The organism is Kitasatospora sp. NPDC053057 (genome assembly GCF_044546945.1).
In the GTDB taxonomy this organism is placed as follows: domain Bacteria; phylum Actinomycetota; class Actinomycetes; order Streptomycetales; family Streptomycetaceae; genus Kitasatospora.
Genome location: NZ_JBITZP010000023.1, coordinates 1 through 56,642 on the forward strand (window position 1 = coordinate 1; position 56,642 = coordinate 56,642).

Genomic DNA, 56,642 nt, shown 5'->3' on the forward strand with positions numbered 1-56,642 from the left:
CGCCCGGTTACATTCCGAACCCGGAAGCTAAGCCTCACAGCGCCGATGGTACTGCAGGGGGGACCCTGTGGGAGAGTAGGACGCCGCCGAACAATTCTTCGAGAGAAGCCCCCGCCGGGTGAACCGGACGGGGGCTTCTCTGTTGTAAGGTCAACGTGCATTGTCGTGACACAGGACAGGAGGCCCCGGGTGGAGGTCCAGGAGACGCGGGTCCAGACCGATCGCGTCCTCACCATCCCCAACCTGCTGAGCATGGGCCGGCTGGTCGGCGTTCCAATTTTTCTCTGGCTCATTCTGTGGCCTGCCTTCGGCGGGCCCAAGAACGACGCTTGGGCGCTGCTGATCCTGATGCTCAGTGGGGTCAGTGACTACCTGGACGGAAAGCTCGCCAGGCGGTGGGGGCAGATCAGCCGGGTGGGGCAGCTGCTGGACCCGCTGGCCGACCGGCTCTATGTGCTCTCCACGCTGGTCGGATTGACGTGGCGTGAGTTCCTGCCGTGGTGGGTGACGGCGATTCTGCTGGCCCGGGAAGTCTTTATCGCGTCGCTGCTGCCCATGCTGAACCGACACGGTTACGGGCCGCTGCAGACGAGTTTCCTGGGGAAGGCCGCGACCTTCAATCTGATGTACGCGTTTCCGCTCCTGCTGCTGGGCGGTATCCACAGCTGGATCGCGCGGCCGGCCGAGGTGGTCAGCTGGGCCTTCATCTGGTGGGGAACCACGCTGTACTGGTGGTCGGCGATTCTTTACGCGGTTCAGGTGCGGCAGATCATCAAGGGTGCCACCGCGGGCTCGGCGTCCACAGCCTGAGACGTGATCTGAGAGAAGTCCCACGCTGCCACGGTGCGTCGGACGGGACCTTCCGGGTAGAGAACCCTCTGGAACGGTTTGATGGACCTGTTGGTCCACCACCGCGAAGGAGGACGCACCCGTAATGAAAGCCGTAGTCATGGCAGGGGGCGAGGGCACCCGACTCCGCCCGATGACCTCCAGCATGCCGAAGCCGCTGCTTCCGGTCGCCAATATGCCGATCATGGAGCACGTGCTTCGGTTGCTGAAGCGGCACGGCCTCTCCGACACCGTCGTCACCGTCCAGTTCCTGGCATCACTCGTCAAGAACTACTTCGGTGACGGTGAGGAACTGGGCATGCACCTCACCTATGCCCATGAAGAGACGCCACTCGGCACTGCGGGGAGTGTCAAGAACGCCGAGGACGCGCTCAAGGACGATTCCTTTCTGGTGATCTCCGGTGACGCGCTGACCGATTTTGATCTCTCTGAACTGATCGACTTTCACCGTAGTAAGAACGCACTGGTCACGGTCTGTCTCACCAGGGTGCCGAATCCCCTGGAGTTCGGTATCACGATCACGGACGAGGAAGGGCGCGTCGAGCGCTTCCTGGAGAAGCCGACCTGGGGGCAGGTCTTCTCCGACACGGTGAACACCGGTATCTACGTGATGGAGCCGGAGGTCTTCGACTACGTCGCGGCGGGTGAGTCCGTCGACTGGTCGAGCGACGTCTTCCCCCAGCTCCTGAAGGAGGGCAAGCGGGTCTACGGCTACGTCGCCGAGGGCTACTGGGAGGACGTGGGCACCCACGAGAGTTACGGCAAGGCCCAGGCGGACGTCCTGGAGGGCAAGGTCGACGTCGAGCTGGAGGGCTTCGAGATCTCGCCGGGCGTCTGGGTGGCCGAGGGCGCGGAGGTGGACCCGGAGGCCGTGCTCCGCGGGCCGCTGTACATCGGGGACTACGCCAAGGTCGAGGGCGGCGTCGAGATCCGCGAGCACACCGTGCTCGGCAGCAACGTGGTGGTCAAGCGCGGTGCGTTCCTGCACAAGGCGGTGGTGCACGACAACGTGTACGTCGGGCCGCAGAGCAATCTGCGCGGCTGCGTGGTGGGCAAGAACACCGACGTGATGCGGGCCGCGCGGATCGAGGACGGCGCGGTGATCGGGGACGAGTGCCTGGTCGGCGAGGAGTCGATCATCGGAGCCAACGTCCGGGTCTACCCGTTCAAGACCATCGAGGCCGGCGCCGTGGTCAACACCTCGGTGATCTGGGAGTCGCGCGGCCAGGAGCACCTCTTCGGCGTCCGCGGCGTCTCCGGCATCCTGAACGTCGAGATCACCCCGGAGCTGGCCGTCCGGCTGGCCGGTGCGTACGCCACGACCTTGAAGAAGGGCGCGACCGTCACCATTGCGCGTGACCACTCGCGTGGTGCGCGTGCGCTCAAACGGGCGATGATTTCGGCGCTGCAGACCTCCGCGATCGACGTCCGCGACCTCGAGAACGTGCCGATGCCGGTGGCCCGGCAGCACACCGCGCGGGGGAGCGCCGGCGGGATCTTCCTGCGGACCACCCCTGGGGTGCCGGACTCGCTGGACATTCTCTTCTTCGACGAGCGCGGGGCGGACCTCTCCCAGGCCGGGCAGCGCAAGCTCGACCGGGTCTACGCGCGCCAGGAGTACCGGCGAGCCTTCCCGGGTGAGATCGGGGATCTGACCTTCCCGTCCAGCGTGTTCGACTCCTACGCGGGCAACCTGCTGCGCACGGTGGACACCACCGGGGTCCGGGAGGCCGGGCTGAAGGTGGTGGTGGACACCGCGCACGGCAGTGCCGGGCTGGTCCTCCCCAGCATCCTCGGCCGGCTCGGGGTGGAGGCGCTCACCGTCTCCAGCGGGTTGGACGAGGCGCGGCCGACCGAGGACGCGGAGACCCGGCGCGCCGGGCTGGCCAGACTCGGTGAGCTGGTGGCCTCCTCGCGGGCGGCCTTCGGCGTGCGGTTCGACCCGGTCGGCGAGCGGGTCGCGTTCGTGGACGAGCTCGGCCGGGTGATCGACGACGACCGGGCGCTGCTGGTGCTGCTGGACCTGGTGGCGGCCGAACGGCGCAGCGGTCAGGTGGCGCTGCCGGTGACCACGACCCGGATCGCCGAGCAGGTCGCCGCGTACCACGGCACCCAGGTCACCTGGACCACGACGACGCCGGACGACCTCGCGAAGGCGGCCTCCGCCGAGGGCACGGTGTTCGGCGGGGACGGGCGCGGCGGCTTCGTGGTGCCCGAGTTCAGCGGGGTGCTGGACGGTGCCGCGGCCTTCGTCCGGCTGGTCGGCCTGGTGGCCCGGACCCAGCTCACGCTCAGCCAGATCGACGCGCGGATCCCGCAGGCGCACATCCGGCGCCGGGACATCGCGACGCCGTGGGCGGCGAAGGGCATGGTGATGCGCTCCGTGGTGGAGGCGGCCGGCAGTCGACGGCTGGACACCACGGACGGCGTGCGGGTGGTCGAGACGGACGGGCGCTGGACTCTGGTCCTGCCGGACCCGGCCGAGGCGGTCACCCACCTGTGGGCCGAGGGCCCGGACGACGAGGCGACCGAGGCGCTGCTGGACGAGTGGGCGGCCGTGGTCGAGGGCGCGGGGCGGTGACGGCCTGAGCGGACAAGTCTTCTGATCAGACGAGTCCCTGAACGGCGGGGCGTGCGGGCTGGTCCGCGCGCCCCGTTGTCCGTTTTCGCATCATTCGGAACAGTCCGTCACCATCCGTCGATGTGTGCGGCGTGTGTGCAGCTCAGGGGCCGTGCGCGGGCCCCTCGGCCGTCATGGGACGATGGTCCGCATGCCAGCGACGCCGACGCCGAGTGCCCCGAACGGACGGTACAACCGCCCGGACGCCTCGATGTCCCTGCTGACCAACGTGATGGACCACAGCCTGGACGAGGGCTACGCCGAGGCGGCCGCGGCCCGGGGCGGTGAGCACGACAGCCGGATACCCCGGACCCTGCGGGGTCTGCTGACGCTGGGCGCCGGGCTGGCGCTGGTCGGAGCGGTGGTGACGGTCGGCGCGGTGAACGCGCACAAGGCGGAGCCGACACTGGCCAAGGAACGGGACGCGCTGATCCACCGGATCAACGACAGCAACGGCTCGGCCGACCACCTCCAGAAGGAGGTCCAGGACCTGCGGCGCAAGGTCGACGACACCCAGCAGCAGGCGCTGGCCTCCGGGGACGGAGGGGCGGCCGGTCTGACCGACCAGGTGGGGCTGGGGGAGGTCACCGGGCCCGGGGTGAAGCTGGTCCTGGAGGACGCCGCCGGCACCGGGAGCGGGGGCAACGTCGATCCGCGGGCCGGTCAGGGGTTCTCCAGCAGCGGCCGACTGCGCGACCGCGACCTGCAGCTGGTGGTGAACGGGCTGTGGGGATCCGGAGCGGAGGCCGTCTCGATCAACGGGCAGCGGCTGACCGCGCTTTCGGCGATCCGGGCGGCGGGCGAGGCGGTGCTGGTGGACAACCGGCCGCTGGTGCCGCCGTACAACATCCAGGCGATCGGGGACGGGCCGAAGCTCCTCACCGCCTTCGAGAACGACATGGCCGGGCAGTACCTGCGGCTGCTGGAGGAGAAGTACGGCATCAAGTCGACGCTCTCCGCGCAGAAGAGCCTGACGCTGCCGGCGGCGGTGGGCGTGACGCTGCGGACCGCCCAGCCGGTCACCCCCGAGCCCTCGCCCACGGCGACTCCCTCGGCCGTCCCGACGCCCGGCCCGAGCGGGACCCCGTCGGGTGGCCCGGGAACCTCGGAGAGCCCTGGAGCGTCCGTTTCACCATCCGCGACCGGCGGCGGACCGACCGCGAAGCGGCGTCCGACCGCCGGATCCACCAAGACCACGACAGGGACAGGAGCAGCTAGACCGTGATTGCCGTACTGGGTCTCGTGATCGGGGTGGTCGTCGGCCTCTTCGTCCAACCCGAGGTGCCCGACGCCGTCGTGCCCTACCTGCCGATCGCGGTGGTGGCGGCCCTGGACGCGGTGTTCGGCGGCGTCCGGGCGATGCTGGACGGGATCTTCAACGACAAGGTCTTCATCGTCTCGTTCCTGTCGAACGTGGTGGTCGCGGCGCTGATCGTCTTCCTGGGTGACCAGCTGGGCGTCGGCTCGCAGCTGTCCACGGGTGTGGTCGTCGTCCTCGGCATCCGCATCTTCTCCAACGCGGCCGCGATCCGGCGCCATGTCTTCCGGGCCTGAGCCGGGCCGCGAGGCGGCGAAGGAGGAGAAGAAGAAGGCGGAGGCGCCGGTGGTCGAGGAGACCGCTGCGGAGTCGGCGGAGGAGGAGTCAGTTCCGCAGGAGCCGGAGGCGGCCGAGCCGGTCGAGGAGGCCGCCGAGGCCGAGGCGGAGCCGGAGGAGTCTGACGCTGAGGCTGAGCTTGAGGCCGCGCCGGAGGAGCCGGAGCCGTCGGTATCGCTCGTGAAGGCGGCTGAGCCCGAGCGGGAGCCGGTCGAGGTCGAGACCGAGGCCGTCGAACCGTCGGAAGCCGCCGAGCCGGAGGCCGCCGAGGAGGCGTCCGTCGTGGACCGGAACGCCGGTCGGCGGCGGTTGCAGGCGGCGCTGTGGCCGCCACGGCTGTCGCGCGGGCAGCTGGTGGTGGCGCTGCTGCTGTTCTCGCTCGGCCTGGCGCTGGCGATCCAGGTGCGCTCGACCAACGACCACCACAACCAGCTGCGCGGGGCCCGGCAGGAGGACCTGGTCCGGATCCTCGACGAACTGGACAGCCGTCAGCAGCGTCTCCAGCAGGAGAAGGCGGAGCTGGAGCAGTCGCTGGCCAAGTTGGAGAACAGCTCCAACCAGGCCAAGGAGGCCCAGGAGCAGACCAGGAAGAAGATGACGGAACTGGGTGTGCTGGCCGGTACGGTCAAAGCCACAGGTCCGGGCATCGTACTCACGGTCGACGATCCCCAAGGGCTGGTGAAGGCAGATATGCTGCTGGACACCCTGCAGGAACTTCGAGCGGCGGGGGCGGAGGCGATTCAGATCAACGATGTGCGCGTGGTGGTCAACACCTACTTCACCGACCTGTCGGGCGGTGGGGTGCAGATCGACGGGAAGAAGGTCTCGCAGCCCTATCGGTTCACCGTCGTGGGGAACCCGCAGGATCTGACGCCGGCGCTGAACATCCCGGGAGGCGTCGTCCGTACTCTTGAGAGCCACCAGGCGCGGGCGACGATCACCCAGCAGCAGAAGGTGGTCGTCGACGCCCTCGTGGACCTGAAGACGCCGCAGTACGCCAAGCCGGCTTCGAAGTGACGGGGCGCTCGACGAACGGCCCGTCACGGGCGGGCGGCACCCGGTGCGGGGCGCCGTCGTCGCGTGGGAGAGACTGGTTCGCACCAGTACGCTCCGTAGCACCAACCGCAGCAACAACCGTCGGAGTACCACTCCAGCAGGCCCGGGCCGCAACCGGGCCCGCAGCCAGTCCGAGGTTCTCACCCTGCCCCGCGGGCGGGTCTGTCACACGCAAGGGGATTCGCCCGTGAGTTTCTTCTCGAAGTTGTTCGGTCGCAACAAGGGCCGTGACGCCGCCGCCGTCGAGGCGCCGACCGCGCGGCACCGCCGGGCGGAGGACGAGCCCGCGGTGCCGGGCATGCGTCCCGCCCCCGAGGCCGGAACGTACGCCGGACAGCAGCTGTACCGGGACGCCGCGGCCCAGTACGCGGGGAATCCGGCGGGCTACGGCGCGTCGGTTGATTCCTCCGGCGACCCGCGCATAGGTTTCCCGTCAGGACCCTCAACCTCTGGTGGAGGGTTTGCATCGGACCCGTACGCCGGGCACAACCCGTCGGGTGTGCCGCGCCAGGAGGCTGTGAACATGGCTGGCCCCACTCCGTGCCCCAGGTGCGGCAACCAGAACCCGGCCGCGGCCCGCTTCTGTTCCAACTGCGGCACCGCGTTGCGCGGCGGCCTGCTGCCCGAGGGGGCGGCGGAGACCACGTCGACCATCTCGATCTCAGGCCTGGAGTCCTACGACCCCTCCGCCACGACCGGTACCGGTACCACGCCGGCGCTGTCGGCCGAGGTGCTGTCGGCGATCGACGCGCTGCCGCCGGGCTCGGCCCTGCTGATCGTCCAGCGCGGCCCGAACTCGGGCAGCCGGTTCCTGCTGGACTCGGACGTCACCACGGCGGGTCGTCACCCGCAGGGTGACATCTTCCTGGACGACGTCACGGTCTCCCGGCGCCACGTGGAGTTCCGCCGCACTCCGGCCGGCTTCAGCGTCGCGGACGTGGGCAGCCTGAACGGCACCTACGTCAACCGGGAGCGGATCGACGAGGTGCCGCTGAACAACGGCGACGAGGTGCAGATCGGGAAGTACCGGCTGGTGTTCTTCGCCGGCCACAACCGGGGGTACTGAAACCAACATCGGCAGGAGCCCGAGTGAATACGAATACCCCTTCCTCTTCTCTCGGGGCGGCCAACCCTGCGTCATCGTCCGGTCCGCAGGCGGACCGGGGCGGGCGCGGGGTGGTCGCGGGCCCCAGGCAGCCGGTCCGGCCGGACCGGCCCGGCGGGCGGCGGCGCGGCGGTGACGAACTGCTGAGCATCGGCGCGGTGCTGGCCTTCCTGCGGGACGACTTCCCCGAGGTGACCATCTCCAAGATCCGCTTCCTGGAGGCGGAGGGGCTGGTCGAGCCGCAGCGCACCCCGTCGGGGTACCGCAAGTTCAGCCCCTCCGACGTCGAGCGGCTGGCCTACGTGCTGCGGATGCAGCGGGACCACTACCTGCCGCTGCGGGTGATCCGCGAGCACCTGGACGCGATCGAGCGCGGTGAGGCCCCGCCCGCGCTGCCGTCCGCGGCCGACACCCGGCCCGGGCCGCTGGAGGAGGCCGACCGCGAACTGGTGGCCTCGGCCGACGTCGCGTCCGGGGTCCGCCTGGGGCGGGCCGAGCTGCTGGCCGCGGCCGAGGCCGGCGAGCGGGAGCTGGCCGAGTGGGAGGCGTACGGGCTGGTCGCGCCGGGCCCGGACGGCGGGTACGACGGGGAGGCGCTGCAGGTGGCGCGGCTGGTCGCCGAGCTCGGCCGGTACGGCCTGGAGCCGCGGCACCTGAGAGCCATGAAGGCGGCGGCGGACCGCGAGATCGCGCTGGTGGAGCAGGTGGTGGCGCCGCTGCGGCGGCACCGGAACCCGCAGACCCGGGCGCACGCGGAGGCCACCGCGCGGGAGCTGGCGACGCTGTCCGTACGGCTGCACGCGGCCATGGTCCAGGCCGGTCTGCGCACCCGCTGACAGGCCCCGGAGCGTCCTCGGCGTGACCGGTGCACCGCGCTGACCAGCGGCGTCGGCCCTGCGCTTTCATATCCGGGGTCGGAGCCATAGGGTTGCCTGTGTGAATGAGCTCGACGTCGTGGGTGTCCGAGTGGAGATGCCTTCCAACCAGCCGATCGTGCTGCTTCGGGAGGTCGGGGGAGATCGATACCTGCCGATCTGGATCGGCCCCGGCGAGGCGACCGCGATCGCCTTCGCCCAGCAGGGCATGACTCCGGTGCGCCCGCTGACGCACGACCTGTTCAAGGACGTCCTGGAAGCGCTCGGCCAGCAGCTCACCGAGGTCCGGATCACCGACCTGCGGGAGGGCGTGTTCTACGCCGAGCTGGTTTTCGCCGGGGGGGTCGAGGTGAGTGCCCGGCCGTCCGACGCGATAGCTCTGGCCCTGCGCACCGGCACGCCGATCTACGGGAGCGAGGAAGTGCTCGCCGAGGCGGGCATCGCGATCCCGGACGAGCAGGAGGACGAGGTCGAGAAGTTCCGCGAGTTCCTCGACCAGGTGTCGCCCGAGGACTTCGGCGGCGGCGGTCCGCAGTAGTGCGGACGGTTCGGTCAGCTCTTTAGCGTGCCGTTTTGCCAAAAAACGTCCATCTACCCACACTAGGGGCACGAAAAACCACTCTCCTGAGTGATGTGGTTTGTCTGGCCCGGCGTGGCGATCGTTGACGGGTCATAGGGGACTGCCTACCGTCAGGAGTGGCTGTCCGGGTGGCCGATGCCCGCAGTCGGGTTGCCCGCAGCACGAGCGGACGGAGGTAGGCATGAGCAGCACCGGCGATGACGCGGCCGTGGGAGGCCTGTGCGCCGTGCACATGCCGCGCACCGCTCGCACCGTATCGGACCTGCCCAGGATGAGCAGGTTCCCGGCCGTACAGCCGGGCCAGCCCGCGATCGAGCGGCTGGCCCCGACGTCCGAACTGCTCGGTTTCCGCGGCCCGACGGCCTGTGCGGCGGCCGGCATCACCTACCGCCAGTTGGACTACTGGGCCCGCACCGGCCTGTTGGAGCCCAGCGTCCGGACCGCGTACCCGGCGCCCAGTCAGCGGCTCTACAGCTTCCGCGACGTGCTGCTACTCAAGATCGTGAAGCGGCTGCTCGACGCGGGCGTCTCGCTGCAGAACATCCGGGTGGCCGTCGCCCATCTGCAGTCCGCCGAGCAGGCCGACCTGACCGGGCTGACCTTGATGTGTGACGGTGCGACGGTGTACGAGTGCATCACGCCGCAGCAGGTGGTCGATCTGCTGAAGGGCGGTCAGGGGGTCTTCGGCATCGCGGTGGGGGCGGTCTGGCACGAGCTGGAGCTGACCCTCGGACGGCTGCACGCGGAGCGGACCGACACCGGCGAGACGCTGGTGGGGAACGATCCGGCGGACGAGCTGGCGCAGCGGCGCAACCGGGCGGTCTGACGGAGCGGTCGTTTCGACGGGGCCGTGGCCCGGGACGGGGAACCGTTCCGGGCCACGGCCTCGTCGTGTTGCCTGGTGAAGCGATCGAGGGAGGGGCACGTGGAGGCCGGCACCGGGATATCGGAGTTGCTGCGGCGTCGGGCCGGGGGGCTGCGGGCGCGACTGCGGGAGCGCCGGACGCAGCGCAGGGTGTTCCAGGTGACGACGCTGCTGTGTTCGCTGGCGCTGGCGCCGAGCGCCTGGCTGTGGCTCGCGGCGGGAGACCGGGTGGGCACGGTGGAGAGCGCGCCGTCGGCGTCGGTGGCGGTGGTCTTCGGCGCCGGGCTGGACCAGGGCAGGCCATCGCCGTACCTGGAGCACCGGCTGGTGGCGGCCCTGGACCTGTACCGCGAGGGCAAGGTGAAGGCCATCCTGGTGACCGGGGACAACGGGCGGATCGAGTACGACGAGCCGGACGCGATGTACCGGTACCTGACCGAGCACGGGGTTCCGGGGGACCGGGTGGTCCGGGACTACGCGGGCTTCGACACCTGGAACTCCTGCACCCGGGCGCACCGGATCTTCGGGGTGGACCGCGCGGTGCTGGTCAGCCAGGACTTCCACGTCCGGCGGGCGCTGGCGCTGTGCGAGGCGGCGGGGATCCGCTCGTACGCGGTCGGCGTGCCGGAGCCGCACGACACCACCTGGCTGTACGGCGGGCTGCGGGAGGTCGCCGGGGCGGGCAAGGCGGCGGTGAACGTCTGGCTGCGGCCGGACCCGGTGTTCCTCGGGCCCAAGGAGGACGGCATCCCGAAGGCGCTGGCGGAGGCCGCGAAGCAGTAGCGCCGGGCGCGGGGCGTCGGCCGGGGTCGTACGCACTGTCGGACCCGTGCGCGATGATCGGCGGGTGCGATCTCTGCCGAGCATCATCCACCTCGACATGGACGCCTTCTTCGCGGCGGTGGAGCAGGCGGCCAAGCCCAGCCTGCGCGGGAAGCCGGTGATCGTCGGCGGGCTCGGCGGGCGCGGGGTGGTCTCCACGGCCTCGTACGAGGCGCGGAAGTTCGGGGTGCACTCGGCGATGCCGATGGCGCAGGCGCGGCGGCTGTGCCCGAACGCGGCCTTCCTGACCGGGCGCTTCGAGGCGTACCGGCAGAACAGCGAGATCGTGATGGGACTGCTGCGCGAGCTGTCGCCGCTGGTGCAGCCGCTGAGCCTGGACGAGGCCTTCGTCGACCTGGAGGCCGGTCCGTACGGCCCGGTGCTGGCGGAGACGGACCACGAGACCGGGGAGCGTCTGGTGCTCGCCCTGGCGGAGGACCTGCGGGCGGACATCCAGCGGCTCACCGGGCTGACCGGCTCGGTGGGGGCGGCGGGCTCCAAGCTGATGGCGAAGATCGCCTCGGAGCAGGCCAAGCCGGACGGGCTGGTGCTGATCGAGCCGGGGCAGGAGCGGGCGGTGCTCGGCCCGATGCCGGTCCGGGCGCTGCCCGGGATCGGGCCGGCCACCGAGCAGGTGCTGCGGCGGGCCGGGCTGATCACGGTGGCCGATCTGGCGGAGGCGGGGGAGGCGGAGCTGGTCCAGTTGCTCGGGCGGGCGCACGGCGCCGGGATCTTCCAGATGTCGATAGGGCTGGACGAGCGGCCGGTGGTGGCCGATCAGGACGCCAAGTCGGTCTCGGTGGAGGACACCTACGAGGTGGACCTGGCCGACCGGGACCGGGTGCTGCGCGAGGTGGAGGCGCTGGCCGGCCGCTGCGTGCGGCGGCTGCGGGCGGCCGGGCGCTCGGGGCGGACGGTGGTGCTCAAGGTCCGGCGGTTCGACTTCTCGACGCTGACCCGCTCGGAGACCCTGGGCGGGCCGACCGACGACGAGGCGGTGATCACCGCGACGGCGCGGCGCCTCGCCGAGCAGGTGGACATCACCGGTGGGGTCCGGCTGCTCGGGGTGGGCGTGGCCCAACTCGCCGACTACACCCAGGAGGACCTGTTCGCGCAGGCGCTGCGGGAGGAGGCGGCGGAGCACGCCGAGGCGGTCGAGGCGGCGGAGGCCGAGGAGGAGCCGGAGGAGCCGGTGGTGCGCCGCTGGATGCCCGGACAGGACGTCCACCACGCCGAGTTGGGGCCGGGCTGGGTGCAGGGCAGCGGGGTCGGGCGGGTGACCGTGCGGTTCGAGACGCCGTGGAGCGGGCCGGGGCGGGTGCGGACCTTCGCGGTGGACGATCCGGCGCTGGAGCCGGCCCGGCCGCTGCCGCTGCGCAAGGCCGAGGAACCCGGCGAGGAAGGGGCCTGAACCGGGGGAAGGGGCCCGGAACGCGGAACGGCCCCACCCGGTGGAAGTACCGGGTGGGGCCGCATACCGTGCCGGGCTCCGGACGGTCGTGATGCCCTCGCGACCGAGTGGAGACCGGGCCCGCGCGTCCTGTCCCTGAGCGCGCGGGCCGGACGCCTCGTCAGGCGTCGGTCTTGGCCAGCTCGGGGCTGGAGTCCTGCCGGGCCGAGCCGCCGGCGACGGTGGTGGCCGTCTTGACGCCGCGGATCAGGAAGGGGACGGCGCCGGCGATGACGCAGACGACGGCCGTGGTCCAGAACGCGTGCTTGTAGGCGTCCAGGGTGGGCAGCACCACGGGGAGCTTGATCGGGAACTTCATGGTGTCGCCGGTCAGGATGGCGGTCATCACGGCGGTGCCGATCGCGCCACCGACGGTGCGCAGCACGGAGTTCATGCCGTTGGCGATGCCGCTCTGCTCGACCGGGACGGCGCCGTTGATGAAGGCCGGCATCGCGGCGAAGGCGAGGCCGATGCCGAGGCCGAAGATGGCGGAGGCGGTGTAGATGTCGCCCTCGTGGCTGTGCCGCAGGGCCAGGTAGGCCATCGAGATCGCACCCAGGACGCCACCGAGGACCAGCGGCAGGCGCGGGCCGCGGCGGGCGATCAGCAGGGCGCCGACCGGGGCGGCCACCATCGAGCCGATGGCGGACGGCAGCAGCATCACACCGGCGTGCAGGACGGTCGCGGTGAAGCCGTAGTGGGCCAGCTTCTCCGGGGTCTGGGCGAAGTTGCTGATGACCATGAACGAGCCGTACATGCCGAAGCCGATGAGCAGGCCGGACAGGTTGGTGAAGGCCACGGCCGGGCGGGACATCATCTTCAGGTCGACCAGCGGGTGCGAGACCTTGGTCTCGATGACGCCCCAGACCAGGGCCACCACGGCGGCGACGGCGAACAGGCCGAGCGTCTTGGTGGAGGTCCAGCCCCAGTGGTTGCCCTGGCTGACCGCGACCAGCAGGGCGGAGAGCCAGGCGGCCAGGGTGATGGCACCGAGCGGGTCGGCGCCGCCCTCCTTGTCGGTCACCGGGTCGGTCGGGACACGGAAGGCGACCAGGGCGACCGCGATCAGGCCGAAGATCAGGCCCATCCAGAAGATCGACTTGTAGTTCCAGTGCTCCAGCAGCAGGCCGGTCGCGACCAGGCCGAGGCCGGAGCCGACGCCCATCGAGGCGCTGATGGCGGCGACGCCGCCGGTCACCTTCTGCTTGGGCAGCTCGTCGCGGACGATGCTGATCGCCAGCGGCATCACGCCACCGCCGGCGCCCTGCAGGACGCGGGCGACGACCAGCCAGGTGAAGGAGTGGGTGCTGACCGCCAGGGCCGAACCGGCGACCAGACCGGCCAGCGAGATCAGCAGCATGGGCTTACGGCCCCGGAGGTCGCCGAAGCGGCCCAGCAGGGGAGTCAGCACGGCGGCGGACAGCAGGTTGGCCGTCATCAGCCAGGTGATGTTGGAGCCGGAGACGTCAAGTTCCTTGGCCAGCGAGGGCAGGATCGGGACGACCGCGGTCTGTACCACGCTGAACGACAGCATCGCCAGGATGAGGGCCGGCAGGACCCGGGCGTTGCTCTGCTTCTCGGCCGCGATGGTGGGCTGGGGTGCCTCACTCACGGTTGCTTCCTCCCGTACATAGTGAATGAACTGAAGTAACTCTGCCGGTAGATACTTCAGACTGTCAAATATCGAGCGGTTAAGGTTTGGCAAAGGTGAAGGGTTCGCCTGCGGCGGACCGGGGGATCGCGGGCACGGCAAGGGCCCCGGACCTGGTCCGGGGCCCTTGGGCAGAGCTGTCGGGTGACGAGATCAGACCAGGGGGCGGAGGGCGGAGGGGCGGGAGCCGTCGGCGGGCGGGGTCATCGAACCGTTCGTCGAGTTCGGCGTGGTGGCGACGGTGGGGGTGTTGTCGCAGACCTCGACGTTTTCGCGGCGGAGCTCGTCTCGGACCACCTCCTCCTCGGTGTACCGCTCGACCACCAGGCGGACCCGCTCGATCGCGGCCAAGTACTTGCGGACCACCGGCCGCTCCTCACGGAGCGTGACCACTTCCACCGCCTCGGCGATCCCCTTCTTGGTCAGCGAGGCGCGCTCGGCGTCAGTGACCGGAATCCGCTCCACCCGGACCCGCTCGCGGACCACCGGGATGCGGCGCTCGACCTGCTCGCTGGTCACGTACTTGCGCAGCTTCGCGGTGCCCAGGACGTGCCACTCGGTGGTGATGTCCAGCCGCTCCTCGCGGCAGGTGATCTCGACCGGGTCGCTGGGGGCGGAGGCGTCGGCGGTGTCGGCCGGGGTCGAGGTCGGGGCGGTCGGGGTCGAGGTCGGGGCGGTCGAGGTCGGGGCGGAATGCGGCTTCGGCTCGAAGGCGTGGGTGGGGGCCGGGGCGGGGGTGCTGAGGGTTTGCACGTGGGCCTCCGTGGCAGTGGTGGTGGTGGCGGTGGTCGTCGGGCCGGGTTCGGGGGCGTGGAAGGCGAGCGGTTTGGCGGCCGGGGTGGCCGACGTGGTCCCGAAGTCGAGGTCGGGCTGGGCGGCCCGGCCGGGCTCCCCGGCGGTCGGGCGGCCGTCCGGCGAGGTGTCGAGGCCGTAGTAGCGGTAGAGCTGGAGCTCCTGGGCGGGCGACAGGTGCTGGCCCACTCCGAAGTCGGGCGAGTCCTTGACCAGGGACTTGTCGTAGGGCACCCGGAGCTCGTCGCCGGAGAACTCGCTCGTGGTGAGCGGGACGAAGGCGTCCCGGCCGAAGATGCCGGTGCGGACGGCCGCCCACTCCGGCTGCCCGGTGGCGTCGTCCAGGTACACCTCGTCGACCGTGCCGATCTTGTCACCGTTGCGGTCGACCGCCTTGTGGCCGATGAGGTCGCGAGGGTCGATGTCGGTCTGCACGCTTTCCTCCAGTGCGCTGCGCCTGCGGAACTCCCGCAGATCGGCGACCGGAGCACCCGTCCCGTCCGCCACTTCACACCAAAAGGCATGAATCGGACGCACGCGAGCGGGGTGCGGCCGGACGGGGCGGCGGTGGGCCGTCCGGGGGACGCGCGTAGACCTCAAGTGACCCGACGCACCCGTGATCGGAAGGCCTCCCGCTGGTACCCTGGGCGGCGACCGCCGAGCCCGCTCGGGAGAGTCCCCGACAGCGAAAACCGCTGGTCGGGGCGCCGAAGGAGCAACTCCTCCCCGGAATCTCTCAGGCATCCGTACCGTGCGGGATAGGTCACTCTGGAAAGCAGGGCAGGACCGTCGGCGCGGGAGCCGGCGATCACCACCCTCACCGACGGTGCAAGCCGACGGAGCGCCACAGCGCGCCGTGCGGGCGAAGCTCTCAGGTCCCGATGACAGAGGGGGAGGCCTTTCGGGTCCGTCCGCCCAGGCCGGTCCGCTGTTCCGCAGCGGCGTTGGCCGGCCGGCGTGCGTACCCCCGCCGGTCCGTGACCAGGAGGCCTCGACCACCATGAACGCCCAGCCGAACGCGGGACGCCCCATCAGCGCCTCGACCCTCACCGAGCTTGAGCTGGCCAGCCCCTTCGAGAACCGCCACATCGGCCCCGACGCCGCCGCGCAGGAGAAGATGCTGGCGTCCGTCGGCTACGGCTCGCTGGACGAGCTCGCCGCCACGGCCGTTCCCGAGGCCATCCGCTCCATCACCGCCCTGGACCTGCCCGCGGGCCGCAGCGAGGCCCAGGTCCTCGCCGAGCTGCGCGAGCTGGCCGACCGCAACCAGGTGCTCCAGCCGATGATCGGCCTGGGCTACTACGGCACCTTCACCCCGCCGGTGATCCTGCGCAACGTCATGGAGAACCCGGCCTGGTACACCGCCTACACCCCGTACCAGCCGGAGATCTCGCAGGGCCGCCTGGAGGCGCTGCTCAACTTCCAGACCCTGGTCTCCGACCTGACCGGCCTGCCCACCTCCGGCTCGTCGCTGCTGGACGAGGGCACCGCGGCCGCCGAGGCGATGGCGCTGGCCCGCCGCGTCACCAAGGTCAAGGGCGGCGTCTTCCTGGTCGACGCCGAGACCCTGCCGCAGACCATCGCGGTGATCAACACCCGGGCCGTGCCGACCGGTGTCGAGGTCGTCGTCGCCGACCTGTCCGAGGGCATCCCGGCCGAGATCGCCGAGCGCGGCGTCTTCGGTGTGCTGCTGCAGTACCCGGGCGCCACCGGTGTGGTCCGCGACCTCGCCCCGGTGATCGAGCAGGCGCACGGGCTGGGCGCGATCGTCGCCGTCGCCGCCGACCTGCTGGCGCTCACCCTGCTCAAGTCCCCGGGCTCGCTCGGCGCCGACATCGCCTGCGGCACCTCGCAGCGCTTCGGCGTGCCGATGGGCTTCGGCGGCCCGCACGCCGGCTACCTGTCGGTGCGTGCCGAGTACGCCCGCTCGCTGCCCGGCCGCCTGGTCGGCGTCTCCGTCGACGCCGACGGCAACCGCGCCTACCGCCTGGCGCTGCAGACCCGCGAGCAGCACATCCGCCGCGAGAAGGCCACCAGCAACATCTGCACCGCCCAGGTGCTGCTCGCCGTGATGGCCTCGATGTACGCCGTCTACCACGGCCCGGACGGCCTGGCCGACATCGCCCGCCGCACCCACCGCTACGCCGCCGCTCTCGCCGAGGGCCTGCGGGCCGGCGGCGTCGAGCTGCTGCACGGCGAGTTCTTCGACACCGTCACCGCCGTCGTCCCCGGCCGCGCCGCCGAGATCGCGGCCGCCGCCCGCGCCAACGGCATCAACGTGTACCAGGACGGCGAGGACCGGGTCTCGGTCTCCACCGACGAGACCACCACCCGCGAGCACCTGGCCGGTGTCTGGGCCGCGTTCGGCGTCCCCGCGGTCGAGGTCGCCGAGGCCGCCGACGCGCTGCCGGCCGCGCTGCTGCGCGAGGACGAGTACCTGACCCACCCGGTCTTCCACAGCCACCGCTCGGAGACCGCCATGCTGCGCTACCTGCGCCGCCTGTCGGACCGCGACTACGCGCTGGACCGCGGCATGATCCCGCTGGGCTCCTGCACCATGAAGCTCAACGCCACCACCGAGATGGAGGCGGTGACCTGGCCGGAGTTCGGTCAGCTGCACCCCTTCGCGCCGGTCGACCAGGTCGCGGGCTTCCTGACCCTGATCCGCCACCTGGAGCAGCAACTGGTCGAGGTCACCGGCTACGACGCCGTCTCGATCCAGCCGAACGCGGGCTCCCAGGGCGAGCTGGCCGGCCTGCTGGCCGTCCGCGCCTACCACCACGCCAACGGCGACACCCAGCGCGACGTCTGCCTGATCCCGTCCTCGGCGCACGGCACCAACGCCGCCTCCGCGGTGATGGCCGGCATGCGCGTGGTCGTGGTGAAGACCCTGGTCGACGGCGACGTGGACGTCGAGGATCTGAAGGCCAAGATCGAGCAGCACCGCGACAACCTCTCGGTGCTGATGGTCACCTACCCGTCGACCCACGGCGTGTACGAGACCCAGATCACCGACATCTGCGCCCTGGTGCACGAGGCCGGCGGCCAGGTCTACGTGGACGGCGCCAACCTGAACGCCCTGGTCGGCCTGGCCAAGCCGGGCAAGTTCGGCGCGGACGTCTCGCACCTCAACCTGCACAAGACCTTCTGCATCCCGCACGGCGGCGGCGGCCCGGGCGTCGGCCCGGTCGCGGTGCGCGCCCACCTGGCGCCGTACCTGCCGAACCACCCGCTGCAGGAGGAGGCCGGCCCGGCCACCGGTGTCGGCCCGATCTCGGCCGCGCCGTGGGGCTCGGCGGCGATCCTGCCGATCTCCTGGGCGTACGTCCGGCTGATGGGCGGCGAGGGCCTCAAGCACGCGACCCAGGTCGCGGTGCTGAACGCCAACTACATCGCCAAGCGCCTGGCCCCGCACTTCCCGGTGCTCTACACCGGCCCGGGCGGGCTGGTCGCGCACGAGTGCATCATCGACCTGCGCCCGCTGACCAAGGAGACGGGCGTGACAGTGGACGACATCGCCAAGCGCCTGATCGACTACGGCTTCCACGCGCCGACGATGTCCTTCCCGGTGGCCGGCACGCTGATGATCGAGCCGACCGAGTCGGAGGACCTGCACGAGATCGACCGGTTCTGCGACGCGATGATCGAGATCCGCGGCGAGATCGACAAGGTCGGCTCGGGCGAGTGGGCGGCCGACGACAACCCGCTGCGCAACGCCCCGCACACCGCCGCCACGCTGGCCGGCGACTGGGCGCACGGCTACTCGCGGCAGGAGGCGGTCTTCCCGGCGGGCGTGAACCCGGCGGACAAGTACTGGCCGCCGGTGAGCCGGATCGACGGTGCGTACGGCGACCGCAACCTGGTCTGCTCCTGCCCGCCGCTGGACGAGTACGGCGTCTGATCCTGATCGGACGGGGATGAGGCAGAGCCCCGGCGGAACGTTTCCGCTGGGGCCCTGCCCTTTTGTGTTGCGCCTTGCATCGCGCTTCGTGTGGTCGGGTCGGCGGCTGCCCCGGCCGGGCTGCCCCGGGCCGTACGGTTCCGGCCGTACGGGTTCGGGCCGCGCGGGCTCAGGCCGCGTGGGCGACCGGGCGGCGCGGGGCGATCACCCGGCCGTCGGGCAGCAGCTCTCCGGTGTCCTCGAACAGGACGACGCCGTTGCAGAGCAGGCTCCAGCCCTGCTCCGGGTGGCAGGCCACCGGCACGGCCGCTTCGCGGTCCTCGGACTCGGCCGTCGGGCACTCAGGACGGTGCTGGCACATACGCGTACCCTCGCTTCGCTCTGCGATCCTCCCCGTGGTGCGGTCCCCGGAGGTCGAGCCGTCCGGAGCCGCCGCGGTGGTCGGATCCTGTCCGCGCGCCGACCAGGTGTTGACCGGCGCTCAAGTGGGTAGGACAGGTGGTCCTTCCACGCTGGTTCCCAGTGTCGGCATCCGCGGACGCGCGCGCAGCGATTTCGTGACATGCGCCACAACTCCCGGGTAGAGATCACCCGTTCAGGTGGGGCCCGAGGGGAAAAGTGCACCGCCGGGTCAGCCGGGGCATGACCCGGTGGGGCCATGGCGGGTGGCCCGTCCGGGTGGTAGCCGTTCGGGTGAGGCCGTCCGGGGGTGTCGGAGCGCACGGCGAAGGGCCGCCGGGCGACGTGCCCGGCGGCCGGTGTGGAGCGTCGGCTCCTCGGGTCAGGAGGAGCCGAGCAGCAGCGGCGGTCCGGCGAGCGGGGCGCGGGCGAGCAGCGGGAGCAGCTCGGCGGCCGGGTAGGCGCGGTGCGCGGTGACGCCGAGCGGGGCCGGGGCCAGCGGGATCAGCAGGTCGGCGGAGGGGCCTGCGTCCGGGCTGTGGAGCCAGAGCGCGGTGGCGTACTGGCCCGGGAAGGTGAGCAGCCGGGGCTGGCAGCGGGAGCGGGAGCCCTGGGCGAGCTGCCAGGCCTCGCGCAGCGCCCGGACGGTGGAGGAGAGGTACGGGCCGGCGGTGAAGTGGGAGAAGGTGTGGCCCTCCGCGCTCTGCACCACCTCGGCGGCGGCGGCCACCTCCGGGCCGTCCTTGATCAGGAAGCGCCAGCCGGTCCGACGGGCGGCGGGCAGTTCTGGGTGGGGGCCGTCCAGGACGTGCACCGCGAGCGGGTGCGCGGGGAGCAGTGGACCGGTCGGATGACGAAGCGCTGCGGCGGCGGGCTGGCGCAGTGCGGTCTCCGAGTCGAGCGCGGCCAGGACCGCGCGCAGGGCGCTCGGTGGGGGCTGGGGGGTCTGCAGGGTCATGGCGGGGTCCGCCTCTCCAAGCGAGATCGGCGTGCGAATGCGGCATACCGGCGCGGCGCGGCGCGTCTTCGGTGACGGGGCCCCGCCTTGTCCGGTTGTGCAGGATCGCGGCGCCGGCGCGGTCGCCGCCCTCGACGAGGGACGGGGGGCGGGAACGGACCGGCCGGAGCGCAGTGCGAACTCAGCGAACTCATCGAACAAATGCGCAGGGTGATCTGTTTATCACAGGCCGTGGCGCCGAGCAAGTCTGCAGATGGTCTGAATCTCCGTCAGTTGCCTTGCATTGCAAGCCAGTACACGCATTCGGGTATCGATCTTCGAGGTGGGCATGATGCTGGCACGGTCGACCGGCCGGGTGTCTCAGGAGGAGGGGACCGTGGGCGAGAAGGTCGTGGCGACTCGGGCGGATCTGGCGGACCGGCAGCAGTACCGGCTCAAGCTCCAGGCCTGTCTGGACGCGCTCGGGCGGATGCTCCGCGAGGACCGCTTCGACCGGCCGCGGGCGGTGATGGGCCTGGAGATCGAGCTCAACCTGGCCGACGAGCAGGGCCTGCCGGTGATGCGCAACGCCCAGGTGCTGAGCGCGATCGGCTCCAGCGACTTCCAGACCGAGCTGGGCCAGTTCAACATCGAGGTGAACATCGTGCCGCACCGGCTGTGCGGGCACGTCTTCGAGGAGCTGCGCGAGGAGATCGACACCGGGCTGCGCTATGCGGACCGGCAGGCGGCCGAGGCCGGCGCCCGGATCGTCATGGTGGGCATCCTGCCGACCCTGGAGCACGACCACACCGGGCTCGACGCGATGAGCCACAACCAGCGGTACAGCTTGCTCAGCGACCAGATCCTGGCCGCCCGGGGGGAGGACATCGCGCTGGACATCGAGGGCGTCGAACACCTCCAGCTGGAGTCCATCACCATGGTGGCCGAGGCCGCCGCGACCTCGCTGCAGCTGCACCTCCAGGTGACCCCGGAGCGGTTCTCCTCGGTGTGGAACGCCGCCCAGGCGATCTGTGGCCCGCAGCTCGCGCTCGGCGCCAACTCCCCGTTCCTGTTCGGGCGGGAGCTGTGGCGGGAGACCCGTCCGGTGCTCTTCCAGCAGGCCTGTGACACCCGTTCGGCGGAGCTCAAGGCCCAGGGCGTGCGGCCGATCACCTGGTTCGGCGAGCGCTGGGTGGACTCGGCGTACGACCTGTTCGAGGAGAACCTGCGCTACTTCCCGGCGCTGCTCCCGATCTGCGACGACGAGGACCCGCTGAAGGTGCTCGCCTCCGGCGGTGCGCCCCGGCTCGCCGAGATGCGGCTGCACAACGGCACCATCTACCGCTGGAACCGGCCGGTGTACGACGTCGCCGGCGGGGTCGCCCACCTGCGGGTGGAGAACCGGGCGCTGCCGGCCGGGCCGACGGTGGCCGACACCCTGGCCAACGCCGCCTTCTACTACGGGCTGGTGCGGGTGCTCGCCGAGCAGCCCCGGCCGGTCTGGACCCGGCTGCCGTTCGAGCGGGCGGACGAGAACTTCCGGCAGGGCGCCCGGTACGGCATCGACGCGGTGTTCCAGTGGCCGCGCCCCGGCCGGGCGGGCCGCGGCGGCGGGCTGCAGACGGTGTCGGCGGTCGACCTGGTCCTCAATGAGCTGCTGCCGATGGCCCACCAGGGGCTGGACGAGTGGGGCGTGGAGCCGGCCGACCGGGACCGCTACCTGGGGATCATCGAGCAGCGCTGCCTGCGCCGCACCAACGGCGCCGCCTGGCAGAGCGCGACCTTCCACCGGCTGCGCGAGCAGTACGGGATGGACCGCCCGGCCGCGCTCGCCGCGATGACCAGGCGCTACGCCGAGCACATGCGGGGCGGCGAGCCGGTGCACACCTGGCCGGTCGGCTGAGGGGTTGGCCGGTCGGCCGAGGGGTCCGCCCACTGTGTCAGGATGATCGCTCCGGTCGTCGGCCGACCGCCGGAGCCATCACCCGTTCGATGGAGCATCCGTTCGATGGAGCACCCGTGACAACCCGCCCGGCCGTGCCGGAGACCGCGGAGCCCACCCGACGGCTGCTCGGCGTGGAACTGCTGATCGTCCTCGGCCTCTCTCTCGGGGCCAGCGGGATCAGCGCGCTGATCAGCTTCGCGGGCTCGCTCACCGAACCGCTCCAGCTCGGCCAGCAGGTCGCCACGCTGAACGGCTCGCGCGCGCCCGGGCGGCCCTGGCTGGACCTGGTGTGGCAGCTGTACTACATCGGGCGCGGGCTGATGCCGGTGGTGCTGGTCGGCTACCTGCTGGCGCGCGAGGGCGCCGCGCTGCGGGTGCTGGGCTTCGACCTGCGGGAGAAGCTGCGCGACCTCGGCCGGGGCGCGGGCGTCGCGGCGGCGATCGGCGGCTCCGGGCTGGCGCTGTACCTGGCCTCGCAGGCGGCCGGGTACAACCTGACCGTGGCGCCCTCGGGACTGCCGGACGTGTGGTGGCGGGTGCCGGTGCTGGTGCTCTCGGCCTGGCAGAACGCGATCCTCGAGGAGGTCGTCGTCCTCGGCTACCTGCTGCGCCGGCTGGGGCAGCGGGGGTGGTCCTGGCCGGCCGCGGTGGTGGCCAGCTCAGTGCTGCGCGGCTCGTACCACCTGTACCAGGGGGTCGGCGGGCTGGTCGGCAACATGGTGATGGGGGCGGTGTTCTGCCTGCTGTACCGGCGCTGGGGGCGGGTGATGCCGCTGGTGGCGGCGCACGCGCTGATCGACACGGTGGCCTTCGTCGGGTACGCGCTGCTCGCCGGGCACGTCAGCTGGCTGCCGACCTCCTGACCTGCGATCCCGGCAGCGACTGGCTGCGCGGCGGGCGGGCCAGCAGGCGCTCGACGTGCCGGCGCTCCAGGCCCTGACCGGGGTCGATCGGCAGCAGCAACCGGTCGCGGCGCCAGAGGGACCGGCGGACCAGCCGGGAGGGGATGACGTCGTCCACCCAGGCGAAGGGGCGGCCCTCGGCGTAGCGCAGCAGCGGGGCCCACTTGCGGGCGGAGAACAGCTCCATCAGCGGGACGCGCGGGTCGCCGGGCTGGGGGACGTCCCCGGTGAAGCGGACGAAGGGGAGCGGGTCCAGGCCGATCGCCGGGGCGATGTGGGTGTTGGCGTGCTCCTCCCAGGTGGTGGCCCAGGCCAGCTCGTACGTTCCGGCGAGTTCGCGCAGCCAGGCGCCGTGCTTGGCGGTGAGCAGGACGGCGTAGCCGAGCAGGGTGTGGGAGTCGAACCCGGCGTCCGGATGTGGACAGACCGGGTTCAGCACCCCGTCGACGTCCAGGAACAGCAGTGGCTTAGGCACCGGTGGTCCCCCCAGGTGGATGGTGTTTCCTACCTGGTCGGACGAACCACGCGTACCGGTGGTTGCTCGTCGGCGGGCGCACGCGGGGCGCACAGGGCGCTCACGGCGCGGGCGCGGGCTCGACGGCGGACACCGGTGCGTCCGGGGTGCTTCGCTGCGGGTCGCGGCGGGAGAGCCGGCGGACCTGCGGGTCGACCAGGACGACGGCGCTGAGCACCAGGCACAGCGCGGCGCAGGCCCAGAGCGCGCCGGACAGGCCGAGCGCGACGGCCGCCGGGCCGGCCAGCGCGGTGCCGACCGGGGCCAGCGAGTAGGAGCCGAGCTCGTCGTACGCGGTGACCCGGGAGAACATCCCCTCCGGTATCTCCTGCTGGAGCGCGACCATCCAGTTGACGGCGAAGACGGTGACGCCCACCCCGGACAGGAACATCGCGGCGATCAGCAGCGGCAGCGGGGCTTCGAGGGCCAGGGCGAGGGCGGGGACGCCGAACAGGAACACGCCCCAGTTGCCGACCAGCAGGATCCGGCGGGGGCGCCAACGCGCCATCAGCAGACCGGTGACCACCAGCCCGACCCCGTAGGCGGACATCGCCAGGCCCCAGGCACCCGCGCCGCCGAGCCGCTCGTCGGCCACGGCCGGCCCGTACACCGACTCGACCGCGTTGATGCAGGCGACCAGGACGGCGAACTGCGACACGATCACCCAGAGCCAGCGGCGGGAGGAGAACTCCCGCCAGCCCTCGCGCAGGTCGCGCAGCATGCTGCCGCCGGAGGGGGCGGGGGCGGACTCGGGCTCCAGGACGAAGCGCAGGGCGGCGGCGACCATGAAGCACAGGGCGTCCAGGGCGAGCACCCAGCCGGGGCCGAAGGCGGCGGTGAGCCCTCCGCCGAGGGCGGCGCCGCCGATCTGCGAGGCGTTCTGGCCCATCCGGAAGACCGAGAAGGCCCGGTTGGCGTGCTCCTGGGGAACGGCCTGCATGATCATGCCGCCGGCGGCCGGGGAGTAGAGGGCGTAACCGGCGCCGCCGGCGGCGGAGAGCACCAGCAGCTGCCACAGCTGGACGTTCCCGGCCAGGACCAGGACGGCCAGGACGGCCTGGGCGGCGGCGCTGAACAGGTTGGCGGCGACCATGATGCGGTGGCGCGGCAGCCGGTCGGCGAGGGTCCCGCCGACCACCAGGAGCAGGACGGTGGGCAGCAGCCGGGCGGCGGTGACGTAGCCGACCTCGGCGGTGGTGCCGCCATTGCCGAGGACGGCGAAGGCGGTGGCGATGGGGGCGCCGGCGTTACCGAGGCCGCTGACCACGGTGGCGGCGGTCTGGATGCGGAAGTTGCGGCTCGCCCAGGCGAGACGGCGGGGGTGTGGGGTCGGCACCCAGTGACTATCGCCGGAGTTCGTACAGGTGTCATCTGGATTTCGGGCCGGTTCCGGCCGGGCGGGGCGTCAGCCCAGGTGCCCCCGGAGGAAGGTGAGGGTGCGCTGCCAGGCGACCCGGGCCTGGAGCGCGTCGTAGGTGCCGAGCGGGTTCTCGTCGTTCATGAAGGCGTGCCCGGCCGGGTAGAAGTGGATCTCGGGGCGGACGTCGGTGGCCTCGCCGATCCGGATCGCGGCCTCGTCCACGGCGGTCATCGGGTTCGAACGGTCGAGTTCGCCGAAGTGGCCGAGGACGTGGGCGGTCAGGCCGCGGTAGTCGAAGTCCGGGTCGGGCGGGAGGCCGTAGAACGGGACCGCGGCGGCGACCCGGTCGCCGGCCCGGGCAGCCAGCACCAGGGCGAAGCCGCCGCCCATGCAGAAGCCGACCGCGCCGACCGCGTCGCCGACCACGCCGTCCAGGGAGAGCAGGAAGTCGACGGCGCCGGAGAGGTCCTCGACGGCCTGCTCGACCGGGAGTTCGCGCTTGAGCCGGGCGGCCTCGGCGCCGTCGTGGGCGGTGGCGCCGCCGAACAGGTCGGGGGCGAGGGCGGTGAACCCCTCGGCGGCGAAGCGGTCGGCCATGTCAGCGATGTGCGAGGTGAGCCCCCACCACTCCTGCACCACCACCAGGCCGGGGCCGACCCCCTGCGGAGGGCGGGCCAGGTACCCGTGCGCGGTGCGGCCGTTGCTCGGGAAGCTGACGTTCTGCCGGGAGCCGCCCTGGTCAGGCATGGTTTCCTCTCGGTGGGTCGGGCCGCGTGCGGCGTGGGTGTGCGGGGGCGGTCGCTCAGCCCATCTCCTCCAGGGCGCGGCCCTTGGTCTCCCTGATGCAGAAGGCCACGAACGGGATGGAGAGCAACGCGAAGGCCGCGTAGATGACGTACGTGGCGGAAAGGTTCCAGTCGGCGAGGTCCGGGAAGCTGACGGTGATCGCCCAGTTGGCGATCCACTGGGCGGAGGCGGCGACCGACAGGGCCAGCGCGCGGATCCGGTTGGGGAACATCTCGCCGAGCAGCACCCAGACCACCACGCCCCAGGAGAAGGCGAAGCAGAGCACGAACACGTGCGCGGCGATCAGGGCGACGGTGGCGTGGGTGTTGTCGAGGGTGGCGGTGTCGCCGGTGCCGCTGCGGTAGGAGAACGCCCAGGCGGCGGTGCCCAGCGCGAGCGCCATGCCGGCGGAGCCCGCCAGGGCCAGCGGCTTGCGGCCGATCCGGTCCACCAGGACCATCGCGATCACCGTGCCGATCACGTTGATGATCGAGGTGGAGAGGCTGATCAGCAGGGAGTTGGACTCGTTGATGCCGACCGACTGCCACAGGAACGACGAGTAGTAGAAGATCACGTTGATGCCGACGAACTGCTGGAACACCGAGGCACCGATGCCGACCCAGACGATCGGCAGCAGGCCGAATCGGCCGCCGAGCAGGTCCTTGAGCCGGGGCTTGTGGGTGGACGCCAGCACCGCGCGGATCTCCGCCACCCGGGTGTCCAGGTCGACGTCCTCGCCCTCTACCTCGACCAGCACCTTGCGGGCCTGCGCCTCGCGGTGGTCGGCGATCAGGTAGCGCGGCGACTCCGGGATGGCCAGCGCCATCAGGCCGTACACCAGGGCGGGGATGGTCTCGACGCCGAGCATCCACTGCCAGGCCTGGATGCCGCCGAGGTGGCCGGTGGACTCGCCGCCGGCGGCCTGGTTGAGCGCCCAGTTGGCGAGCTGGGAGACGGTGATGCCGAGTACGATCGCCATCTGCTGGAAGGACGCGAGCCGGCCCCGGTAGGCGGTGGGGGCGACCTCGGCGATGTAGGTGGGCGCGATCACCGAGGCGATGCCGATCGCGATGCCGCCGACCACGCGCCAGCAGGCGAGCGCCTCGATGTTCGGCGGGAACATCGAGCCGATGCCGCTGGCCGCGAACAGCACGGCGGCCAGCAGCATCGTGCGGACCCGGCCGAAGTGGTCGGCCAGCCGGCCGGCGACCACCGCGCCGAGGGCCGAGCCCAGCAGCGCGATGGCCACCACGAAGGCGGTGGTGCCGTGGCCCACCAAGAAGTGCTTCTGGATGCCGGTCACCGCGCCGTTGATCACGGCGCTGTCGTAACCGAACAGGAAGCCGCCCATCGCGGCGGCCGCCGAGATGAAGATGACGTGCCCGAGGTGGGCCTCGCCGGACGCCCGTTGACTGTGGACTGTGGACACGCGCGCTCCCCGAGGTGGACGGGCCCGATCTGACGGCTGGGCAGGACTCGTCTCACATTCGAGCAGCGCGGCGTTCTACCTGCCTGTGTTGAGGGCCGATCGGGTGATACGGGGTCAGTCGGCGGCGCGCGGCAGGGATGCGCGCCGGGCGCCGGCCGCTCCGGAGGCGCCCCCCGTCCCGGCGCTGCGCCGCTGGTGGCGTCGCAGCAGCTGGGTGCGGGCGGCGGCGTCCTGGTCGCGGCGACGGAGTGGACCGTCGGCGCGGTCGGCGAGCCGGTCGGCGATCGCGTACTGCGCCTCGGCCGGCTTCTTGTCGTCGTACTTGAACTTGGCGCGCACCTCGCGGACCGTCAGGCGGAGCCCGCGCAGGCCGGGCAGCAGCCGGCCGAGCTCGTTCGCGCCGGGGACCACCCGGAAGTCCGGGGTCTCCGGCTGGAAGTGCGCCAGCTGGCGGTTGAGGATCTCCGCCTTGCCCTCGGCGGACTCGACCACCTCGGCGGTGCAGTGGAAGTGGACCGAGGCGTAGTAGCTGGTGGGCGTGCCGGGCTCACCGCGCCAGTGCCCGGGGGCGAAGGCGTAGCCGTCGGTGACCGCCAGGGTGACGTTCGGGTCGGCCCGGACGGCGGCCAGCAGCGGGTTGGGCGCGGCGAGGTGGAGCAGGATCTCGCCGCGCCCGGCGTCCAGCAGGAAGTGCGTCGGGACGAGCACCGGGCCCTCGTCGGGGCCGCCGTTCGCGGCGAGCAGGCCGAAGTCGCGGCCCTCGGCCAGCCAGGCGCGCCATTCGTCCTCGTCGCCGCGGTCCCAGGACCTGATCAGCATCGGGCGGCCTTCCTCAGCGGGGGAAACGGCGCATGTGCGCGGGGAGCGGGACGGTCTCGTCGTACGGCTCGGGGGTGCCGTGCACGGTGGTGACCGGGACGATGCCGGACCAGTGCGGCAGGTCGGCGTCGGCCGGGTCGTCGTTGGCGCCGTCCGAGCGGGTCTTGGCCGAGACCTCGTCCAGCTCCAGCCGGATCACGGCGGTGGCGGCGAGCTCCTTGGGGTTGGCCGGGCGTATCTCGCCGGAGCGGCCGGGGACGACCTGGTCGACCAGGGCGGCCAGCGCGACGTCCAGCTCCTCGGGGTCCGTGACCTGGTACGCGGTGCCGTGGGCGACCACCGAGCGGAAGTTCACCGAGTGGTTGAACGCGGACTTGGTCAGCACCAGGGCGTCGACGTGGGTGACGGTGACGCAGACCTGCATGCCCTGCTCGTCGGAGGCGCCGCGCATCGGGCGGCTGCCCGTGGAGCCGTGGAGGTAGAGCCGGCTGCCGACCCGGGCGAAGACCGTCGGCAGGACGACGGGGGCGCCGTCGGCGACGAAGCCGAGGTGGCAGACGTAGGCCTCGTCGAGGATGGCGTGGATCACCTCCTGCTCCCAGGTGGCGCGGTCCTTGTAGCGGGTGGGGGTGGTGCGCGGGGTCTGGGAGTAGGTGGCGCCACCGGTGTTCGTCGGCGTGGTCGACATGACAACCTCTATGTACTAGTGCATAATCTGCTTTGTGCTAGGAGACTATCCGCTGAAAGGGCGACGCGCCAGCGAAATCGCGGCCCACATCGAACAGGGCGTGAGCAGCGGGCAGCTCGCACCCGGAACCGCGCTGCCCCCGCTGCGCGACCTCGCCGCCGAACTCGGCGTCAACCCCAACACCGTGGCCGCCGCCTACCGGCTGCTGCGCGACCGCGGCGTGATCGAGACGGCCGGCCGCAAGGGCAGCCGGATCCTCCCCAGGCCCGCCCTCACCCCCCGCGACCAGATCCGCATCCCCGTCCCCGCCCAGGCCCGCGACCTGTCCACCGGCAACCCCGACCCGGCCCTGCTGCCCGACCTCGGCCCGGCCCTCGCGGCCGCCGCCGAGGCCCTCCGGGTCGAGCCCGTGCTGTACGGACACCCGCGGATCGACGCCGGACTGCTCGAACTCGCCCGCGCCTCCTTCGAGGCCGACGGGCTGCACGGCCCGATCGCCGTGGCCTCCGGGGCGCTGGACACCGTCGAGCGCGCCCTCGGCGCCTGGCTGCGCCCCGGCGACGCGGTGGCGGTCGAGGACCCGGGCTGGGGCAGCCTGCTCGACCTGCTGCCCGCGATGGGGCTGCGGCCCGAGCCGGTCCGGCTGGACGACGAGGGCCTGTTGCCGGACTCGCTGGCCGCGGCGCTGGCCGAGGGCGCCCGCGCGGTGGTGGTGACCAGTCGGGCGCAGAACCCGACCGGCGCGGCGCTCACGGCCCGCCGGGCCGCGGCGCTGCGGGCCGTCCTGGCCGGCCACCCCGGGGCGCTGCTGATCGAGGACGACCACGGGCACGGCATGGTCGACCAGCCGTACCACCCGCTGGTCGGCGCGGGATCGCGGCACTGGGCCGTGGTGCGCTCGGCCGCCAAGGCGTACGGGCCGGACCTGCGGTTGTCGGTCATGGTCGGTGACGAGGAGACGGTCGGACGGGTGGCCGGGCGGCTGCGGCTGGGCGCGGGCTGGGTCAGCCACCTGCTGCAGCGCACCGTCGCCGAGCTGTGGCGCGCCGACGCGGCGCCGGCCGCGAGCCTGGCCGCCACCTACCGGGCGCGCCGGGACGCGCTGCTGGGCGAGTTGGCGGCGCGCGGCATCGAGGCCCACGGGGAGAGCGGGCTGAACGTCTGGGTGCCGGTGCCGGACGAGACCTCGGCGCTGGCGGCACTGGTGCAGCGCGGGTGGGTGGCGGCGCCCGGGGCGCGGTACCGGATCCAGTCGCCGCCCGGGCTGCGGTTCACCACGGCGCGGCTGGAGGCCGCCGAGGCGCGGCGGTTGGCGGAGGACCTGGCGGAGGTGCTGGGCTCGGGCGGGGGAGGGTCCCGGCTGGTGTGAGCGGGGTGGCCCGGGGCGCGGGCTGGCCCGAACCCGCTGGTAAACAAATGCTTTCGCTGACGGACGGGCGTTGACGGATGCGCGCGCTTCGGCGCCCCGCCGCGGTGTTTCTCCGCGGCGGGGCGCCGAAGTGCCGTGCTCCGCTCAGCCCTTGGCCAGCAGGGACTGGGCGTGGGCGCGAACCTGATCCCTCGTCAGATAGGAGTCGGTGTACTCGAAGTCCTGCAGTCGGGCCGGCTGGCGGGCGAGGAAGCCGATGCGGACGAAGTCGTCCCCGGCGGTCGCGTTCATCAGCCAGTTGGCGCCCACCCGGAGCTTGGCCACATTGGTGCGCATCGCCATCAGGTGGTAGCCGCGGGCCACCAACTGGGCGGGAACGCCGCGCAGTTCGACGCCGATCGGCTTGGAGACCGCGTCCTTGCCGCCGAGGTCGACCACCAGGCCCAGGTCCTTGTGGTAGTACGGCTCCAGGGGCTGGTTGCGGAGCGAGGCGATCACGTTGTCGGCCACCGCGCGGCCCTGGCGGGCCGAGTGCTGGGCGGTGGGCGGGCAGACCGCGCCGTCGCCCTTGGCGAGGTCCGGGACGGCGGCCGCGTCACCGAGCGCGAACACGCCCTCGAACTGCGGCACCCGCATCTCCGCCGTCACGGCGAGCCGGCCGCGGACCGTCTCCGCGTCCAGGGTGCCGATCAGCGGGCTCGCGGCCACGCCGGCGGTCCAGATCAGGGTGCGGCAGGGGAGCACCCGGCCGTCGGTGAACTTGACCGTCTCGGCGCCCACTTCGGCCACCGAGACGCCCAACGACACCTCGATGCCGCGCTCCCGCAGCACCTCCAGGGCGGCGGTGCCCAGCGCGTCGCCGAGCTCCGGCATCAGCTTGGGGGCGATGTCGATCAGGTGCCACTTGATCTGGCGGGCGTCCAGGCGCGGGTAGCGGCGGGCGGCGGCGGTGGTGAGGCGCTGCAGGCAGGCGGCCGTCTCGGTGCCCGCGTAGCCGCCGCCGACCACCACGAACTGCAGCCGGGACTCGCGCTCCCGCTGGTCCAGGGTGGCCGAGGCGAGGTCGAGTTGGGCGATCACGTGGTCGCGGACGTAGGCCGCCTCGGCGAGCGTCTTCATGCCGCGGGCGTAGTCGGTGAGGCCGGGGATGTCGAAGGTGCGGGTGACGCTGCCGGGGGCGAGCACCAGGACGTCGTACTTCTGGGCGATCACCTCGTCGGTGACCTTGCGGACCACGCACACCTTGGAGGCCGGGTCCACGCCGATGGCGCCGCCCGGGACGATGTGGGTGCGGCGCAGGCTCCGGCGCAGGGACACGGCCACGGACTGCGGGGAGAGGACGCCGGCGGCGACGTGGGGGAGGAGGGGGAGGTAGAGCTGGTAGCTGAACGGCGTGACCAGCGAGATCTCGGCCTCCGACGGCGAGAGCTTGCGTTCGAGGCGGCGGGCGCACTCCAGGCCTGCGAAGCCGCCGCCCACGATCAGGATCCGAGGTCGTTCCATCGCTCATCCCTTTGTCATGCGGGTCGTACCGGAAGGTCCCCATTACTGTCCGCCACACTCGCACGGAGCAGCGGGGGCTGCCACCGGGGCGGGGCGGAAGGGGTCAGAGGGGCGGGGGAGGCGGCCGGCACCGATAAGCTGTCGGCGTGCTCCCCGAGGTGACGGCGGTCCGGTATGTGACGCCACTGCGAGAAGGCGGCTCGATGCCGGGCCTGGTCGAGGCCGACGACCGGCGGCTCTACGCCCTGAAATGGGTCGGCGCGGCGCAGGGCCGGAAGGCGTTGGTCGCGGAGGTGCTGGCCGGGGAGCTGGGGCGGCGGCTCGGGCTGCCGGTGCCGGAGCTGGTGACCGTCGACCTGGACCCGGTGCTCGCGCGCAGCGAGCCGGACCACCAGATCCAGGACCAGATGCGCGCCAGCGGAGGGACCAACCTCGGGATGGCCTTCGTCAGCGGCGCGCTCAACTTCGACCCGCTGTGCTTCGAGGTGGACCCGGAACTCGCCGGGCAGGTGCTCTGGTTCGATGCGCTGATCGGCAATGTCGACCGGTCCTGGCGCAACCCCAACCTGCTGGTGGCGACGGGCGGTCTGCGGCTGATCGACCACGGCGCGAGCCTGATCTTCCACCACAACTGGCCCAGTGCCGCCAGCTGGGTGCGCCGCCCGTACGACGCGTCCGACCATGCGCTGCTGCGGGCCCAGCCCGACCTGGCGGCGGCGGACAAGGCGCTCGCGCCGCTCGCGGAGGCGGCGGTGGAGGCGGCCGTGGCGCAGATTCCCGAGGTGTGGCTGGCGGACGAGTTCGGCTTCGACTCGCCCGAGGACGTGCGCGCCGCGTACCGCGCCCAGCTGACCGAGCGACTGGCCGGTCCGCGTGACTGGCTGCCGGAGGTGCCCGCATGACCGAGCCGCTGTCGGCCGCGTTGCCGGCCGTCGTCGAGCTGTACGACTACGAGTACGCCGTGATCCGGGCGGTGCCGCGGGTCGAGCGGGGCGAGTGCGTCAACGTCGGGGTGCTGCTGTACTGCCGGCAGAGCGCGCACCTGGCGGCGCGCACCCATCTGGACCAGGCCCGGTTGCTGGCGCTGGACCCGGTGGCGGACGTGCAGGGGGTGCGGCGGGCGCTGCAGGGGATCGAGGCGGTCTGCATGGGCGGGCCGCAGGCCGGTCCGGCGGCTTCGGACAGCCCAGGGCAGCGGTTCCGCTGGCTGACCGCGCCGCGCAGCGCGATCGTCCAACCGGGGCCGGTGCACACCGGGCTGACCGCTGACGCGGATGTCGAGCTGCGGCGGCTGTTCGACCAGCTGGTGCTCTGAGCGTTCTCCGAACGGTGTAAGTGTGAGGTGGCTCGCGGACGGTTGCCGTGGTCAAAGCTTGAGTTACTGAAGCACTCGGTCGTACGCTGGCCCCATGGGTTCGACCTCGACGACGACCGTACCGACCAACGCCGAGCTGATGGAGGCGTTGGCCGCCGTCGGCGCCGCGTACTTCCAGGACTTCGCGGCGGCCGCGGCCCGGCACGGGCTGTCCTCCTCGCAGGCCAAGGCGCTGGGCGCGGTGCAGGAACCGGTGCCGATGCGGGCGCTGGCCGGGCGGCTGGGCTGCGACGCGTCGAACGTGACCGGGATCGTGGACCGGCTGGAGTCGCTGGGCCTGGCCAACCGGGAGGCGGCCGCCGGTGACCGCCGGGTGAAGATCGTGGTGATCACGGCCGAGGGCCGGGACATCCTGAGCCGCATCCGCAGCGAGATGGCCCGCACCCACCAGGCCTTCGAGGCGATGACCGACGAGCAGCGGATCGCCCTGCATTCGATCTGCGGGCAGGTCCTGCCGGTGCTGGCCGGCCGGGCGGGCGGCGCGCAGCAGTAGCGGGCCGCCCGCCCGGGGTGTTCAGAGCGCCCCGGCGAGTTCCGGTGGCAGCGGCCGGTGGTGCAGCAGGGTGAGCGTGCGGGTGGCGCGGGTGAGCGCGACGTACAGGTCCCGCGGGGCCAGTGCGGCCGGCTCGACCACCACGACGTTGTCGAACTCCAGGCCCTTGGCCGCCGTGACGGTCAGCGCGCCCAGGGCCGCGGCCGTCCCGTCTGGCGCGATCACGCCCAAGGTGCCCACGGGCGTGGGCAGTTCGGCCAGTGCGGCGGCGAAGTCGCCGTCCGGAACGGGGAGGGCGCGCGGCCGTTCGGTGCCCGGGCGGACGGACTCGGGCGGCTGCTGTCCGGGAGCGGCGGTGCGCAGCACGGCGGCGGCGAGGGCCATGATCGGCTCCGGCGTCCGGTAGTTCACGGTGAGCCGCTCCTCGCGCCAGCGGCCGGGCAGGTGCGGGTCGAGCATCTGGGCCCAACTGCGGGCGCCGGCCGGTGATCCGGTCTGGGCGAGATCGCCGACGACGGTGAGCGATTTGGTCGGGATGCGGCGCAGGACGGTGCGCCAGGCCATCGCGGAGAGCTCCTGGGCCTCGTCCACCACGACGTGGCCGTACGCCCAGGTTCGGTCGGCGCCGGCGCGTTCGGCGGTGGAGCGGTACGGGCCGTCGTCGTGGAACCGCCCGGCCAGTGCGGCGGCGTCCAGCAGGGCGTCGTCGGTCTGCCCGGTGATGGTCAACACGCCCTGGGCGAAGGCGAGTTCGTCTGGGTCCTCGGTCTCGGTCCGGCCTGTCGGGCGGAGTTCGCCGAGGAGTTGGGCGGCCTCGTCCAGCAGCGGGACGTCCTCGACCGTCCAGGGCGAGCCGGGCGGGCGGAGCAGGGCCGCGGCGTGCTCGGGGGCGACTTCGGCGAGCAACTCCCTTTCGGTGAGCAGCCGTTCGACGAGTTGCTGCGGGGTGAGGGCGGGCCAGAGCGGGTCGAGCGCGGCGCGGACGTCCTCCCGGGCCCACAGCTCGCGCGGGGCGTAGTGCGCCTCCTCCTCGTCGTACGGGCGGCCGAGGGAGAGGGCCTGGGCGATGGCCAGGGCGTCCAGCAGGGTGCGCAGGTAGTGGGCGCGGGCCCGGTTGTGCGGCGCCCGCAGGCCGCGGGCGGCGTCCAGGGCCTGGGCGCAGGCGCGGGCGGAGACGCGCAGCCCGTCGCCCAGGTCGATGCCCCTGGCGGGCGCCGACTGGTGGGCGGCGACGGCGCGTCGGAGCACCTCGGCCATCCACGGTCCGCCCTTGGCGACGGCCGTGGCGGGGGCGTCCGTGCGGGTCGTGGTGACGTCGGGGAAGAGTTCGCCGACCGTGCGCAGCACCACCTCGGTCTCGCCGAGGGCGGGCAGCACCTCCTCGATGTAGCGCAGGAATCCCGCGGTGGGGCCGATGACCAGCACGCCGCGGCGCTCCAGCGCGGCGCGGTGGGTGAACAGCAGGTAGGCGGCGCGGTGCAGGGCGGCGAGGGTCTTGCCCGTCCCGGGCCCGCCCTGGACGACCAGGGCGCCGGGCAGCGGGGAGCGGATCACCCGGTCCTGCTCGGCCTGGATGGTGGCGACGGCGGTGCCCATCCGGCCGGTGCGCTCGCGGGCGAGCGCGGCGAGCAGCGCGGCCTCGCCGACCAGGGCGCGGCGGCCGGACTCGTCCAGCCCGGCGAGGTCGAGCGCCTCGTCGTCCAGGCCGATGACGGTTCGGCCCTCGGTGTGCAGGTGGCGGCGGCGGACCACGGTGCCCGGGTGGGCGGGGGTCGCGGTGTAGAACGGGCGAGCGGCGGGGGTGCGCCAGTCGAGCAGCAGCGGTTCGTACGCCTCGTCGGTCAGGCCGGTGCGGCCGATGTAGTGGACGGTGCCGTCGCGCTCGTCGAGGCGGCCGAAGCAGAGGCCTCGTTCCACCGCGTCGAGCCGGGCGGCGTGGCGGGCGGCCTCGCGGGCGCGGACCTCGCGCTCCAGCCGGGCCTGGTGGGTGCCGCCTGCCGCTGCGTCGTGGTGGGCGCCGTCGCTGGTGCGGCGGGCCCGTTCCCGGGCGGAGTCCAGCTGGGTGTAGAGCCGGTCGAGGTGGGCCTGTTCGGTGCGCAGCGCTTCGGAGAGCGCGCGGTCGGAGTTCGACGCTGTCGCTGGAGTTCCGTTCATCGGTGTGGTATACTTGCGGTGAGGAGTTTGTGAGTCGCTTTCCGATAGGCGTTGAACCGGCTCAGCGTACCCCATCCGCCGACGTTCGGCGTGACCTCGGCTGTTAGGCTTGCGAAGCGTGAGCGCGAAGCCCCAGATCCCCAATGTCCTGGCCTCCCGGTACGCCTCGGCGACCCTGGCCCAGCTGTGGTCCCCCGAGCACAAGGTGGTCCTCGAGCGCCACCTGTGGCTCGCCGTCCTGAAGGCCCAGCAGGACCTCGGTGTCGAGGTGCCCGCGAACGCCGTCACCGACTACGAGCGGGTGATCGACCAGGTCGACCTCGGCTCGATCGCCGCCCGTGAGCGGATCACCCGCCACGACGTGAAGGCCCGGATCGAGGAGTTCAGCGAGCTCGCCGGCCACGAGCAGATCCACAAGGGCATGACCTCCCGGGATCTGACCGAGAACGTCGAGCAGCTGCAGATCCGTCAGTCCCTGGAGCACGTCCGGGACCGTACGGTCGCCGTCCTGGTGCGCCTGGCCGGCCTGGCCGCGCAGCACTCCGAGCTGGTCATGGCCGGCCGCTCGCACAACGTGGCCGCGCAGGCCACCACCCTGGGCAAGCGCTTCGCGTCGATCACCGACGAGCTGCTGGTCGCCTTCCGCCGCCTGGAGGAGCTGATCGCCCGCTACCCGCTGCGCGGGATCAAGGGCCCGGTCGGCACCGCCCAGGACATGCTGGACCTGCTGGGTGGGGGCAGCCAGGGAACTGCGAAGCTGGCGGACCTCGAGCGCCGGGTCGCCGGGCACCTCGGCTTCGACAACGTGCTGACCAGCGTCGGCCAGGTCTACCCCCGCTCGCTGGACTTCGAGGTGCTCACCGCCCTCGTCCAGCTGGCCGCCGCGCCGTCCAGCCTGGCCAAGACCATCCGCCTGATGGCCGGCCACGAGCTGGTGACGGAGGGCTTCAAGGAGGGCCAGGTCGGCTCCTCCGCGATGCCGCACAAGATGAACACCCGCTCCTGCGAGCGCGTCAACGGTCTGGCCGTCATCCTGCGCGGTTACGCCTCGATGACCGGCGAGCTGGCCGGCGACCAGTGGAACGAGGGTGACGTCTCCTGCTCGGTGGTGCGTCGGGTCGCGCTGCCGGACGCCTTCTTCGCCTTCGACGGCCTGCTGGAGACCTTCCTGACCGTCCTGGACGAGTTCGGCGCCTTCCCGGCCGTGGTCGAGGCCGAGCTGGACCGGTACCTGCCGTTCCTGGCCACCACCAAGGTGCTGATGGGCGCGGTGCGCGCGGGCGTCGGCCGGGAGACCGGCCACGAGGTCATCAAGGAGCACGCCGTCGCCTCCGCGCTGGCGATGCGCGCGGGCGCCCGGGAGAACGAGCTGCTGGACCGCCTCGCGGCCGACGAGCGGATCCCGCTGGACCGGGCCGCGCTGGACGCGCTGCTGGCCGACAAGCTGTCCTTCACCGGGGCGGCCGGGGCGCAGGTCGCCGAGGTCGTCCGCCGGGTGGAGGCCGTCGCGGCGGCCTACCCGGAGGCGGCCAAGTACGCGCCGGCCGACATCCTCTAGTAGGAGCAGTCTCTGACGGAGCCTCAGTTCTCCGACGAGGGCTCTGCCGCCGTTCCGGTGGCGGGGCCCTCGGGCGTCCGGGAGTGGCCGGGGTCGAACGGCGGGGTGGTGGTCGAGCACGGCCAGTCGCAGTTCGGCTCGGCCACCGGCTGCTCCTCGGGCGCGAGCACGTTGCCCCGGACGGTGACGGCGGCGATCAGCCCGCCGCCGGCCAGCAGGCCCGCGCAGATCAGCATCGCGGTGTGGAAGGCGGAGTCCACCGAGGAGGGCACCCGGTAGGCGTTGCCGCTCAGCCCGGCCATCGCCGGGAGGGCGGCCACCGCGAGCAGGCCGGCCGCCCGGGCGGCGGCGTTGTTGACGCCGCTGGCGATTCCCGCGTGCCGCACCTCGACGGCGGCCAGCACGGTGGCGGTCAGCGGCGCGACCAGCAGCGTCATCCCCGAGCCCATCACCGCGACCGCGGGCAGCACGTCCACCCAGTAGGAGGAGCCCGGGCCGGTGCGCAGCATCAGCAGCACCCCGGCGGCGCACAGCAGCGGGCCGACGGTGAGCGGGATGCGCGGGCCGATCCGCTTGCCGAGGCGCCCGGCGCGCGCGGACAGGGTCAGCATCAGCAGCGTGATCGGCACCAGTGCGAAGCCGGAGACCAGCGGTGAGAAGCCGGAGACGATCTGCAGCTGCACCACCAGCAGGAAGAACACCCCGCTGAACGCCGCGTAGACGCACAGGGTGACCAGGTTCACGGCGGTGAACAGCCGGGAGGAGAACAGTCCGAGCGGCAGCATCGGATCGGGCGCCCGCCGTTCGACGGCCACGAAGGCGGCGGCGAGCAGCAGGCCGAGCGCGCCGCTGACCCACACGCCGGGGGACAGGCCCTCCCCGGCGGCGGTGAGCGCGTAGGTGATCGCGCCGAGGGCGAGCGCGGCGAGCAGGGCGCCGGACACGTCGAAGCGGCCGGTGGCGGACTCGTCCCGGCTCTCCGGGACGTATCGGGAGGTGACCGCGATCACCGCGGCGGCCAGCGGCAGGTTCAGCAGGAAGATCCAGCGCCAGCCGGGCCCGTCCACCAGCCAGCCGCCGAGGAAGGGGCCGACGGCCGCGGACACCCCGCCCAGACCGGACCACAGGCCCACCGCGGCCGAGCGGTCTTCAGGGCGGAAGACGGCCTGGAGCATGGCGAGCGAGCCCGGGGTGAGCAGTGCGCCGCCGATGCCCTGGACGGCGCGGGCGGCGATCAGCACGTGGATGGTCGGGGCGGCGGCGCAGGCCGCGGAGGCGGCGGCGAACCAGACCACGCCGATCAGGAAGACCTTGCGCCGCCCGTAGCGGTCGCCGAGTGCGCCGCCGAGCAGGATCAGGCCCGCCAGGGTGAGCAGGTAGGCGTTCAGGGTCCATTGCAGGGAGGCGAGGGAGGCGCCGAGGTCGGTGCCGATCCGGGGCAGGGCGACGTTCACCACGGTGCCGTCGAGCATCGCCATGCTGGAGCCGAGCACCGTCGCGAGCAGTACCCAGCGTCCCTGCGCGGTGCCCAGGCGCAGGGAGCCGGCGTCAGAGGTGGCCACGGCCCGATCCTGCGCCCGCCGGGGCGTACGTGACAAGGGTCACCGGGCGGGTGTGTCGGTCGGCTACGGTGCGTGAACGGACGGTCCCGCAGGGGTCCCGCGATGGGCGCAGAGTCGTGGATCAGTGGCGGGGGGTGAATGGATTGTGTACTTACCGTGCGGCGGATCATCCGGAGGGTGACCGCGTTCCGGGGGTTGGTTGCCGGTTCAAGAGATCGACATTGCTTCACCCGAACGGATGAGTTTTAGTTCAGCGACCGCCCGGCCAGTCCGGACGGATCCGCCGGGTGGAACGCCGAGTCCTGCCGCTGCCCGGTGGTTCGAACTGAACTCTGTACGGCAGGAGCGGGGGACCCACAGGTAAGTCGCCGGACCGGAGTTCGCGCTTTTCGGAGCGCGGACGTCCAGGACCGGCTTGGGGTGAAGCCGCGCATGCGGCCGGGCAACTCCAGCCCGAACCCGACAGCTCACCTCGCAGGCGTCGGAGAGGAAAGTTCCATGCCTGCACAGGCTCGTCGTATCGCCCTGCCCCGTGCCGCCCGCATCGGCATCGCCACCGCCGTCACCGGCGTCTCCTTCGTCCTGCCGCTGGTGAGCGCGATGAGCGCCCAGGCACACACCGCTCCGGCCGCTTCGCACGCTGCTGCTCCCTCGGTGGCTGCCGCGTCCTCGACCATTGCCCACGAGAGCTACCGCGTCGTCAGCGGCGACTCCCTGTCCCAGATCGCCGACGTCAAGCACGTCGACGGCGGCTGGCACGCGCTGTACGAGCAGAACCGCTCGGTGGTCGGTGCCGACCCGAACCTGATCTTCCCCGGTCAGCAGCTGGCCCTGGCGGGTCACGCCGCTGACGCCGCGAAGCCGGCCGCTCCGGCGAAGCCGTCCGCGCCGGTCACCCAGGACGCCTCCGCCGCGGCGAACGCCCAGGTGCAGGTCCAGACCGAGGCAGCCAAGCCGGGCGCCCAGCTGCAGACCCAGGTGCAGACCGCCGCCCCGGCCCAGGTCGTCACCGCCGCCCCGGTCGCCGCGACCGCCGGCTACGTCGCCCCGCTCGCCAAGCCGGTGCTGGGCGAGGCCTACGGCGTGGCCGGCTCGATGTGGGCCTCCGGCCACCACACCGGCCAGGACTTCATCGCCTCCACCGGCACCCCGGTGCGCGCCGTCGCCAACGGCGTCGTGGTGAAGGCCGACAACGGCGGCGCCTACGGCAACGAGGTCGAGATCAAGCTCGCCGACGGCAAGTACGCGCAGTACGCGCACCTCTCCGTGATCGGCGTGAAGGTCGGTCAGAACGTGACCGTCGGCCAGCAGCTCGGCCTCTCCGGTGCCACCGGCAACGTGACCGGCCCGCACCTGCACTTCGAGATCCGCACCGGTCCGGAGTACGGCTCGGACATCAACCCGGTCGCCTACCTGCGGGCGCACGGCGTCGCGCTCTGATCCTCAGGGTCCTCCCGCGGGTCCTCCGCGGGTCCTTCTGAACCACCGCTGATGCGGGGCGAATCGACCGCCCGGGATGGTCATGTCGGGTGACCGCTCGACCGGGTGATCGCCGCACCAGTGGACCTGGGCGCGGGACACGCCCACGGCCGGCCCGGCCGCGCGAGACACACCTCTCGTGCGGCCCGGGCCGGCCACTGCCGTTTCCCGCCCTTTCCGGTCCGCCGCGTGTTCGCTGCTGGTGGTCAACCGGGGAGCTGCGGCCGGGGCGGCGGCGGGCACCCTGCTGTTCCGGCTGATCCCGTACCTGGTGATCGGGATGTTCCTGGGCGGGGTGGTGACGGCGCTGGTGCTGCGGCGCCGGCGGCCGGAGCTGTACGCGCGGATGGGGCGGATCGTGCTGGAGGACGCGGCGGAGCGTGACTAGGCGGGACTTGCGCGCCGCTAGCCGCGGTGGGCCGGCAGGCCGTACTGGGCGGCGGTGAGCAGCTCGTGCATCCGGTGGCCGAAGTCCTCGGTGTCGCAGGCGGGTTCGGGGAAGACCAGGCGGACGTCACGGTGGCCGTGCGAGTGGTCCAGGCGCAGCACCAGGCCGTGGCGGTCCAGGGCGAGCGGGCGGACGGCCGGGTGGTGGGTCAGCAGGGCCGGATCGAGCAGGCCGGCGAGCAGGTCGAGGGCGTCGGCGTGGTCGTCGGCCAGGTGGGTGAGCAGTGCCGCCTCGTGGCGGGCCAGCGGGTCCGGGGTGGCGAGGGCGAGGTCGGCGGCGGTGAGCGCGCCGGTGCCGTACGGGGTGGCGAGCACGGCGTGGGCGATGTCCACCCGCAGATGGACGCTCAGGCCGTCGTCGGCGAGGTGGGCCAGGTGCAGCCGGCCGGCCAGGGTGAGCCGGGCGCGGACGCGGTCGCGGACGGCGACGGGGGACACGTCGGTGACGTCGAGCACGACGGCCAGGCCGTCGGTGGCGCCGGCGGCGGCCGCGGTGAGCGGGGCGTCCAGCGGGGCGCGCAGGCGCAGCCGGGAGCCGTGGACGGAGACCGGGGTGTCCAGGTCGTGGTGCTCGCCGAGGGCGCGGACGGTGAGTGAGGAGGTCGCGCTGAGCAGGCTGTGGACCCGGTCGGCGGTGGTGGGCTCGGGCACCTCGGCGTCTCCGGTGGGAATGCTCATGGACGGACCTCCCTGTAGTTAGGTGAGCCTAACCTAATATTCGCGCAGGGGTGTGGCAAGTGGCGAGGGCCCGGGCGCCGTGGTGGCGTCCGGGTCCTCGGGGGTGCTGCCGCGTCAGGCGACGACGGCCTGGGCGTCGATCTCCACCAGCATGGGCTCCTGGGGGAGTTCGACGAAGACGGTGGTGCGGCAGGGCTTCACCCCGCCCGGCTCGATGTTCTCCTCGATGAACTCGGCGTAGACCTCGTTCATCAGCGGGAAGTCGGCGCGCTTGGTGAGGTAGACGCGGAACATCACCACGTCCTCGATGGTGGCGCCGCCGGCCTCGACGATGGCCTTGACGTTCTCCAGGGTGCGGCGGGTCTGGGTCTTCACGTCGCCGTGGTGGAGGTACTCGCCGGTCGCCGGGTCCTGCGGGCCCTGGCCGGAGACCTGCAGGATCGGGCCCTTGCGGACGCCCTGGGAGAACATCCAGGCGGGGGCGGGGGCGCCGTCGGTGCGGATCTCGAGCTTGCCGGAGGAGGCGGGGGGCATGGGGCTCCTTGTCATTCTATGACGGTACGTCAGTTGTGGTCGGGGCGGCCGCAGTCGGCCGAGACTGCGCGGGTGGTGGCGAGCAGCTGCGGGAGGAGGTCCAGCACCTGCTCGTACGGGAGGACGACGTCGGGGACGGAGATGGAGGCGGCGGCGACGACCCGGCCGCTGGCGTCCCGGATCGGGGCGGCGACGCAGTTGATGAAGGCCTCGTGCTCGGCGTGGTCCTGGGCCCAGCCCTGGGTGGCCACCTTCTCCAGCTCGGCGAGCAGCGCCTCGGGCGTGGTGAGGGTGCGTTCGGTGTGCGGGGTGAAGTCGATCCCGGCCACCACCCGGCGGCGCTCGGGCAGCGGGAGATCGGCCAGCAGCACCTTGGAGACGGCGGCGCTGTGCAGGGCGGCGCGCAGGCCGATCCGGGAGTACATCCTGACCGGGTGGCGGGAGTCGAACTTGTCGATGTAGACCACCTCGCCGCCCTCGTAGGCCGCAAGGTGCACGGTCTGGCCGGTGGCGGAGTTCAGCTCGGCGAGGTGCGGGGCGGCGATCCGGCGGATGCCGCGCTGCTCCAGGGCGAGGCCGGAAAGGGCGAACAGGCCCGCGCCGAGGTGGTAGCGGTAGGCCGCGTCGCGGTAGACGAACCGTTCCTCCTCAAGGCTCTGGAGCAGTCGGAGCACGGTGGTCTTGTGCACGCCGAGGACCTCGGCCAGCTGGTCGAGGGAGCGCTCGCCCTCGCCGAGCTGGGCGAGGATGCGCAGTGCGCGGGAGACGGTCTGGCTCATCGGGCTCGGGCTCCGGTCGGGTGACTGCGGTTCGTGCTCATTGTGCCCGGGCCGCATCGGCTGGTGTCCCGGACCGGGGCCCGGCCTGTGCCGAGATGCGGACCCGCCCGGAGGGCAGGGCCGGGGAGGTGATGCCCTCGGTGGTGACCCGGGTGGTGGCCCAGTCGGCCGGGGAGGCGTCGAGCAGCGCGGACACCACCGGGGCGGGCGGCAGCTCGGCCTGGTCGCCGTGGCCGGTCAGCGCGCAGGCCGCGCCCAGGTGGCCGAGCCGCAGCCGTCTGCGCTGGTCCAGGCCGCGGACGGTGCCGGCCAGGTAGCCGGCCGCGAAGGCGTCGCCCGCGCCGGTGGCCTCCACCACCTCGACGGCCAGGGCCGGTTCGGCGACCGCAGTGCCGTCCCGCTCCAGGGCGGTGACCACCTGGGCCGCGTCCTTGACCACCACGGTGGCGGGAGAGGGGAAGCGGCGGCGCAGCGCGGCGAGCAGTCGGCGGCCGAAGCCGTCGTCACCGACCCGGCTGATCCAGGCGGTCGGCACGCCGAGCGCGGCCAGCGCCCCGGCCACGTTGGACTCCGCGCCGCCGACGGACAGTCGGAAGTTCTCCACGGCCTCCAGGGGGCCCGGGCGGTCGGGCAGCAGGACGGCCATCGACTCGCCCACGCACACGGCCGTCGGGGGAGGACCGGCGCGATCGGGCCCCGGGGTGTCCTGTCGCGGCATCTGCGGGGCTCCTCGTGGCAGTCGGTTCCGTTGACCGTGATCCGGCGCCGATGCTAGAACCGTGTTGCCAGCATGTGCAACCCTCGTTGCATATGTTGCAACATGGCGGATGGAGGAAGACGGTGGAGCAGACCTTCGCAGGCGACGGTGGCCCGGTGGGCGGCGGTGCCTTCGCGAGCAGTGCGGCCGGGCCCGGGATCGCCGAGGGGGCGGTGGCGGCCCTGGCCGACGAGACCCTCGACTGGCGGTTCAAGGCCGCCCCGCCGGAGAGTTGGGGGCACACCGTCCGCGACTGGCTCGCCACCGGGCCCACCCTCTCCTCGCTCGGCACCCCGCTGCTCACCCTCGACGGCGCCGCGCTCGACCACAACGTCCGCACCATGGCCGACTGGTGCGCCAAGGCGGGCGTCGCCCTCGCCCCGCACGGCAAGACCACCATGGCGCCCGAACTCTGGCAGGCCCAACTTGCCGCCGGCAGCCACGGCATCACCCTCGCCAACCTGCCGCAGGTGCGGGTCGCCCGCGCCTTCGGCGTCCAGCGGATCCTGCTCGCCAACACCCTGCTCGACCCGGCCGGACTCGCCTGGCTCGCCGCCGAACTGGCCGCGGACCCGGGCTTCGCCTTCCTCTGCTGGACCGACTCCACCGAGGGCGTACGGCTGATGGACGAGGCGCTGCGCGCCGCCGGGGCCGAACGGCCGGTCGAGGTGCTGGTCGAACTCGGCGGCCCGGGCGGGCGGACCGGCGCGCGCGGCGTGGACGCGGCCGTCGAGGTCGCCGCCGCCGTGCTGCGCGCGCCCACCCTGCGGCTGGCCGGCGTCGGCGGCTACGAGGGCGCCCTCGCACACGACGCCACAGCCGAGGGGCTGGCCACCGTACGCGGCTACCTGAAGGCGCTCGGCGAGCTGCACGGCCGCCTCGCCGGCGCCTACCCGGACGGCGTGCCACCGGTGGTGTCGGCCGGCGGCAGCGCCTACTTCGACCTGGTGGTCGAGGAGTTGGCCGCCCTGCCGGAGGCGCTGGTGGTGCTGCGCTCCGGCGCGTACATCGCCCACGACGACGGCTTCTACCGGGGCATCTCGCCGCTCGCCCGGGGCGGCGGGGACACCCCGTTCCGCGGCGCGCTGCACGGCTGGGCCCGGGTGGCCTCCCGGCCGGAGCCGCAACTGGCGCTGCTGGACGCGGGAAAGCGCGACCTGCCCTTCGACGACGGCCTGCCCGAGCCGCAACGGGTCCGCGGCGGAGCGGAGTTGGCGGGTACGGCGGCGCGGATCACCGCGCTCAACGACCAGCACGCCTTCCTCCGCGAGGCGGGCGACCTCGCGCCGCTCGGCGCGGTGCTGCGGCTCGGCGTCTCGCACCCGTGCACGGCCTTCGACAAGTGGACGGCGATCCCGGTGCTGGACTCCGCGGACGCGGCCGAGCCGAAGATCACCGGGCTGGTCAGGACGTTCTTCTGATGGCGGAGGGGGAGAGACCCGCGGCGGGAGCAACGGTCTTCAAGGAGGCGACGGTCTTCAAGGGGGCGACGGTCGTCGACGGAACCGGCGCCGAGCGCTACCGCGCGGACGTACGGATCGCCGACGGGCTGATCGCCGAGATCGGCGCGGGCCTGGACGGGCCGTCGACGGTGGACGCCGACGGGCTGGTGCTCACCCCCGGCTTCATCGACATGCACGCCCACTCCGACCTCGCCCTGCTGCTCGAACCCGAGCACCCGGTCAAGGTCACCCAGGGCGTCACCTGCGAGGTCCTCGGCCAGGACGGCCTGTCCTACGCCCCGGTGGACGACGCCACCCTGCCCGCGCTGCGCCGCCAACTGGCGGGCTGGAACGGCGATCCGGCGGACTTCGACTGGGACTGGCACGACGTCGCCGGCTACCTGGACCGGATCGACCGCACCGGGCCCGCCGTCAACGCCTGCTACCTGGTCCCGCACGGCTCGCTGCGGATGCTCGTCATGGGCTGGCAGAACCGCCCGCCCACACCGGCCGAACTCGACCGGATGCGGAAGGAGTTGGCGAAGAGCCTGCAGGACGGCGCGGTCGGCATGTCCAGCGGCCTCAGCTACACCCCCGGGATGTACGCGGACACCGTCGAACTGGTCGAGCTGTGCACCGTCGTCGCGGCCTACGGAGGCTTCCACGCGCCGCATCAACGCTCCTACGGCAAGGGGGCGTTGGAGGGCTATGCGGAAATGGTGGAGATCGCCCGGCGGTCCGGCTGCGCGCTGCACCTGACCCACGCCACGATGAACTTCGGCGTCAACCGGGGCCGGGCCGGCGAGCTGCTGGAGCTGGCCGACCGGGCGCTCGCCGACGGCATCGACCTCACCCTGGACAGCTACCCCTATCTACCCGGCTCCACCACCCTCGCCGCCCTGCTGCCGAGTTGGGCCACCGAGGGCGGACCGGCCGCGACCCTGGCCCGGCTCGCCGACCCGGCGGACCGCGAGCGGATCCGGTCCGCGATGGAGGAGCAGGGCAGCGACGGCTGCCACGGCGTGGTCGCCGACTGGACGACGATCCAGATCTCCGGCGTCCGCTCGGAGCGGCTCGCGGGGGCGGTCGGCCGGACCGTCGCCGAACTCGCCGCCGAGCGGGGGCACGGCGGGACGGAGGCCTTCCTCGACCTGCTGCGCCAGGACGAGTTGGGCACCACCGTCCTCCAGCACGTCGGGCACGAGGAGAACGTCCAGGCGGTCATGCGCCACCGGGCGCACACCGTCGGCAGCGACGGGCTGCTGGTCGGCGCCCGGCCGCACCCGCGGGCCTGGGGCACCTTCGCGCGCTACCTCGGCCACTACAGCCGGGAGTTGGGCGTGCTCACGCTGGAGGAGACGGTCGCCCGGATGACCGGCCGGCCCGCCGCCCGGCTGGGACTGGACCGACGCGGCCGGATCGCCCCCGGCTTCCACGCGGACCTGGTGCTCCTCGACCCCGAGCGGGTCCGGGACGCCGCGACCTTCGAGCAACCCCGGCTGCCCGCCGAGGGGATCGAGTACGTGTACGTCAACGGCACCGCCGTCGTCCGTCAGGGTCGCACCACCGGCGCCCGGCCGGGGCGTGCCCTGCGCCGCACCGATCGAGGAACTGTGGCTCGATGAACCATCTTTCCGAGCTGTGGGACGACCCGGTGATCGCGGTGGTCCGCGCGCCCCGGATCCCGGACGCCGCCGCTCTGTGCGCCGCGCTCGCCGAGGGTGGCATCAGATTCACCGAATTAACCTACACCACACCGAATGTGACGGAGGATCTGGTCCGGGCGTCCGGGGCGGGCTGGCGGGTCGGGGTCGGGACGGTATTGACCGCCGAGCAGGCCGAGCGGGGGATCGACGCCGGCGCGTCCTTCCTGGTCACCCCCGGCTTCCGGCCCGAAGTCGCGGAGGCCGCGCGGGCCCGCGACGTGCCGGTGGTGCTGGGGCGCTCGCCCCGACCGAGGTGGCGCGGACGGTCGACCTGGGCGCCGCGGCCGTCAAGATCTTCCCGGCCCGGTCGTTCGGCCCCGGCTACTTCAAGGACCTGCGCGGCCCGTACCCGGACGTGCCGCTGGTGGCCTCCGGCGGGGTGAACGCGGGCAACGCGGCCGAGTTCCTGGCGCAGGGGGCGCTCGCGGTGTGCGCGGGGACGGACGTGGTGCCGCCGGCGGCGGTCGAGGCGGGGGACTGGGCGGAGATCACCCGGCGGGCCAGGGAGTTCACCCGGGCCTGCGCGGCAGGGGCATAGCGGGGCATAGCGGGGCGTCGCGGGGCTTCTCCGGAGGGGGCGGTGGGGCGCGGGCGGGTACGGCGGTGTTTCCGTGAAGGTGCGAGGAGGGCTGTCGGGACGGCCGGGATTGGACGAGAATCGGTGGCACCCGGCTCAGCCCGGCCCCTCGGCTCTCGGCCCGCGCGGCCCCCGGACCCGGTAGGAGGACCCACCCCATGACCTCGACCCGCCCCGGCCCCGACTGGCTGGCCGACGCCGTCCTCTACCAGATCTACCCGCAGACCTTCGCGGACTCCGACGGCGACGGCATCGGCGACTTCGCCGGCATCGCCGAGCACCTCGACCACCTCTCCTGGCTCGGCGTGGACACCGTCTGGCTCAACCCCTGCTTCGCCTCGCCCTTCCGCGACGCCGGATACGACGTCACCGACTACCTCACCCCCGCCCCGCGCTACGGCCGCACCGAGGACCTGGCCGCGCTGGTCGAGGCCGCCCGCCGCAAGGGCATCCGGATCCTGCTGGACCTGGTCGCCGGGCACACCTCCGACCGCCACCCCTGGTTCCTGGCCGCGGCCGAGGACCCGGCCGACCACCGCTACATCTGGTCGGACCGGCAGGTGGACGGCTTCGTCGCCTCGCCCGGGAGCCGCCCGGGCTGGTACCGGCCGAACTTCTTCGACTGTCAGCCCGCACTCAACTTCGGCTACGCGCGCGGAAGTTCCGAGGAGCCCTGGCGCCAGCCGGTGGACGCCGAGGGCCCGCGCGCCAACCGGGCGGCGCTGCGCGAGATCATGGCGCACTGGCTGGGCCTCGGCGTGGCCGGCTTCCGGGTGGACATGGCGTACTCGCTGGTCAAGGACGACCCGGGCCGGGTCGAGACCGCCAAGCTGTGGACCGAACTGCGCGACTGGCTGGACCGCACCCACCCCCGGGCCGCGCTGTTCGCCGAGTGGGGCGAGCCCGCCGCCGCCGTTTCGGCCGGGTTCCACGCTGACTTCTTCCTGCACTTCGGCGGGGACGACCACGGCCTTCCACTGCGCTCGCTGTGGAACAACGGCGGCGGGACGGTCGAGGAGTTCTGGCAGCAGGGCCCGTGCTACTTCGAGGCCGAGGGGCGCGGCACCCCGCAGACCTTCCTGGACGCCTGGCGCTCCGCCGCCGAACTCACCGAGGGCAACGGGCACATCGTCCTGCCCACCGCCAACCACGACTTCTCCCGGCTCGCCGCCGGCCCCCGCTCCGGCGAGCAACTCGCCCCCGCCTTCGCCTTCCTGTTCACCTGGCCGACCCTGCCCGCGGTGTACTACGGCGACGAGATCGGCATGCGCTACCTGCCCGGGCTGCCGGACGTCGAGGGCAGTGTGCTCGGGCCGCGCTACAACCGGGCGGGTTCACGGACCCCGATGCAGTGGACGCCCGGACCCTCGGCCGGGTTCTCCGCCGCGGCGCCCGAGCGCTGCTACCTGCCGCTGGACCCGGACCCGCGACGCCCGGACGTGCTCTCCCAGCGCGCCGACCCGACCTCGCTGCTGCACACCGTCCGACGGCTGATCGCGCTGCGCCGCGCCCACCCGGGGCTGGGCACGTCCGGCGGGGTGGAGGTGCGGCATGCCGGGTACCCGCTGGTGTACACCCGGTCCGGGCGGTACCTGGTGGCCGTGAATCCGCGCCGGGAGCCGGGGGTGGTCCGGGTGGCGGACGTACTCGGCGGTCTCGGTGGTCTCGGTGGTCTCGGCGGGGGTGCTGCGCGGCCGCTGGAGGTGCAGGGCGTGCGGGTGGTGGACGGCGAGCTGCGGGCGGACGGCTTCTCGTACGGCGTGTTCGAGCTGGGCTGAGCGGGCTTCCGGCGGGCCTTCCAGTAGGCCTTTCAGCAGGCCGCCCGGCGGGCGCCGGACGGCCCGGGGAGTGGCTCCGGCTTCCGATCGCTGTCAGATAGTTGTAAGCTACATCCATAGATGGTTGCATTTACCACCTGCATTGGTTGTATTTGCCACCTTGATCGGAAGATTCGCCGGAGGACGGTACGAACGCCATGAGCACACCCCAGACCACCGCCGCAGCGCCCACCCTGGGGCACTCGCTCAAACACCTCGCCGTCCACCTGCTCACCCCGTTGCTGATGTGCCTCGGCATGGCCCTCGCCTACCAGGGCGCCTTCCACCAGCCGGAGCCCAACCACCTCAAGGTCGCCGTGGTCGGGGCCGGCCCCCAGGCGCACGGCCTGGCCCAGGCGATCCAGGGCAAGGCCGGCGACGCGCTGGACGTCCGCACCGTCGACGACCGCGCCACCGCCGAGCAGCAGCTGCGCGACCGCGACCTGGTCGGCGCCTTCGTGCCCGACGCCAAGAGCCCCGAGCTGATCGTGGCCAAGGGCAACTCGGACACCTCGGTGGTGGCCGCCACGGCGGTGTTCACCAACGTCACCGACAAGCAGGGCGTCCCGCTGCACGTCACCGACCTCACCACCCTCGCCAAGGGTGACCCGACCGGCCAGGGCCTGTTCTTCCTGCTGGTCGCGCTGAGCATCGGCTCCTACGCCAGCGTCGCGGCGATCGGCGCCGCCGGTGCCGGACTGAGCCTGCGGATCCGGGCGCTGGTCGGCGTGGCGGTCTCGCTGGTGGTCAGCATCATCGGGATCGTCACCGCCGGGCCGGTCTTCCACGTCGTCGACCACGACTACGCCGCGATCTGGGCCCTCGGCTGGCTCTACTCCGCAGGCATCGTCCTGATCGGCATCGGCCTGCACAGCTTCCTGAAGAAGTGGACCACGCTCGCGCTGATGGTGCTGTTCGTGATGCTCAACTTCACCTCCTCCGGCGGCATCTACCGGCCCGAGCTGCAGAACGGCTTCTTCGGGACCCTGCACGGCTTCTGGACCGGCGCCGGCTACCTGGAGGGCGCGCGCAGCATCATGTACTTCGACGGCGGCGCCGGCCTTGGCGGGCACGTGCTGACCCTGGTGGTCTGGCTGCTGCTGGGCGGCGCGGCCCTGGTGGCGGCGGCGATGTACGAGGGCCGCGGGCGCCGTCCGGTGGAGGCGCCGGCGGAGGCCGAGGAGGAGATGGAGGAGGCGGTCGCGGTCTGAGGACCGTCCGACCGTAGGACCCCGAAGGCTTCACCCGGCGCCACGGGCATCGCGTCGGGTGGGGAACAGCGGCCCGCACCCGGCCTTGGACAAGCCGGGCGCGGGCCGGTCCGCTTCTGATCCTCCGGACGGACCCTAGTGGTTCCGCTGCCGCCGGGCCGGTGGCCGGGTGAAGCAGCAGTCCCCGCAGAGCCCGGCACCCGGACCGATCCGGTAGTAGAGGCAACAGCTCGTCCGTCGGAACGCCGCCCCGCGCGGGCCGGCGAGCAGCGTGCCGGAGCCCTTCAACGGCGGGCGGTCCAGCAGCTGCGCGACCAACTCCCGCGCCGGGCCCGGTGCGTGTGGCTCCAGTACCCGGAGCGTGCCGACCAGCGCGGAGGCGGCGTTGCCGCGCAGCAGGCGCGCCGAGAGCGGCACGGCGGCGCGCACCGCTGCGGCCAGTGGCTCCAACTGGCCGATCAGGACGGCATCGTGGAGCTGATCGACGAGGTCCCCGGAGGCGAGGCGGACCGGTTCCGGCGGCGTCCAGAGGTCGATCGGCCCCTGGTCCGGTATCCGCACCCAGGCGTGCTCCAGCGTCGGGACCGTCCCCAGCAGGACGGCCGCGCCGATGCCCACCGACCAGAAGCGGGCGGCCAGCCCGAGGTGCAGGATCGAGGCGGCGACCCGGAGTTCGGCCGTGCCGAGGCGCTGCGCCACCACCCGGATCCGGGCTGCGAGCGGCGCGTCCGGGCCGGTGCCGTACAGCTCGGGCAGCGGGCGGAAGCCGGGTGGCGGCGGGCCGGTGGGGTCGGTGTCGAGGGCGAAGTACGGGCCGACGGCGGCGAGTCGGGCGTAATCGGGTCTCGGCTGTTCGGGCGCGGGGTTCAACGGCCCTCCCCGGTGGGGTCGTTGAACCCCGCGCTGGCTTCGGTCGACCCGGGCGGGGTCGGGTGGTGGGGGAGCATCGGGGCCTCCAGGGGTCCGGCGGATCGGGCGGGTGGTGACGCCCCGGCCCGGTCGGGCACCGGAAGGCCCTGGTCGGCGGTGGTCAGCCGCGCACGGTGAAGTCGCCACTGGTCGTGCGGATGAAAGGTACCGTGCCCTGGCAGTCCGAGACCGGCTGGCCGAAGAAGCCCCAGACCCAGCCGATCCGGTCCCCATGCCGGCCGTTGTCCTCCACCGAGAGCGCCACCTTCTGCCCGACCGGCGACCGGCCCGGGAACCAGGGCGCCTCGCCCTTGGTGACCACGCCGGTGGCGACGGCCTCGTGCCCGCCGACGGCCAGGCAGGTGATGTCACCCTCGAAGTCGGCGACCAGCCGCCCGTCCGAGTGCACATGGCGGACGTGGAAGTGGCCACGGGTGGTCGCCCCGGTGGCGCCGTCGGCGCGGGCGTCCACGCCGAACCGCACCGGGTCGCCCGCGAAGCCGGCGAACCTGGAGTCGAGGACCGCCCCGGCGCTGCCGCGCAGGCTCGCCGGCCCGGGCCCTGCCGCGGCGGCCTGCTGGGCGGCGGCCGACGCACCGGTGGGAGCGGGCTCCCCGGCGGAGGCCGGGGCGGCGGTGGCGACCGTCGCCGCCAGGAGGCAGAGCGTGGTCGCGGCGACGGCGAGTCGACGGTTCATGATGGTTCGTCCTCAGCTGCGGTGGTTGTACCGACGGGATCGAGTCTGGCCCGCGAGGCCCGGGCAAACCTCCCGCTGGGGAGGGGAGTTGTCTCCTTCGCGGGGAGGAGCCCGCCTCCCCCGGGAGAGCTGCCCGTAGGCTCGGCGGTGTGCGTACCGACCCCCTGTCCCGCCTTGCCCGGCCCCGCCGGTGGCCCGCCGTCGGCGCCGTCCTGCTGCTGCTCGCGCCCGTCGTGCTCGCGCATCCGGGGGACCGCCTTGCGGCCCTGCTGCCCGCCCTGACCGCCGCGCTCGCCGCCGCGGTGGCGCTGCTGCCGTGGCCGCTCGGCCGGGTCACGCTCACCGCGGCGGCCGGCGCGGTGGCCGCGGCCTCGCTGCTGCTCGACCTGGGCTACCCGGGGCCCTATCGGCTGCCCGCGTTCTGGCTGCCGTTCGAATGGCTGGCGCTGCTGGGGGTGTTGTTCCGGGCCGTCCGTCGGCTGCCCGACCGCTGGGCCGGGCCGATCGGCGGGGCGGTCGCACTCGCGGCCGTGGCGCTTCCGCTGCGGTTCGCGCTCCGGACGCCGCACGGCGGCGCGGCCGGGCCGGTGGTCGCCGTGCTGTTCTCCCTGCTGCCCGTGCTCGGGGTCGCCGGGGCGGGCCTCTACCTGCGGGTCCTGGACGCCCGGCGGGAACGCGCCGTCGACCGGGCGCGGCGCGAGCAGCGACTCGAAGTCGCCCGCGGGCTGCACGACTTCGTCGCCCACGAGGTCACCGGCATCGTGCTGGAGGCCCAGGCCGGCCAGCTCCCGGGCCAGGAACCGGTGGAGACGGCCGCCCTGTTGCGCCGCCTGGAGGAGGCGGGGCTGCGCGCGCTCGACTCGATGGACGAGATGGTCGGCGCGCTGCGCGAGGAGCAGGCGACGGCCGGGACCACCCGCCGCGTCGGCCTGGCCGACCTACCGGAGCTGGTGGCCCGCTTCGGTACGACGGGTGGCCCGCGCGCCACCGTCGACCTCGCCCCGGAGGCCGTCGGACTGCTCGCCGCCGAGGCCCAGGCCACCGCGTACGCCGTCGTCCTGGAGGCCCTCACCAACATCCGCCGCCACGCCCCGCAGGCCACCGCGGTGACGGTCCGAGTGGCCCCCGAGCCGGACGGCCGCGCGGTACGGGTGACCGTCGGCGACACCGGCGGGCCGGCCACCCGCAGGCCCCGGCTGCGCCGCCGACCCGGCGCGGGCGGTACCGGCCTGGCCGGCCTGGCGGCCCGTGCCACCGCCCACGGGGGCACCCTGACCTCGGGCCCGCTCGGCCCGTCGGGCTGGCAGGTGAGCTGCACCCTGCCGGGGCGGTAGCGACGACCCGTACCCCCGGGCTTTCGCCGGGAGGGTCGGAGCGCTAAGTTGAACGCGTTCAAGTCATTGAACACGTTCAAATCGTGCTCGGGGGTATCGGATGAGCGAGTCACTGCCGGCGCAGCCCGGCTATGCGGTCGAGGCCGAGTTCGTCGACCGGTCGGGTGCACCGCGGGCCGAGCCCGTGCGGGGTCGGGTCAGGCCCAGCGGACGGGTGCTCGTCGCGCTGGCCGGTGTCGCATGGCTGCCGTGGGCCGCTGACGGCCTGTGGTGGGGGAACGCCGGTGCGTGGTTCTGGGGCCTGTTCTCCGGGTTCCTCGGGGCGACCGTGCTGCCCCTGGCCGTACCACGCGAGCCGGGGTTCCGGCGCGCCTGCCTCACCGTCGGCTGGCTGCAACTCGCGATCGAGGCCGTGTGCTCGGCCCCGTACCTCCTGATCCCGCTGCCGGTGTTCGTCTTCGCCTTCCCGTCCGGCGTCATGCTGCTGCTCACGGGCCGGCGGAACCGCGGCTCGGTGGGGACGGTGCTCGCCGCCCTGCTCGCGGCGGGCCCCATCGGACTCCTCGCCCACGGCGGGTGGACGCACATCTAGGGCCTGCCCGGGGTGCACACCGGCGCTCCCGGGCGCGGGTGGGGGTCAGCGCCCCCGGCCTCCGCCGCGGATGCCGCGCGGGCGGGTGAGGGTGAAGCGGTCGACCGGGACGAGGTCGCCGTACGGGCCGCTGACGGAGTAGTACGTGACGTCGATGGTGGTGTCGCCGCCGCGCTCGCCCGGATTGACGTCGAAGGAGGCGAAGCCGTACGGGTTGTCCGCGTCGCGGAAGGCGGACCAGGGAGCGTCCTCGATCACGTAGACCGGCGGCCGCTTGCCGGTGGCCCTGTCGACGGCTCCGACGCCGGTGATCACCCGGGCCTTGGGCGGGGTGAAGAAGAGGTGGTTGGAAGGGGCGGAGGTGCCGCCGCCGCCGATGACCATGTGGACGGTGCCCTTGGTGGTGTCGATGGTCTCGGTGCCGGTGGCGACCGGGATCGGGGTGCGGGTGTCGGTGGGCTGCTGGCCGCGGATCGGGTGCGAGCGCTCGTAGTGGTGCTCGTGGCCGCAGACCACCAGGTCGACGCCGTACTTGTCGAACAGCGGTACCCAGGTCTCGCGGACACCGAGATCGGCGCCGTTGAACTTGTCGGCGGTGGAGATGACCACCTGGTGCATGCAGACGACGATCCAGTCGATCCCCGGGTCGGCGTTGGCGGCGATCAACTCCCGTTCCAACCAGCGCTGCTGGGCGCCGCCGGAGTAGCCGTGCACATAGGAGTTGCCGCCGTCCTGGTAGGCGACGTCGTCGTTGTTGAGGCTGATGACGCGGACCGAGCCGGCGGTGAACGCGTACCAGAGGCCGCGCAGTTCGTCGTCCGCGTCGGAGTCCGGCAGCTCGAAGTAGGCCTGGTAGGCGCCGTAGCCGATCGGGCCGTTGCCCTTCTCGTTCTCGTGGTTGCCGGCGGCGGGCATCCAGGGGCGGTGGCGGGCCGAGCGGGTGTTGTTCTCGAACCAGTCGGACCAGGTGCGGACCCGGTCGGTGGAGAGGTTGGCGTAGCAGAGGTCGCCGTTGAGAAGGTGGAACAGCGGGGCGACCCGTTCGACGCCGGCGGTGGTGTCGCCCGCGGCGGGGCTGCCGAGGTTGTCGTTGGCGTAGCCGTTGGCGGTCTGCTTGCCGAGGGTGGGGGTGCCCTGGTCGCCGAAGCTGGTGAAGGTGAAGGCGGCCCGGCCGCGCGGTGCGGTGCGGACGGTGCCGAGTTCGGGGGTGGCGCCGTCGTGGACGGCGGCGTAGACGTAGTCCGTGTCGGGTCGCAGGCCGGTGATCCGGGCGTGGTGCACCTGGACCTCGGTGCCGGAGTCGGCGTCCCGGTAGGTGCGGGTCTCGGCCTGCTCGGTCCGTCCGAACCCGCCGTGCGAGGTCCCGTACGTCACGCGCGGGTTGGAGACGGAGGCGGTGGTGTGCCAGGAGACCACGACCTCGCGCGAGGCGTCCGAGCCGAACTGCAGGTGTAGTCCGCCGACCCGCGGGGCGCCGGCGCGGTCCGGCCGCTCCCACAGCAGCGGGGAGGCGGCGGCGGGGGTGGCCGCGACGCCGGAGAGGGAGACGGCGCCGCCGAGGCTCAGGCCGGTCACCCCGGCCAGGAGCCCGCGCCTGCTGACGGAGGGGCTGACGGGAGGACGTCCACTGGAAGCGTTCATGGCGGCCAGCCTCACCGGGCGGAGGTGAACCGCGCCGGACCGGCAGCGTTAACTTTCCAGCGCGCCGGGTCGTGCGGGAGACTGCCGGGCGTGACGAGTACGAACGGTGAGTGCCCGCGGGTGATCCGGGTGTTGATCGCGGACGACCAGGAGGCCGTGCGGCGCGGCGTGCGGCGGATCCTTGAGGCGCAGCCGGACATCGAGGTGGTGGGCGAGGCCGTCGACGGGCTGGCCGCGCTGGAGCTGGCGGCCGAACTGCGGCCGGACGTCGCCCTGGTGGACATCCGGATGCCGAGGCTGGACGGGCTGGAGGTGACGAGGCGGCTGTCGGGCTCGGTGCGGGTGGTGGTGCTGACCACCTTCGACCTGGACGAGTACGTCTACCCGGCGCTGCAGCACGGCGCGTCCGGTTTCCTGCTGAAGCGTTCCGGCCCGTCCCTGCTGGCCGAGGCGGTGCGGGCGGCGGCGGACGGCGAGAGCCTGATCAGCCCGTCGGTCACGGTACGGCTGCTGAAGCACGTGACGGCGCCGCGCCGGCCCGCGAGGCCGGCCGCGCCGGTGGTGGCGCTGACCGAGCGGGAGGTGGAGATCGCCGGTCATGTCGCGGCGGGCCGGACCAATGCCGACATCGCGGCCGAACTGTTCATCTCCGCGGGGACGGTGAAGACCCACGTGGCCAGCATCCAGCGCAAGCTCGGCGTGTCGAACCGGGTCGGGATCGCGGTGCACGCCTGGGAGATGGGGTACCCGGTGCCGCAGTAGCGGTCAGACGGACGAGCGCGTCCACGGAGCCGAGGGGATGCTCCGTGGACGCGCGGAACCTGCGAGGTTGGGGTGGCCTCCGGACGTAATGTCCTCCGGCCGGTAGTTCGATCGTCGACCGAGGTAGTACCAGCGGCAGACCCTGATCCGTCTCGACCTGTCGCCACTGCCTCCTGCGGTCGAACTTCCTTCAGCTACCTCGCAGGTCCATTTCCCATCATGCGCCTCCCACGACGTGTGCACCAGGGGTTAACGCCCCGAATTCGGGCAAATTTCGCAAGTCGGGCCAGGCATGCCCGGCCTCACGGCTTCGCCCGCCGTTTACGGCTTCGGCCACCCGTCCACGAAGCTCAGCGTCCGGTGGTACGGCCCGTCCGGCCCGGTGCTGCGGTAGTCCTCGGTGCTGCTGCCGGTGCGGACGGTGCGGTCGCCGTCGTGGCGCTGGGCGGTGGGTCGCAGGGTGTGGTCGATCGTGGAGCGTTCGGTGACGTGGCCGCCGGTCGCGGTGGTGGCCTCGCGGTGGTAGCCGAGGTCCATCGCGGTGTTCTGGTCGGTGTTCCCGGCCGCGTCGTGGGTCACCTTGTAGGTGACGTCCAGCGGTTCGCCCTCGTGCACGGTGGTGGTGCGGTGCGGTCCGCCGCCCCAGGTGGCGGTGGTGCGGGTGAGATCGATGCCGTTGTGCAGCGTCACGTCGTTGCCGCTGTCGCGCAGTTGCTGGGCGGAGCTGAACGCGAGGTCGTCGCGGACCTCGGTGGTGATCCGGCCGTGCGAGGTCTGCACCCAGCCGCGGGCGAGGTCGTGCCGGGCGGCCGTGACCGTCCAGTCGCCGCTGCCGCCGCCGTGGTCGGTGAGCTCGGTGCCGACGGTCGCCTCGGGGGCGACCCGGTAGTCGGTGAGCTGCCCGGAGGTGTGGGCGGTGCCGTGGTCGACCTCGGCGAACAGGTTGACCTGGCCGGTCCAGACGTCGTTGCTCTGCGCCTCGGTCGCGTTGACCGTGATGCCGAGGCTGTGCGGGCGCCCGTCGAGCAGCAGGCCGACGTACGGGGTGAGGTCGAGCCGGTAGGCGGGCAGGTCGAAGGCGAAGATGCCCGGGACCGGCCGCCACAGCAGCGGATCCCAGCCGCCGGTGTAGATCACCGGGTACGGCCAGACCGCGCCGGCCACCCGGCCGTCCACGGTGAGCCGCAGCTCGCGGAACGGGCCCTTGCCGCAGGCGCCGATCGACGGGTTGGCGGCGACGAAGGCGTCCGGTGCGGAGGCGTACGCGAACTCCTCGCAGGCGCCGCCGCCCCGGGCGTAGACCTCGGCGGTCAGGCGCTCCAGGTTC

At 72.8% G+C, this 56,642-nt stretch carries 49 protein-coding genes, 1 rRNA gene, 2 pseudogenes and 2 riboswitches (1 of these 54 running past the window's edge); of the genes and pseudogenes, 30 read left to right on the forward strand and 22 right to left on the reverse strand.

Annotated features, from left to right (window positions below):
• From rrf to ACIG5E_RS23765, 12 genes are all read left to right on the forward strand, one after another.
• Nucleotides 1–92 (forward strand): 5S ribosomal RNA (rrf, locus tag ACIG5E_RS23710); the annotation flags it as partial.
• Nucleotides 93–189: 97 nt separating this feature from the next.
• The gene (locus ACIG5E_RS23715; RefSeq protein ID WP_396536341.1) at nt 190–810 is read left to right on the forward strand and encodes a CDP-alcohol phosphatidyltransferase family protein; all 621 of its coding nucleotides are present in this window, start codon (nt 190–192) and stop codon (nt 808–810) included.
• A gap of 124 nt (nt 811–934) precedes the next feature.
• Nucleotides 935–3,430: a sugar phosphate nucleotidyltransferase gene (locus ACIG5E_RS23720; RefSeq protein WP_396536343.1), complete on the forward strand. Its 2,496-nt coding sequence runs from the start codon at nt 935–937 to the stop codon at nt 3,428–3,430.
• A gap of 190 nt (nt 3,431–3,620) precedes the next feature.
• Nucleotides 3,621–4,694 (forward strand): DUF881 domain-containing protein, encoded by a 1,074-nt coding sequence (locus tag ACIG5E_RS23725; protein ID WP_396536345.1) that lies wholly within the window; start codon nt 3,621–3,623, stop codon nt 4,692–4,694.
• Nucleotides 4,691–5,023, forward strand: coding sequence for a small basic family protein (locus tag ACIG5E_RS23730; RefSeq protein WP_030062488.1), 333 nt, complete (start codon nt 4,691–4,693; stop codon nt 5,021–5,023). Before ACIG5E_RS23725 ends, ACIG5E_RS23730 begins: the two co-directional genes overlap by 4 nt.
• Nucleotides 5,007–6,080, forward strand: a complete 1,074-nt coding sequence (locus tag ACIG5E_RS23735; RefSeq protein ID WP_396536347.1) for a DUF881 domain-containing protein — start codon at nt 5,007–5,009, stop codon at nt 6,078–6,080. Before ACIG5E_RS23730 ends, ACIG5E_RS23735 begins: the two co-directional genes overlap by 17 nt.
• Nucleotides 6,081–6,306: 226 nt before the next feature.
• Nucleotides 6,307–7,185, forward strand: a complete 879-nt coding sequence (locus tag ACIG5E_RS23740) for an FHA domain-containing protein (RefSeq protein WP_396536349.1) — start codon at nt 6,307–6,309, stop codon at nt 7,183–7,185.
• Nucleotides 7,186–7,364: 179 nt separating this feature from the next.
• A complete protein-coding gene (locus ACIG5E_RS23745) occupies nt 7,365–8,060 on the forward strand; it encodes a MerR family transcriptional regulator (protein WP_396536538.1) in 696 nt (231 codons plus the stop codon).
• Between the two features lie 100 nt (nt 8,061–8,160).
• A complete protein-coding gene (locus ACIG5E_RS23750) occupies nt 8,161–8,637 on the forward strand; it encodes a bifunctional nuclease family protein (RefSeq protein WP_030062493.1) in 477 nt (158 codons plus the stop codon).
• 223 nt (nt 8,638–8,860) lie between these two features.
• Entirely contained in the window at nt 8,861–9,505 is a 645-nt protein-coding gene (locus tag ACIG5E_RS23755; protein ID WP_396536351.1) for a MerR family transcriptional regulator, read from the forward strand.
• 99 nt (nt 9,506–9,604) lie between these two features.
• Nucleotides 9,605–10,327 (forward strand): vancomycin high temperature exclusion protein, encoded by a 723-nt coding sequence (locus ACIG5E_RS23760; protein WP_396536352.1) that lies wholly within the window; start codon nt 9,605–9,607, stop codon nt 10,325–10,327.
• A 64-nt stretch (nt 10,328–10,391) separates the two neighbouring features.
• Entirely contained in the window at nt 10,392–11,777 is a 1,386-nt protein-coding gene (locus ACIG5E_RS23765) for a DNA polymerase IV (RefSeq protein WP_396536354.1), read from the forward strand.
• Between the two features lie 160 nt (nt 11,778–11,937).
• Here ACIG5E_RS23765 and ACIG5E_RS23770 read toward each other — a convergent pair whose 3' ends face one another.
• The 3 genes and pseudogenes from ACIG5E_RS23770 to ACIG5E_RS23780 form a co-directional block, all read right to left on the reverse strand.
• On the reverse strand, nt 11,938–13,428 hold the full coding sequence (locus tag ACIG5E_RS23770) for an MFS transporter (RefSeq protein ID WP_396536356.1): 1,491 nt from the start codon (nt 13,426–13,428) through the stop codon (nt 11,938–11,940).
• A gap of 192 nt (nt 13,429–13,620) precedes the next feature.
• Nucleotides 13,621–14,220 (reverse strand): YsnF/AvaK domain-containing protein, encoded by a 600-nt coding sequence (locus tag ACIG5E_RS23775; protein ID WP_396536540.1) that lies wholly within the window; start codon nt 14,218–14,220, stop codon nt 13,621–13,623.
• A 99-nt stretch (nt 14,221–14,319) separates the two neighbouring features.
• Nucleotides 14,320–14,694: pseudogene (locus ACIG5E_RS23780) on the reverse strand (PRC-barrel domain-containing protein); the annotation flags it as partial.
• Between the two features lie 223 nt (nt 14,695–14,917).
• Nucleotides 14,918–15,021, forward strand: a riboswitch (glycine riboswitch).
• A gap of 238 nt (nt 15,022–15,259) precedes the next feature.
• On the opposite strand from ACIG5E_RS23780, the gene gcvP reads away from it, so the two are divergent.
• Complete coding sequence (gcvP, locus tag ACIG5E_RS23785) at nt 15,260–18,160, forward strand: aminomethyl-transferring glycine dehydrogenase (protein WP_396536358.1); 2,901 nt, start codon at nt 15,260–15,262, stop codon at nt 18,158–18,160.
• Nucleotides 18,161–18,329: 169 nt separating this feature from the next.
• Here gcvP and ACIG5E_RS23790 read toward each other — a convergent pair whose 3' ends face one another.
• On the reverse strand, nt 18,330–18,521 hold the full coding sequence (locus tag ACIG5E_RS23790) for a DUF5999 family protein (RefSeq protein ID WP_030288352.1): 192 nt from the start codon (nt 18,519–18,521) through the stop codon (nt 18,330–18,332).
• A gap of 420 nt (nt 18,522–18,941) precedes the next feature.
• Nucleotides 18,942–19,517 carry a hypothetical protein gene (locus ACIG5E_RS23795; protein ID WP_396536360.1) on the reverse strand — a complete coding sequence of 192 codons (576 nt, stop codon included), beginning with the start codon at nt 19,515–19,517 and terminating at the stop codon, nt 18,942–18,944.
• Nucleotides 19,518–19,893: 376 nt separating this feature from the next.
• On the opposite strand from ACIG5E_RS23795, the gene ACIG5E_RS23800 reads away from it, so the two are divergent.
• Nucleotides 19,894–21,399 (forward strand): glutamate--cysteine ligase, encoded by a 1,506-nt coding sequence (locus ACIG5E_RS23800; RefSeq protein WP_396536362.1) that lies wholly within the window; start codon nt 19,894–19,896, stop codon nt 21,397–21,399.
• 116 nt (nt 21,400–21,515) lie between these two features.
• A complete protein-coding gene (locus ACIG5E_RS23805) occupies nt 21,516–22,304 on the forward strand; it encodes a CPBP family intramembrane glutamic endopeptidase (RefSeq protein ID WP_396536364.1) in 789 nt (262 codons plus the stop codon).
• On the opposite strand, the gene ACIG5E_RS23810 is transcribed toward ACIG5E_RS23805, so the two are convergent.
• The 6 genes from ACIG5E_RS23810 to ACIG5E_RS23835 all read right to left on the reverse strand — a co-directional run bounded on the left by ACIG5E_RS23810 (nt 22,282) and on the right by ACIG5E_RS23835 (nt 27,939).
• Nucleotides 22,282–22,818: an HAD domain-containing protein gene (locus ACIG5E_RS23810; protein WP_396536366.1), complete on the reverse strand. Its 537-nt coding sequence runs from the start codon at nt 22,816–22,818 to the stop codon at nt 22,282–22,284. The two genes, ACIG5E_RS23805 and ACIG5E_RS23810, sit on opposite strands and share 23 nt — an antisense overlap.
• 100 nt (nt 22,819–22,918) lie before the next feature.
• Nucleotides 22,919–24,193, reverse strand: a complete 1,275-nt coding sequence (locus ACIG5E_RS23815) for an MFS transporter (RefSeq protein ID WP_396536368.1) — start codon at nt 24,191–24,193, stop codon at nt 22,919–22,921.
• Between the two features lie 69 nt (nt 24,194–24,262).
• The gene (locus ACIG5E_RS23820) at nt 24,263–24,964 is read right to left on the reverse strand and encodes a dienelactone hydrolase family protein (RefSeq protein ID WP_396536370.1); all 702 of its coding nucleotides are present in this window, start codon (nt 24,962–24,964) and stop codon (nt 24,263–24,265) included.
• 55 nt (nt 24,965–25,019) lie between these two features.
• Nucleotides 25,020–26,432, reverse strand: a complete 1,413-nt coding sequence (locus ACIG5E_RS23825; RefSeq protein WP_396536372.1) for a sugar porter family MFS transporter — start codon at nt 26,430–26,432, stop codon at nt 25,020–25,022.
• Between the two features lie 114 nt (nt 26,433–26,546).
• On the reverse strand, nt 26,547–27,251 hold the full coding sequence (locus ACIG5E_RS23830) for an FMN-binding negative transcriptional regulator (protein ID WP_396536374.1): 705 nt from the start codon (nt 27,249–27,251) through the stop codon (nt 26,547–26,549).
• Between the two features lie 13 nt (nt 27,252–27,264).
• Nucleotides 27,265–27,939 (reverse strand): pyridoxamine 5'-phosphate oxidase family protein, encoded by a 675-nt coding sequence (locus ACIG5E_RS23835; protein WP_396536376.1) that lies wholly within the window; start codon nt 27,937–27,939, stop codon nt 27,265–27,267.
• Between the two features lie 34 nt (nt 27,940–27,973).
• Between ACIG5E_RS23835 and ACIG5E_RS23840 the strand changes: the two genes are divergently transcribed.
• Entirely contained in the window at nt 27,974–29,308 is a 1,335-nt protein-coding gene (locus ACIG5E_RS23840; RefSeq protein ID WP_396536378.1) for an aminotransferase class I/II-fold pyridoxal phosphate-dependent enzyme, read from the forward strand.
• Nucleotides 29,309–29,452: 144 nt separating this feature from the next.
• Here ACIG5E_RS23840 and ACIG5E_RS23845 read toward each other — a convergent pair whose 3' ends face one another.
• Entirely contained in the window at nt 29,453–30,811 is a 1,359-nt protein-coding gene (locus ACIG5E_RS23845; RefSeq protein ID WP_396536380.1) for an NAD(P)/FAD-dependent oxidoreductase, read from the reverse strand.
• Nucleotides 30,812–30,957: 146 nt separating this feature from the next.
• Here ACIG5E_RS23845 and ACIG5E_RS23850 point away from each other — a divergent pair, with 146 nt between their 5' ends.
• The 3 genes from ACIG5E_RS23850 to ACIG5E_RS23860 all read left to right on the forward strand — a co-directional run bounded on the left by ACIG5E_RS23850 (nt 30,958) and on the right by ACIG5E_RS23860 (nt 32,679).
• A complete protein-coding gene (locus tag ACIG5E_RS23850) occupies nt 30,958–31,713 on the forward strand; it encodes a HipA family kinase (protein WP_396536382.1) in 756 nt (251 codons plus the stop codon).
• Nucleotides 31,710–32,126 (forward strand): DUF3037 domain-containing protein, encoded by a 417-nt coding sequence (locus ACIG5E_RS23855; protein ID WP_396536384.1) that lies wholly within the window; start codon nt 31,710–31,712, stop codon nt 32,124–32,126. Before ACIG5E_RS23850 ends, ACIG5E_RS23855 begins: the two co-directional genes overlap by 4 nt.
• Nucleotides 32,127–32,220: 94 nt before the next feature.
• Complete coding sequence (locus ACIG5E_RS23860) at nt 32,221–32,679, forward strand: MarR family winged helix-turn-helix transcriptional regulator (RefSeq protein WP_396536386.1); 459 nt, start codon at nt 32,221–32,223, stop codon at nt 32,677–32,679.
• 21 nt (nt 32,680–32,700) lie between these two features.
• Here ACIG5E_RS23860 and ACIG5E_RS23865 read toward each other — a convergent pair whose 3' ends face one another.
• The gene (locus tag ACIG5E_RS23865) at nt 32,701–34,833 is read right to left on the reverse strand and encodes a HelD family protein (protein WP_396536388.1); all 2,133 of its coding nucleotides are present in this window, start codon (nt 34,831–34,833) and stop codon (nt 32,701–32,703) included.
• A gap of 109 nt (nt 34,834–34,942) precedes the next feature.
• On the opposite strand from ACIG5E_RS23865, the gene purB reads away from it, so the two are divergent.
• Entirely contained in the window at nt 34,943–36,391 is a 1,449-nt protein-coding gene (purB, locus tag ACIG5E_RS23870; protein ID WP_396536390.1) for an adenylosuccinate lyase, read from the forward strand.
• 23 nt (nt 36,392–36,414) lie between these two features.
• On the opposite strand, the gene ACIG5E_RS23875 is transcribed toward purB, so the two are convergent.
• Nucleotides 36,415–37,953, reverse strand: coding sequence for an MFS transporter (locus ACIG5E_RS23875; protein ID WP_396536392.1), 1,539 nt, complete (start codon nt 37,951–37,953; stop codon nt 36,415–36,417).
• 313 nt (nt 37,954–38,266) lie between these two features.
• Nucleotides 38,267–38,449: riboswitch (cyclic di-AMP (ydaO/yuaA leader) on the forward strand.
• Nucleotides 38,450–38,451: 2 nt separating this feature from the next.
• Here ACIG5E_RS23875 and ACIG5E_RS23880 point away from each other — a divergent pair.
• Both ACIG5E_RS23880 and ACIG5E_RS23885 read left to right on the forward strand, forming a co-directional pair.
• On the forward strand, nt 38,452–39,393 hold the full coding sequence (locus tag ACIG5E_RS23880; RefSeq protein WP_396536394.1) for a peptidoglycan DD-metalloendopeptidase family protein: 942 nt from the start codon (nt 38,452–38,454) through the stop codon (nt 39,391–39,393).
• A gap of 241 nt (nt 39,394–39,634) precedes the next feature.
• Entirely contained in the window at nt 39,635–39,820 is a 186-nt protein-coding gene (locus tag ACIG5E_RS23885) for a hypothetical protein (RefSeq protein ID WP_396536396.1), read from the forward strand.
• Between the two features lie 17 nt (nt 39,821–39,837).
• Here the strand turns inward: ACIG5E_RS23885 and ACIG5E_RS23890 are convergent, their stop codons facing one another.
• The 4 genes from ACIG5E_RS23890 to ACIG5E_RS23905 all read right to left on the reverse strand — a co-directional run bounded on the left by ACIG5E_RS23890 (nt 39,838) and on the right by ACIG5E_RS23905 (nt 42,588).
• Entirely contained in the window at nt 39,838–40,557 is a 720-nt protein-coding gene (locus ACIG5E_RS23890; protein ID WP_396536398.1) for a DUF2470 domain-containing protein, read from the reverse strand.
• Nucleotides 40,558–40,671: 114 nt separating this feature from the next.
• Nucleotides 40,672–41,091 (reverse strand): RidA family protein, encoded by a 420-nt coding sequence (locus tag ACIG5E_RS23895; RefSeq protein ID WP_396536400.1) that lies wholly within the window; start codon nt 41,089–41,091, stop codon nt 40,672–40,674.
• 29 nt (nt 41,092–41,120) lie between these two features.
• Nucleotides 41,121–41,870 (reverse strand): IclR family transcriptional regulator, encoded by a 750-nt coding sequence (locus ACIG5E_RS23900; RefSeq protein ID WP_396536402.1) that lies wholly within the window; start codon nt 41,868–41,870, stop codon nt 41,121–41,123.
• Nucleotides 41,871–41,907: 37 nt separating this feature from the next.
• Nucleotides 41,908–42,588 carry a PfkB family carbohydrate kinase gene (locus ACIG5E_RS23905; protein WP_396536404.1) on the reverse strand — a complete coding sequence of 227 codons (681 nt, stop codon included), beginning with the start codon at nt 42,586–42,588 and terminating at the stop codon, nt 41,908–41,910.
• A 122-nt stretch (nt 42,589–42,710) separates the two neighbouring features.
• On the opposite strand from ACIG5E_RS23905, the gene ACIG5E_RS23910 reads away from it, so the two are divergent.
• From ACIG5E_RS23910 to ACIG5E_RS23930, 5 genes and pseudogenes are all read left to right on the forward strand, one after another.
• Complete coding sequence (locus tag ACIG5E_RS23910) at nt 42,711–44,048, forward strand: amino acid deaminase (protein WP_396536406.1); 1,338 nt, start codon at nt 42,711–42,713, stop codon at nt 44,046–44,048.
• Nucleotides 44,048–45,694, forward strand: a complete 1,647-nt coding sequence (locus ACIG5E_RS23915) for an amidohydrolase family protein (protein WP_396536408.1) — start codon at nt 44,048–44,050, stop codon at nt 45,692–45,694. The genes ACIG5E_RS23910 and ACIG5E_RS23915 overlap by 1 nt, the downstream gene beginning before the upstream one ends.
• A pseudogene (locus ACIG5E_RS23920) lies at nt 45,691–46,313 on the forward strand (bifunctional 4-hydroxy-2-oxoglutarate aldolase/2-dehydro-3-deoxy-phosphogluconate aldolase). Before ACIG5E_RS23915 ends, ACIG5E_RS23920 begins: the two are co-directional and overlap by 4 nt.
• A gap of 197 nt (nt 46,314–46,510) precedes the next feature.
• Nucleotides 46,511–48,130 (forward strand): alpha-amylase family glycosyl hydrolase, encoded by a 1,620-nt coding sequence (locus tag ACIG5E_RS23925; protein ID WP_396536410.1) that lies wholly within the window; start codon nt 46,511–46,513, stop codon nt 48,128–48,130.
• A 197-nt stretch (nt 48,131–48,327) separates the two neighbouring features.
• On the forward strand, nt 48,328–49,380 hold the full coding sequence (locus ACIG5E_RS23930; RefSeq protein ID WP_396536412.1) for a hypothetical protein: 1,053 nt from the start codon (nt 48,328–48,330) through the stop codon (nt 49,378–49,380).
• Between the two features lie 135 nt (nt 49,381–49,515).
• On the opposite strand, the gene ACIG5E_RS23935 is transcribed toward ACIG5E_RS23930, so the two are convergent.
• The gene (locus tag ACIG5E_RS23935; RefSeq protein ID WP_396536414.1) at nt 49,516–50,250 is read right to left on the reverse strand and encodes a (2Fe-2S)-binding protein; all 735 of its coding nucleotides are present in this window, start codon (nt 50,248–50,250) and stop codon (nt 49,516–49,518) included.
• A gap of 160 nt (nt 50,251–50,410) precedes the next feature.
• Nucleotides 50,411–50,986, reverse strand: a complete 576-nt coding sequence (locus ACIG5E_RS23940; RefSeq protein WP_396536416.1) for a hypothetical protein — start codon at nt 50,984–50,986, stop codon at nt 50,411–50,413.
• A 149-nt stretch (nt 50,987–51,135) separates the two neighbouring features.
• Here ACIG5E_RS23940 and ACIG5E_RS23945 point away from each other — a divergent pair, with 149 nt between their 5' ends.
• Both ACIG5E_RS23945 and ACIG5E_RS23950 read left to right on the forward strand, forming a co-directional pair.
• On the forward strand, nt 51,136–52,320 hold the full coding sequence (locus tag ACIG5E_RS23945) for a sensor histidine kinase (protein ID WP_396536418.1): 1,185 nt from the start codon (nt 51,136–51,138) through the stop codon (nt 52,318–52,320).
• A gap of 100 nt (nt 52,321–52,420) precedes the next feature.
• A complete protein-coding gene (locus ACIG5E_RS23950) occupies nt 52,421–52,912 on the forward strand; it encodes a hypothetical protein (protein ID WP_396536420.1) in 492 nt (163 codons plus the stop codon).
• Nucleotides 52,913–52,957: 45 nt separating this feature from the next.
• Here the strand turns inward: ACIG5E_RS23950 and ACIG5E_RS23955 are convergent, their stop codons facing one another.
• The gene (locus ACIG5E_RS23955; RefSeq protein WP_396536422.1) at nt 52,958–54,553 is read right to left on the reverse strand and encodes a purple acid phosphatase family protein; all 1,596 of its coding nucleotides are present in this window, start codon (nt 54,551–54,553) and stop codon (nt 52,958–52,960) included.
• 90 nt (nt 54,554–54,643) lie between these two features.
• Between ACIG5E_RS23955 and ACIG5E_RS23960 the strand changes: the two genes are divergently transcribed.
• Nucleotides 54,644–55,315: a response regulator gene (locus ACIG5E_RS23960; RefSeq protein ID WP_396536424.1), complete on the forward strand. Its 672-nt coding sequence runs from the start codon at nt 54,644–54,646 to the stop codon at nt 55,313–55,315.
• A 321-nt stretch (nt 55,316–55,636) separates the two neighbouring features.
• Here the strand turns inward: ACIG5E_RS23960 and ACIG5E_RS23965 are convergent, their stop codons facing one another.
• On the reverse strand, nt 55,637–56,642 hold the 3' portion of the coding sequence (locus ACIG5E_RS23965; protein WP_396536426.1) for a peptide-N4-asparagine amidase. It continues 674 nt past the right edge of the window; only the last 1,006 of its 1,680 coding nucleotides appear in the window; the start codon falls outside the window, past its right edge; the stop codon is at nt 55,637–55,639.

What these genes read in the sequence shown, in the direction of transcription:
- ACIG5E_RS23725 (WP_396536345.1), top strand. Translation starts at nt 3,621, where the DNA reads ATGCCAGCGACGCCGACGCCGAGTGCCCCGAACGGACGGTACAACCGC.
- ACIG5E_RS23855 (WP_396536384.1), top strand. Translation starts at nt 31,710, where the DNA reads ATGACCGAGCCGCTGTCGGCCGCGTTGCCGGCCGTCGTCGAGCTGTAC.
- ACIG5E_RS23795 (WP_396536360.1), bottom strand. Translation starts at nt 19,517, where the DNA reads ATGACCCTGCAGACCCCCCAGCCCCCACCGAGCGCCCTGCGCGCGGTC.
- ACIG5E_RS23905 (WP_396536404.1), bottom strand. Translation starts at nt 42,588, where the DNA reads ATGCCGCGACAGGACACCCCGGGGCCCGATCGCGCCGGTCCTCCCCCG.
- ACIG5E_RS23940 (WP_396536416.1), bottom strand. Translation starts at nt 50,986, where the DNA reads ATGAACCGTCGACTCGCCGTCGCCGCGACCACGCTCTGCCTCCTGGCG.
- ACIG5E_RS23820 (WP_396536370.1), bottom strand. Translation starts at nt 24,964, where the DNA reads ATGCCTGACCAGGGCGGCTCCCGGCAGAACGTCAGCTTCCCGAGCAAC.
- ACIG5E_RS23755 (WP_396536351.1), top strand. Translation starts at nt 8,861, where the DNA reads ATGAGCAGCACCGGCGATGACGCGGCCGTGGGAGGCCTGTGCGCCGTG.
- ACIG5E_RS23950 (WP_396536420.1), top strand. Translation starts at nt 52,421, where the DNA reads ATGAGCGAGTCACTGCCGGCGCAGCCCGGCTATGCGGTCGAGGCCGAG.
- ACIG5E_RS23790 (WP_030288352.1), bottom strand. Translation starts at nt 18,521, where the DNA reads ATGTGCCAGCACCGTCCTGAGTGCCCGACGGCCGAGTCCGAGGACCGC.
- ACIG5E_RS23880 (WP_396536394.1), top strand. Translation starts at nt 38,452, where the DNA reads ATGCCTGCACAGGCTCGTCGTATCGCCCTGCCCCGTGCCGCCCGCATC.
- ACIG5E_RS23890 (WP_396536398.1), bottom strand. Translation starts at nt 40,557, where the DNA reads ATGAGCATTCCCACCGGAGACGCCGAGGTGCCCGAGCCCACCACCGCC.
- ACIG5E_RS23895 (WP_396536400.1), bottom strand. Translation starts at nt 41,091, where the DNA reads ATGCCCCCCGCCTCCTCCGGCAAGCTCGAGATCCGCACCGACGGCGCC.
- ACIG5E_RS23830 (WP_396536374.1), bottom strand. Translation starts at nt 27,251, where the DNA reads ATGCTGATCAGGTCCTGGGACCGCGGCGACGAGGACGAATGGCGCGCC.
- ACIG5E_RS23900 (WP_396536402.1), bottom strand. Translation starts at nt 41,870, where the DNA reads ATGAGCCAGACCGTCTCCCGCGCACTGCGCATCCTCGCCCAGCTCGGC.
- ACIG5E_RS23735 (WP_396536347.1), top strand. Translation starts at nt 5,007, where the DNA reads ATGTCTTCCGGGCCTGAGCCGGGCCGCGAGGCGGCGAAGGAGGAGAAG.
- ACIG5E_RS23845 (WP_396536380.1), bottom strand. Translation starts at nt 30,811, where the DNA reads ATGGAACGACCTCGGATCCTGATCGTGGGCGGCGGCTTCGCAGGCCTG.
- ACIG5E_RS23720 (WP_396536343.1), top strand. Translation starts at nt 935, where the DNA reads ATGAAAGCCGTAGTCATGGCAGGGGGCGAGGGCACCCGACTCCGCCCG.
- gcvP (WP_396536358.1), top strand. Translation starts at nt 15,260, where the DNA reads ATGAACGCCCAGCCGAACGCGGGACGCCCCATCAGCGCCTCGACCCTC.
- ACIG5E_RS23835 (WP_396536376.1), bottom strand. Translation starts at nt 27,939, where the DNA reads ATGTCGACCACGCCGACGAACACCGGTGGCGCCACCTACTCCCAGACC.
- ACIG5E_RS23915 (WP_396536408.1), top strand. Translation starts at nt 44,048, where the DNA reads ATGGCGGAGGGGGAGAGACCCGCGGCGGGAGCAACGGTCTTCAAGGAG.
- ACIG5E_RS23955 (WP_396536422.1), bottom strand. Translation starts at nt 54,553, where the DNA reads ATGAACGCTTCCAGTGGACGTCCTCCCGTCAGCCCCTCCGTCAGCAGG.
- ACIG5E_RS23930 (WP_396536412.1), top strand. Translation starts at nt 48,328, where the DNA reads ATGAGCACACCCCAGACCACCGCCGCAGCGCCCACCCTGGGGCACTCG.
- ACIG5E_RS23860 (WP_396536386.1), top strand. Translation starts at nt 32,221, where the DNA reads ATGGGTTCGACCTCGACGACGACCGTACCGACCAACGCCGAGCTGATG.
- ACIG5E_RS23925 (WP_396536410.1), top strand. Translation starts at nt 46,511, where the DNA reads ATGACCTCGACCCGCCCCGGCCCCGACTGGCTGGCCGACGCCGTCCTC.
- ACIG5E_RS23865 (WP_396536388.1), bottom strand. Translation starts at nt 34,833, where the DNA reads ATGAACGGAACTCCAGCGACAGCGTCGAACTCCGACCGCGCGCTCTCC.